50 protein-coding genes, 1 pseudogene and 1 riboswitch (1 of these 52 cut by a window edge) are annotated in these 56,857 nt (G+C 66.1%); of the genes and pseudogenes, 23 read left to right on the forward strand and 28 right to left on the reverse strand.

Features of this window, described 5'->3' with window-relative positions; translation table 11 throughout:
* Window positions 1-120 precede the first annotated feature (120 nt).
* On the reverse strand, window positions 121-624 hold the full coding sequence (locus JOF46_RS20795) for a DUF2087 domain-containing protein (protein WP_209910979.1): 504 nt from the start codon (window positions 622-624) through the stop codon (window positions 121-123).
* Between JOF46_RS20795 and JOF46_RS20800 the strand changes: the two genes are divergently transcribed.
* Complete coding sequence (locus JOF46_RS20800; protein WP_209910981.1) at window positions 623-883, forward strand: hypothetical protein; 261 nt, start codon at window positions 623-625, stop codon at window positions 881-883. The genes JOF46_RS20795 and JOF46_RS20800 overlap by 2 nt on opposite strands.
* Window positions 884-922: 39 nt before the next feature.
* Here the strand turns inward: JOF46_RS20800 and JOF46_RS20805 are convergent, their stop codons facing one another.
* Window positions 923-2,623, reverse strand: coding sequence for an FAD-binding dehydrogenase (locus JOF46_RS20805; protein WP_209910984.1), 1,701 nt, complete (start codon window positions 2,621-2,623; stop codon window positions 923-925).
* 109 nt (window positions 2,624-2,732) lie between these two features.
* Here JOF46_RS20805 and JOF46_RS20810 point away from each other — a divergent pair, with 109 nt between their 5' ends.
* Genes JOF46_RS20810 through JOF46_RS20820 form a run of 3 tightly spaced genes read left to right on the forward strand, consistent with a single transcriptional unit; the run spans window position 2,733 to window position 5,928 of the window.
* Window positions 2,733-3,059, forward strand: a complete 327-nt coding sequence (locus JOF46_RS20810) for an ArsR/SmtB family transcription factor (RefSeq protein ID WP_209910987.1) — start codon at window positions 2,733-2,735, stop codon at window positions 3,057-3,059.
* 57 nt (window positions 3,060-3,116) lie between these two features.
* The gene (locus tag JOF46_RS20815) at window positions 3,117-5,069 is read left to right on the forward strand and encodes a heavy metal translocating P-type ATPase (protein WP_209910989.1); all 1,953 of its coding nucleotides are present in this window, start codon (window positions 3,117-3,119) and stop codon (window positions 5,067-5,069) included.
* 46 nt (window positions 5,070-5,115) lie between these two features.
* Complete coding sequence (locus JOF46_RS20820) at window positions 5,116-5,928, forward strand: alpha/beta fold hydrolase (RefSeq protein WP_209910992.1); 813 nt, start codon at window positions 5,116-5,118, stop codon at window positions 5,926-5,928.
* A 23-nt stretch (window positions 5,929-5,951) separates the two neighbouring features.
* Here JOF46_RS20820 and JOF46_RS20825 read toward each other — a convergent pair whose 3' ends face one another.
* The 11 genes and pseudogenes from JOF46_RS20825 to JOF46_RS20875 form a co-directional block, all read right to left on the reverse strand.
* The gene (locus JOF46_RS20825; protein ID WP_209910995.1) at window positions 5,952-6,362 is read right to left on the reverse strand and encodes a cupin domain-containing protein; all 411 of its coding nucleotides are present in this window, start codon (window positions 6,360-6,362) and stop codon (window positions 5,952-5,954) included.
* Window positions 6,363-6,378: 16 nt separating this feature from the next.
* Window positions 6,379-7,173: an IclR family transcriptional regulator gene (locus tag JOF46_RS20830; protein WP_209910997.1), complete on the reverse strand. Its 795-nt coding sequence runs from the start codon at window positions 7,171-7,173 to the stop codon at window positions 6,379-6,381.
* Window positions 7,174-7,224: 51 nt separating this feature from the next.
* Window positions 7,225-7,701: a nucleoside deaminase gene (locus tag JOF46_RS20835; RefSeq protein ID WP_209911000.1), complete on the reverse strand. Its 477-nt coding sequence runs from the start codon at window positions 7,699-7,701 to the stop codon at window positions 7,225-7,227.
* Between the two features lie 89 nt (window positions 7,702-7,790).
* Window positions 7,791-9,047 (reverse strand): aminopeptidase P family protein, encoded by a 1,257-nt coding sequence (locus JOF46_RS20840; RefSeq protein ID WP_209911003.1) that lies wholly within the window; start codon window positions 9,045-9,047, stop codon window positions 7,791-7,793.
* A gap of 61 nt (window positions 9,048-9,108) precedes the next feature.
* Window positions 9,109-10,509, reverse strand: a complete 1,401-nt coding sequence (locus tag JOF46_RS20845) for an MFS transporter (RefSeq protein WP_209911007.1) — start codon at window positions 10,507-10,509, stop codon at window positions 9,109-9,111.
* A 517-nt stretch (window positions 10,510-11,026) separates the two neighbouring features.
* Window positions 11,027-11,789 (reverse strand): annotated as a pseudogene (locus JOF46_RS22425) (transposase); the annotation flags it as partial.
* Window positions 11,790-12,115: 326 nt separating this feature from the next.
* A complete protein-coding gene (locus tag JOF46_RS20855; RefSeq protein ID WP_209911013.1) occupies window positions 12,116-13,372 on the reverse strand; it encodes an aminopeptidase P family protein in 1,257 nt (418 codons plus the stop codon).
* 67 nt (window positions 13,373-13,439) lie between these two features.
* The gene (locus JOF46_RS20860) at window positions 13,440-14,819 is read right to left on the reverse strand and encodes an MFS transporter (protein ID WP_209911015.1); all 1,380 of its coding nucleotides are present in this window, start codon (window positions 14,817-14,819) and stop codon (window positions 13,440-13,442) included.
* 200 nt (window positions 14,820-15,019) lie between these two features.
* Entirely contained in the window at window positions 15,020-16,759 is a 1,740-nt protein-coding gene (locus JOF46_RS20865; protein WP_425355072.1) for a BCCT family transporter, read from the reverse strand.
* Entirely contained in the window at window positions 16,759-17,553 is a 795-nt protein-coding gene (locus JOF46_RS20870; RefSeq protein ID WP_209911017.1) for a creatininase, read from the reverse strand. The genes JOF46_RS20865 and JOF46_RS20870 overlap by 1 nt, the downstream gene beginning before the upstream one ends.
* 225 nt (window positions 17,554-17,778) lie before the next feature.
* Window positions 17,779-19,428 carry a purine-cytosine permease family protein gene (locus JOF46_RS20875; RefSeq protein WP_209911019.1) on the reverse strand — a complete coding sequence of 550 codons (1,650 nt, stop codon included), beginning with the start codon at window positions 19,426-19,428 and terminating at the stop codon, window positions 17,779-17,781.
* A gap of 175 nt (window positions 19,429-19,603) precedes the next feature.
* On the opposite strand from JOF46_RS20875, the gene JOF46_RS20880 reads away from it, so the two are divergent.
* On the forward strand, window positions 19,604-21,106 hold the full coding sequence (locus JOF46_RS20880; protein WP_209911021.1) for a PucR family transcriptional regulator: 1,503 nt from the start codon (window positions 19,604-19,606) through the stop codon (window positions 21,104-21,106).
* A gap of 34 nt (window positions 21,107-21,140) precedes the next feature.
* Here the strand turns inward: JOF46_RS20880 and JOF46_RS20885 are convergent, their stop codons facing one another.
* A complete protein-coding gene (locus JOF46_RS20885) occupies window positions 21,141-21,812 on the reverse strand; it encodes a GntR family transcriptional regulator (protein WP_209911023.1) in 672 nt (223 codons plus the stop codon).
* Window positions 21,813-21,969: 157 nt separating this feature from the next.
* Between JOF46_RS20885 and glyA the strand changes: the two genes are divergently transcribed.
* The 11 genes from glyA to JOF46_RS20940 all read left to right on the forward strand — a co-directional run bounded on the left by glyA (window position 21,970) and on the right by JOF46_RS20940 (window position 35,107).
* Window positions 21,970-23,292, forward strand: a complete 1,323-nt coding sequence (gene glyA, locus JOF46_RS20890; RefSeq protein ID WP_209911025.1) for a serine hydroxymethyltransferase — start codon at window positions 21,970-21,972, stop codon at window positions 23,290-23,292.
* Window positions 23,293-23,296: 4 nt separating this feature from the next.
* Complete coding sequence (locus JOF46_RS20895; RefSeq protein WP_209911027.1) at window positions 23,297-24,514, forward strand: sarcosine oxidase subunit beta family protein; 1,218 nt, start codon at window positions 23,297-23,299, stop codon at window positions 24,512-24,514.
* A gap of 18 nt (window positions 24,515-24,532) precedes the next feature.
* On the forward strand, window positions 24,533-24,841 hold the full coding sequence (locus JOF46_RS20900) for a sarcosine oxidase subunit delta (RefSeq protein WP_113762729.1): 309 nt from the start codon (window positions 24,533-24,535) through the stop codon (window positions 24,839-24,841).
* Entirely contained in the window at window positions 24,838-27,750 is a 2,913-nt protein-coding gene (locus JOF46_RS20905; RefSeq protein WP_209911029.1) for a sarcosine oxidase subunit alpha family protein, read from the forward strand. The genes JOF46_RS20900 and JOF46_RS20905 overlap by 4 nt, the downstream gene beginning before the upstream one ends.
* Window positions 27,743-28,360 (forward strand): sarcosine oxidase subunit gamma, encoded by a 618-nt coding sequence (locus JOF46_RS20910; RefSeq protein WP_209911031.1) that lies wholly within the window; start codon window positions 27,743-27,745, stop codon window positions 28,358-28,360. Before JOF46_RS20905 ends, JOF46_RS20910 begins: the two co-directional genes overlap by 8 nt.
* A complete protein-coding gene (locus tag JOF46_RS20915; protein WP_209911033.1) occupies window positions 28,360-29,751 on the forward strand; it encodes an L-serine ammonia-lyase in 1,392 nt (463 codons plus the stop codon). The genes JOF46_RS20910 and JOF46_RS20915 overlap by 1 nt, the downstream gene beginning before the upstream one ends.
* Before the next feature lies 1 nt (window position 29,752).
* A complete protein-coding gene (gene purU / locus JOF46_RS20920; protein WP_209911037.1) occupies window positions 29,753-30,619 on the forward strand; it encodes a formyltetrahydrofolate deformylase in 867 nt (288 codons plus the stop codon).
* Between the two features lie 147 nt (window positions 30,620-30,766).
* Window positions 30,767-32,860 (forward strand): heavy metal translocating P-type ATPase, encoded by a 2,094-nt coding sequence (locus tag JOF46_RS20925; protein WP_209911040.1) that lies wholly within the window; start codon window positions 30,767-30,769, stop codon window positions 32,858-32,860.
* Between the two features lie 74 nt (window positions 32,861-32,934).
* Window positions 32,935-33,696 (forward strand): MerR family transcriptional regulator, encoded by a 762-nt coding sequence (locus JOF46_RS20930; RefSeq protein ID WP_209911043.1) that lies wholly within the window; start codon window positions 32,935-32,937, stop codon window positions 33,694-33,696.
* Between the two features lie 9 nt (window positions 33,697-33,705).
* Window positions 33,706-33,915 carry a hypothetical protein gene (locus JOF46_RS20935; RefSeq protein WP_209911045.1) on the forward strand — a complete coding sequence of 70 codons (210 nt, stop codon included), beginning with the start codon at window positions 33,706-33,708 and terminating at the stop codon, window positions 33,913-33,915.
* Window positions 33,916-34,273: 358 nt separating this feature from the next.
* Window positions 34,274-35,107 (forward strand): formate/nitrite transporter family protein, encoded by an 834-nt coding sequence (locus tag JOF46_RS20940; RefSeq protein WP_209911047.1) that lies wholly within the window; start codon window positions 34,274-34,276, stop codon window positions 35,105-35,107.
* 119 nt (window positions 35,108-35,226) lie between these two features.
* Here JOF46_RS20940 and JOF46_RS20945 read toward each other — a convergent pair whose 3' ends face one another.
* From JOF46_RS20945 to JOF46_RS20965, 5 genes are all read right to left on the reverse strand, one after another.
* Window positions 35,227-36,885: a thiamine pyrophosphate-binding protein gene (locus JOF46_RS20945; RefSeq protein ID WP_209911049.1), complete on the reverse strand. Its 1,659-nt coding sequence runs from the start codon at window positions 36,883-36,885 to the stop codon at window positions 35,227-35,229.
* Window positions 36,882-37,874 carry an agmatinase gene (speB, locus tag JOF46_RS20950; protein ID WP_209911052.1) on the reverse strand — a complete coding sequence of 331 codons (993 nt, stop codon included), beginning with the start codon at window positions 37,872-37,874 and terminating at the stop codon, window positions 36,882-36,884. The genes JOF46_RS20945 and speB overlap by 4 nt, the downstream gene beginning before the upstream one ends.
* Window positions 37,875-38,006: 132 nt before the next feature.
* Window positions 38,007-38,312 carry a transcriptional regulator gene (locus JOF46_RS20955; RefSeq protein WP_209911054.1) on the reverse strand — a complete coding sequence of 102 codons (306 nt, stop codon included), beginning with the start codon at window positions 38,310-38,312 and terminating at the stop codon, window positions 38,007-38,009.
* Window positions 38,296-38,760 carry a hypothetical protein gene (locus JOF46_RS20960; RefSeq protein WP_209911058.1) on the reverse strand — a complete coding sequence of 155 codons (465 nt, stop codon included), beginning with the start codon at window positions 38,758-38,760 and terminating at the stop codon, window positions 38,296-38,298. Before JOF46_RS20960 ends, JOF46_RS20955 begins: the two co-directional genes overlap by 17 nt.
* A gap of 58 nt (window positions 38,761-38,818) precedes the next feature.
* Window positions 38,819-39,163, reverse strand: coding sequence for a hypothetical protein (locus JOF46_RS20965; protein ID WP_245348215.1), 345 nt, complete (start codon window positions 39,161-39,163; stop codon window positions 38,819-38,821).
* Between the two features lie 427 nt (window positions 39,164-39,590).
* Between JOF46_RS20965 and JOF46_RS20970 the strand changes: the two genes are divergently transcribed.
* Both JOF46_RS20970 and JOF46_RS20975 read left to right on the forward strand, forming a co-directional pair.
* Window positions 39,591-41,402 carry an APC family permease gene (locus tag JOF46_RS20970; RefSeq protein WP_209912103.1) on the forward strand — a complete coding sequence of 604 codons (1,812 nt, stop codon included), beginning with the start codon at window positions 39,591-39,593 and terminating at the stop codon, window positions 41,400-41,402.
* A 57-nt stretch (window positions 41,403-41,459) separates the two neighbouring features.
* Window positions 41,460-42,101, forward strand: a complete 642-nt coding sequence (locus tag JOF46_RS20975) for a VanZ family protein (protein ID WP_209911064.1) — start codon at window positions 41,460-41,462, stop codon at window positions 42,099-42,101.
* Here JOF46_RS20975 and JOF46_RS20980 read toward each other — a convergent pair.
* Window positions 42,098-42,673 carry a helix-turn-helix domain-containing protein gene (locus tag JOF46_RS20980; RefSeq protein WP_113762740.1) on the reverse strand — a complete coding sequence of 192 codons (576 nt, stop codon included), beginning with the start codon at window positions 42,671-42,673 and terminating at the stop codon, window positions 42,098-42,100. The genes JOF46_RS20975 and JOF46_RS20980 overlap by 4 nt on opposite strands.
* Window positions 42,674-42,836: 163 nt before the next feature.
* Here JOF46_RS20980 and JOF46_RS20985 point away from each other — a divergent pair, with 163 nt between their 5' ends.
* The 5 genes from JOF46_RS20985 (at window position 42,837) to JOF46_RS21005 (ending at window position 48,404) form a co-directional block, all read left to right on the forward strand.
* A complete protein-coding gene (locus JOF46_RS20985; RefSeq protein WP_209911066.1) occupies window positions 42,837-44,363 on the forward strand; it encodes a sodium:solute symporter family protein in 1,527 nt (508 codons plus the stop codon).
* A gap of 94 nt (window positions 44,364-44,457) precedes the next feature.
* Entirely contained in the window at window positions 44,458-45,036 is a 579-nt protein-coding gene (locus JOF46_RS20990; protein WP_209911070.1) for a DinB family protein, read from the forward strand.
* Between the two features lie 12 nt (window positions 45,037-45,048).
* Window positions 45,049-45,160: riboswitch (SAM riboswitch) on the forward strand.
* A gap of 20 nt (window positions 45,161-45,180) precedes the next feature.
* On the forward strand, window positions 45,181-45,453 hold the full coding sequence (locus JOF46_RS20995; protein ID WP_209911073.1) for a hypothetical protein: 273 nt from the start codon (window positions 45,181-45,183) through the stop codon (window positions 45,451-45,453).
* Window positions 45,454-45,694: 241 nt separating this feature from the next.
* On the forward strand, window positions 45,695-46,798 hold the full coding sequence (locus tag JOF46_RS21000) for a VIT1/CCC1 transporter family protein (RefSeq protein ID WP_209911076.1): 1,104 nt from the start codon (window positions 45,695-45,697) through the stop codon (window positions 46,796-46,798).
* A 196-nt stretch (window positions 46,799-46,994) separates the two neighbouring features.
* The gene (locus JOF46_RS21005; RefSeq protein WP_209911078.1) at window positions 46,995-48,404 is read left to right on the forward strand and encodes a DUF222 domain-containing protein; all 1,410 of its coding nucleotides are present in this window, start codon (window positions 46,995-46,997) and stop codon (window positions 48,402-48,404) included.
* A 120-nt stretch (window positions 48,405-48,524) separates the two neighbouring features.
* Here JOF46_RS21005 and JOF46_RS21010 read toward each other — a convergent pair whose 3' ends face one another.
* The 8 genes from JOF46_RS21010 to JOF46_RS21045 form a co-directional block, all read right to left on the reverse strand.
* Window positions 48,525-49,397 carry a sugar phosphate isomerase/epimerase family protein gene (locus tag JOF46_RS21010; protein ID WP_209911081.1) on the reverse strand — a complete coding sequence of 291 codons (873 nt, stop codon included), beginning with the start codon at window positions 49,395-49,397 and terminating at the stop codon, window positions 48,525-48,527.
* Window positions 49,398-49,454: 57 nt separating this feature from the next.
* Window positions 49,455-50,489, reverse strand: a complete 1,035-nt coding sequence (locus JOF46_RS21015; RefSeq protein WP_209911084.1) for a Gfo/Idh/MocA family oxidoreductase — start codon at window positions 50,487-50,489, stop codon at window positions 49,455-49,457.
* Window positions 50,486-51,541, reverse strand: coding sequence for a Gfo/Idh/MocA family protein (locus tag JOF46_RS21020; protein ID WP_209911086.1), 1,056 nt, complete (start codon window positions 51,539-51,541; stop codon window positions 50,486-50,488). Before JOF46_RS21020 ends, JOF46_RS21015 begins: the two co-directional genes overlap by 4 nt.
* A 118-nt stretch (window positions 51,542-51,659) precedes the next feature.
* Window positions 51,660-52,601, reverse strand: coding sequence for an ATP-binding cassette domain-containing protein (locus tag JOF46_RS21025; RefSeq protein ID WP_209911088.1), 942 nt, complete (start codon window positions 52,599-52,601; stop codon window positions 51,660-51,662).
* A 28-nt stretch (window positions 52,602-52,629) separates the two neighbouring features.
* The gene (locus tag JOF46_RS21030) at window positions 52,630-53,685 is read right to left on the reverse strand and encodes an ABC transporter permease (protein ID WP_209911091.1); all 1,056 of its coding nucleotides are present in this window, start codon (window positions 53,683-53,685) and stop codon (window positions 52,630-52,632) included.
* Window positions 53,686-53,757: 72 nt separating this feature from the next.
* Window positions 53,758-54,753, reverse strand: coding sequence for a sugar ABC transporter substrate-binding protein (locus JOF46_RS21035; protein WP_209911093.1), 996 nt, complete (start codon window positions 54,751-54,753; stop codon window positions 53,758-53,760).
* Between the two features lie 340 nt (window positions 54,754-55,093).
* Window positions 55,094-56,089, reverse strand: coding sequence for a substrate-binding domain-containing protein (locus JOF46_RS21040; protein ID WP_209911096.1), 996 nt, complete (start codon window positions 56,087-56,089; stop codon window positions 55,094-55,096).
* A 242-nt stretch (window positions 56,090-56,331) separates the two neighbouring features.
* Window positions 56,332-56,857: the 3' portion of a LacI family DNA-binding transcriptional regulator gene (locus JOF46_RS21045; RefSeq protein WP_209911099.1), read on the reverse strand. 500 nt of this gene lie beyond the right edge of the window; only the last 526 of its 1,026 coding nucleotides appear in the window; its start codon lies off the right edge, out of view; its stop codon occupies window positions 56,332-56,334.

Genomic DNA, 56,857 nt, shown 5'->3' on the forward strand with positions numbered 1-56,857 from the left:
GTCGACCATGACCTGCCGAACCGGGCCCGACGCCACCGCCGGGGCATGGGAAAGGCGGCTCCCGGAAGCCAATGTCCCGGGAGCCGCCCACCTCTGTCACTTGACAAACCTTCTTACATATCAGTCGGAGCCGTCGGCCAGGCGATACACCGAGCCATCCGGCTGGCGCAGCAGCATCCCGTGGTCGACGAGATAGCGGCGCAGCAGCACCGGGTCGTCGGTGAACTCCCCCAGCCTGGCGGTCAGTTCCACCTCGGTGAGTTGCTGCCCGTGGCCCATGACCTTGCCCGCCACCACGCGCAGCAAGCCCAGGCGTTCCTCATGGTTCTTGGGGTAGCGATCGATGCGCCCGGCGGTGTCGAGGAAGCGGTCGACCCCTTCCGTTGGGGCCTTCCGTGCACCGGAGGCCAGGACGCGCGCGAACAGGCGGTCATCCACCGCTCCGTCGCCGTCCAAGAGACCCGCGCTGGAGAGGTTGGCCCTGGCCTTGGCCGCGCGTTCGGGCCGCAGGTCGCTGTCCAGGCCCAGGACCTGCTGGGCGTAGTAGCGGCGGGTCTCGTCGTTGGCCAAGGCACCAAAAACCTGGCGCCAGTCACCGGCCGTTTCCTGCATTGGATCCTTCATGATTCTTTCCCTCGTATTTCCCGGTTCTTCGGCTTACCCTGAGGTTATGGCTACTCTATTTCATCGAAATGTACAGGCCGCCGTGCACCACCATGGCGGTGGATCGATCATCCTCGGCGGAATCCTGGCGACGTTGCTGTTTACGACGTTCGCCATCTTCCTGATTGCCGCCCAGGGGACATGGGCACCGATGATGATCGGTGTCGCATTCAGCCTCTCGGCTGTGCTCTTCGGAACGGTGTACCACTTCACGCACTGACGGTCCCTCCCACCCTCGAGCCACGGACTCCCCGCATCTTCAAGGGGAAGTTGGTGGCTCGACCCATGCCCGCGCCCGGGCCGCTGCGGCATGACGTCCGGCCGCCCTTCCGCTGAAGAGGCATCCACCCAGGAACGTTCCCTCCAGCGCACGGTAGCCGTGATATCCCCCGCCGCCGAATCCCGCGGCTTCGCCCGCGGCGTAGAGCCCGGCGACCCGGTTCCCCGCAGCGTCCAGCACCCGCGAATCCAGGTCGGTCTGGATGCCGCCGAGCGACTTGCGCGTCAGGATCCTCAGCCGCACCGCAACCAGCGGACCGGCCTGGGGATCGGTGATCCGGTGCGGCTTGACGCTGCGGACCAGCTTGTCGCCCAGGTACTTCCTGGCCGAGGTGATGGCCGCGATCTGTCCGTCCTTGCCAAAGGGGTTTGCCACCGCCGAGTCCCGGGCCTTGAGGACCTCGGCCACCCGGATGGGGTCCAGGAGGTCGGAGCCGGTGAGCCGGTTCATCTTGGCCACCAGTTCGTCGATGGTGGGCGCCTGGAGGAAGTCTTCCCCGTGGTCCAGGAAGGCCTGGACCGGGCCCGGGACATCCACGCGGGCCCGTGCCAGCACCGCACGGATGTCCTTGCCGGTGAGGTCGGGGTTCTGTTCCGATCCGGAAAGCGCGAATTCCTTGCCGATGATGCGCCGGTTCAGGATGAACCAGCTGTGGTCGTGCCCGGTGGCGCGCAGGTGTTCCAGGGTGCCCAGGGTGTCGAAGCCCGGCCACAGCGGATCGGGCAGCCGCTTGCCTGTTGCGTCCAGCCACAGCGAGCTGGGTCCGGGCAGGATGCGGATCCCGTGGTTCTTCCAGACGGGGTTCCAGTTGGCGATGCCCTCTGTGTAGTGCCACATCCGGTCCCCGTTGACCAGCCGCGCACCGGCCCTTTGCGCGATGTCAAGGCCGCGCCCGTCCACGTGGGCGGGCACTCCGGACACCATGGTTTCGGGAGGGGTTCCCAGCCGCTGCGGCCACGCGGCGCGCACCTTCTCCAGGTTTCCCCCGATGCCGCCGGTGGCGATGACAACCGCAGGGGCGAAGTACTCGAAGCCCCCGGCCCTGGTGCGGTTGCTGGCCACGCCCCGGGGTGCCGGGTCGGGTTCCAGCACCGTGCCGCGCACCCCGGTGACGGCTCCGTTCCCGGTGGCCAGCTCGTCGAGCCGGTGGCGCCAGAGCATCACCAACTGCCCCTTGGCCTCGGCCGTGCGGGCGGCCCGGATGAAGGGATCGAGCAAACCGGGCCCGGTGCCCCAGGTGATGTGGAAGCGCGGCACGGAGTTGCCCGGGCCCTGGGCTCCGGCCCCGCCGCGTTCGGCCCAGCCGACCACGGGGAAGAAACGGATGCCGCGCTGGTGCAGCCATTCGCGCTTGCCGCCGGCCGCCCACCGCACGTAGGCCCGCGCCCATTTGCGCGCCCATTCGTCCTCGTCGCGGTCGAAGCCCGCGGTGTTTTCCCAGTCCTGCAGGGCCAGGTCCTCGGAGTCCTTGATGCCCAGCCGGCGCTGTTCCGGCGAATCGACCAGGAAGATCCCGCCGAAGCTCCAATGGGCCTGGGCCCCGAGATTCGTCTCGGGCTCCTGGTCCAGCAGCAGCACGCGAGCTCCGGCCGCCGTGGCCTCGGTGGCGGCGACTAGCCCGGCGAGGCCGGCGCCGACGACGATGACATCGAAGTGTTGCGAATGCGGGGTGTTCGACATGGCTTCACACTATCGGGAAGTGGCTTGGCCCACACCCGGCACGCCGGGGCCAACCGGCCTTGGGGGGTACATGAACCAGTGAATACATCGATGGATGTACCATGGGTGCATGGAAACCCTGACCCACGCCCCGGTCCTGGCCCGGTTCGGCTACGCGATCTCCGACCCGACACGCGCCAGGATCCTCCTGGCACTCACCAGTGCCCCGGCCTACCCCGCAGACCTGGCCGAGTCCCTGGGGGTTTCACGGCAAAGCATCTCCAACCACCTCTCCTGCCTGCGCGGCTGCGGGCTGGTGGTGGCGGTGGCCGACGGGCGGCGCAGCCGCTACGAGCTGGCCGATGCGCGGCTCGGCCATGCGCTGGTCGACCTGCTGGGCGTGGTCCTGTCCGTGGACCCGGACTGCTGCGCCCCCGACGGCACCTGCCGCACCTAGGCGTTCCCGCCCCCGAGCCCTCCCGCCACTTCAAGACACCACGGAGCACCTGCCCCCATGAGCGACGCCTGCTGCAGCCACGACGCCCCCGCACCCTCGGGCGCCACAGTCAACGAAGCACCCCCGCGGTTCTGGAACGGCACCGACGCCCGCCTTGCCGCGCTCTCCGGCGTGCTGCTGCTGGTTTCCTGGGTCGCCGGAGTGTTGGGCGTGCACGATGGCGTGGTGCTGGCCCTCGAGATCGCGGCGCTGCTGCCCGCTGCCTCCACCTTCGTGCCGTCGGCCCTGCGGCGGTTGGCCAAGGGCCGGATCGGGGTCGGCACCCTGATGAGCCTGGCGGCCATCGGCGCCCTGGCGCTGGGCCAGGTCGCCGAGGCAGCGGCACTGGCCTTCCTCTATGCGATCGCCGAGGCCCTCGAGGACCATTCGATGGCCAAGACCCGGCGCGGGCTGCGAGCACTGCTGGACCTGGTGCCCGAAAGCGCAACGGTCATCCGCGCAGGCACCGAAAAGGCCGTTGCCCCGGGCGAGCTGGTGCTCGGGGACCTGCTGGTGCTGCGCCCCGGCGAGCGGCTGGCCACCGACGGCACCGTGCTCAGCGGGCAGACTTCCCTTGACACCTCGGCGCTGACCGGCGAATCGGTTCCCGTCGAGGCCGGTCCCGGGGATGCGGTGTATGCGGGATCGGTCAACGGCACCGGCCCGCTGGAAATCACCGTCACGGCCACCGCTGAATCCAATTCCCTGGCCCGGATCGTGCACATCGTCGAAACCGAGCAGTCCCGCAAGGGAACAGGCCAGCGCATGGCCGACTCGATCGCCCGCTTCCTGGTACCCGGGATCCTGGTCGTGGCCGGGCTGATCGCTGCCTACGGGCTGCTTGCCGGGGACCCGCTGACCTGGATCGAACGTGCCCTGGTGGTGCTGGTCGCCGCGTCCCCGTGTGCACTGGCGATCTCCGTGCCGGTGACCGTGGTGGCCTCGGTCGGGGCGGCCAGCCGCGCCGGGGTGCTGATCAAGGGCGGGGCCGCGCTCGAATCGCTGGGCCGCATCCGCACCATAGCCCTGGACAAGACCGGGACGCTGACCCGGAACACCCCTTCCGTCATCGAGGTCCTGGCCGTCCCCGGCCGCGGCACCCAGGAGGTGCTGGCGCTGGCCGCCGCACTGGAGGCACGTTCCGAGCACCCGCTGGCCCGCGCCATCCTGGCCGCATCCCCGGCGGCAGGCGCCGCCACCGAGGTGGAAACCATCCCCGGATCCGGAGTGCGCGGTACGGTCGATAAGGTGCCTGCCCGGCTGGGCCGCCCGGGCTGGATCGAGGCCGCGTCCCTGGCCGCCGGCACCGCACGCCTGCAGGGCGCCGGGGCCACGGTGGTGCTGCTCGAGGAGGGCGGACAGACCATCGGGGCCATTGCGGTGCGTGACGAGCTGCGCCCCGAGGCCGCGGGCGTGGTGGCCGAGCTGCGCCGGGCCGGCTACCAGGTCGCCATGCTCACCGGCGACAACCAATTGACGGCCGGCGCCCTGGCCGCGGCGGCGGGCATCGACACCGTCCATGCGGAATTGCGTCCCGAGGACAAGGCCGGGATCGTGCGGTCGCTGCAGGAAACCGGCGGCGTGGTGATGGTCGGGGACGGCATCAACGACGCCCCCGCGCTGGCCACCGCGGAGGTCGGGATCGCCATGGGGGCGATGGGCGCGGACGTGGCCATCGAGACCGCGGATGTCGCGCTGATGGGCGAGGACCTCTCACACCTGCCGGCGCTGCTGGCCCACGCCCGGCGGACCCGGGCGATCATGCTGCAGAACATCCTCGCCTCGCTGGGCCTGATCGCAGTGCTGATCCCGTTGGCGTTCCTCGGTACCCTGGGGCTGGCCGCGGTGGTACTCATCCACGAGCTTTTCGAGGTCTTCGTGATCGGCAACGGCGTGCGTGCCGGGCGGTCGAAGGCATTTACTTCCCCATACGGCCGGCTGCCCGCCGGCATCTCACCGATCCCCGCATAGCCCCCGCGACGCCCCGGGCGCCACGGCATGCTGCTAGCGTGCAGGGGTGCACTTTGTAGAATTTGGCTCCGGAACACCGATCCTCATGATCCACGGGCTCTGCGTCGACCACCGGCTCCTGCTCGGGCTCGACCCCGTGTTTGCCGCGCGGGGCACATGGCGGCGGATCTACCTTGATCTGCCGGGAATGGGCCGTTCCGTGGCCGGGGCGGGCATCCGCAGCTCCGACGCGGTCGCCGCGACCCTGGTGGACTTCGTCCGCGAAAACCTTGGAAGCCAGCGCTTCGCGATCCTGGGCAATTCGTTTGGCGGAATGCTTGCGCGCCACCTCGTGGCCGAATTCGGCGACCAGGTCTTGGGCCTGGGGCTGTTGTGCCCGGTGGTCGTGGCCGAGAAGTCCGGCCGCACCCTGCCGCCCCGGAAGATCCTGCGCACCGACCCGCAGCTGCTGGCCTCGCTGGACCCGGACGACGCGGCGGCCTACGCGGAGCTGGCGGTCATCCAGTCCCGCGGGAACTGGGAGCGCTTCCGCGATGGCGCGCTCCCGGGCCTGCGCGCCTTTGACCGCAGGGCCGTCGGCCGGATTGCCGGGAACTACCCGTTGGCCGTCGAGCCCGAGGAGCGGGTGTCGTCATTCGGCGGACCCGTGGTTCTCATCGCGGGCCGCCAGGACCACGTGGTGGGGTTCGAGGACCAGCTGGCACTGTCGGGGCGCTACGGGAACTGCACGGTTTCGGTCCTCGAGGAGGCCGGCCACAATGCGCACCTTGACCAGCCGGGGCAAACCGGCGCGCTGCTCGACGGGTGGCTCGCGGACATGGAAGCCCGGCAGCGCCCGGTCACCGACCGTGGGTACTGAGCGCGGGTACTGAGCGCTGCCACTCAGGGATTCCGGCCCCGGGCCGCACGGGCCGCGGCCAGGGAACCGAACGAGGAGAAGTCCTTGTGCCCGGGTTCGCCCCAGACCACCAGCACGCGCAGCACGCCGTCCCCGGTGTTGCGCAGATCGTGCTCCACGCCGGCCGGGGCCAGGACGCTGTCCCCGGCGCGCAGCTGGTGGTGCTCGGCCCCGACCTGCATCCGTGCCGTGCCCTCGAGCACCAGGTAGAACTCCTCCAGCGCCATGGCGTCCGGGTCGTGGGAGTGCATGCCCTCGTGTCCCCCGGGGTCCAGTTCCCAGGTCTGGACGGCCACGGGCATGGCCATGGAGTCGGCAAAGTGGAATTGCATGCGGGTCGGCGTGCCTTCGTGCAGGCAGTAGTCGAAGGCGTGCGCACCACGTGGTTCAAACATGACAGGACCCCGTTCCCTAGGTCACCTGGGCTCCCAGGCGAATGCTGATTTGACGCGCGGCCCGCATGCAGGCGGCACCGAGCTGGTGGAGTTGTTCCTCGGAGACCCGGTAGTACGGGGCGGCGATCATGGCGCTGGCGACCACCGCGCCGCGGTGGTCGAAGATCGGGGCGGCCACCCCCACCTCGTCGGGCGAGGTCTCCCCGTGGTTGGCCGCATAGCCGCGGCGGCGCACGGCCTCGAGGCGCGTGAGGTAGTCGGCGCGGGCGCGGGCGGTGTTCTGGGGCAGCACCACGGCCCCGGATTCCAGCAGCGCCGCTGCGCGCCCCGCTTCCTCATGGGCCAGGAAGACCTGCACCGAGGCGCTGAGCGCGGTGTTGTAGCGGCTGCCCATGGCCGAGGTGTGCTTGACCTGGTGGAGGCTGGGGATCTGTTCGACCGAGACGGATTCGAGCCCGTCCCAGATGGTCAGCACCGCGGTCTCACCGGTGCCCAGCGCCAACTCGTTCAGGAACGGGAAGGACACCCTGCGCACGTTCAGGTTGGCCAGCAGCGGCCCGGCCACGGCGATGAGCCCCAGGCCCAGGGAGTACTTGCGGGTGGCCTCGTCGCGGGCCACGATGCGTTCCTGCTCCAGGGTGGCCAGGATGCGCGAGATGCTGGACTTGTGCAGTCCCACCTGCGCCGCGATCTCGGTGACGCCCAGCACCGGGTGCTCCACGGTGAAGCAGCGCAGCACGTCGATGACGTTGACGATGACCGAGGCGCCGCGTGGTTCCGCGGCGGGGGTTTCTGTCGTTTGGGCAACCATGGGGATTCCTCCGGTGGATGGGGTGCTGGTGGGTGCGTTCACAGTTGTACGCTACTGCGCCGGGTCGGGCTGCGCCTCGTCGACGCCGATGTCTTCGTTCCAAAGTCCCGGGTTCCGGGTGGTGAAGTCTTCCATCAGTGCGGTGGCCTTCGGATCGTCGATGACCACGACCTCCACGCCGCGGGACCGCAGCAGCTCGAGTTCCCCGGGGAAGTTCTTCTCCTCCCCGACCACCACGCGCCGGATGCCGAAGAGGATGATCGATCCGGCGCACATGGCGCAGGGCGCCAGCGTGGAGTACAGGGTGGTCCCGGCATAGGAGGCTCGGCGCCCGGCATTGCGCAGCGCGTCGATTTCCCCGTGCGCCGTCGGATCCCCGTTTTGCACGCGGCGGTTGCGCCCGGCCCCCAGCATCACGCCGTTCTCGAAGAGGCTCGAGCCAATGGGCACCCCGCCTTCCCCTGCACCCAGACGGGCTTGTTCAAGGGCGGTGGCGTATCCGGCGCGGTCGTGTTCAACCAGGTTCATGGCGTGCGGCTCGATTCTTCGTCGGATGCGGAAAGGGGGTGGCGGGGCGCACGCGTGCACTCCACCACCCCCATCATGCCAGTTCGAGGCTAGGCATCGATGATGTTGTTCTCCGGGCCGAAGCCGAACTTGGTGATGTTCTCCACGCCGCCGTCCTCGCCGATGACCAGGATGTCGTGCTCGCGGTAGCCACCGGCACCCGGCTCGCCGTCGGCGATGGTGACCATCGGCTCCATCGAGACGACCATGCCCGGCTCGAGGACCGTGTCGATGTCCTCGCGCAGCTCCAGGCCCGCCTCGCGGCCGTAGTAGTGCGAGAGGACTCCGAAGGAGTGGCCGTAGCCGAAGGTGCGGTTGGGCAGCAGTCCGTGGCCGATGAAGATCTCGTTGAGCTCCGCGGCGATGTCCTTGCAGACCGCTCCGGGCTTGATCAGTTCCAGGCCGCGCTTGTGCACCTCGACGTTCGCGTTCCACACCTGCAGCGAGCGGGCGTCCGGCTCGCCGAGGAACAAGGTGCGCTCCAGGGCGGTGTAGTAGCCGGAAGTCATCGGGAAGCAGTTCAGCGACAGGATGTCCCCGCGCTGAAGCTTGCGGGTGGTGGCCCAGTTGTGGGCGCCGTCGGTGTTGATGCCGGACTGGAACCAGACCCAGGTGTCGCGGACCTCGCGGTGCGGGAAGGTCTTGGCGATCTCGTGCACCATGGCCTCGGTGCCGATCAGGGCGACCTCGTACTCGGTGATGCCCTCGCGGATCGCTGCCTTGATGGCCTCGCCGCCGAGGTCCCCGATGCGGGCGCCGTGCTTGATGACCTCGATTTCCTCCGCGGACTTGATCATGCGCTGGCGCATGGCATCCTGCGAGACATCCACCAGGGTGGCACCGTCGAAGGTGGCGGCGATGGCCTGGCGGGTCATCAGCGGCAGGGCGTCGTCCTCGACGCCGATGCGCGCTGCCTTCACGCCGTTGCGCTTCAGGGCCTCCTGCAGGCCGAAGTAGAAGTTGTCGCGCTTCCAGTCGGTGTAGACGATGTTGTCGCCGTAGCTGGTGCGCCACGGCATGCCGGCGTCGATGTTCGCGGTGATGGTCGTCGAGCTGTCGGCGGTGACCACCAGCGCGTAGTTGCGCCCGAAGGTGGTGTAGAGGAAGTCCGAGTAGTACTTGATGCCGTGGTAGCTGGTCAGGATGACCGCGTCCAGTTCCTTGGCGGCCATGATCTTGCGCAGGCCGGAAAGGCGGCGCTCGAATTCGGCGTCGGAGAAGGTCAGCTGCTGCTTGGTGCCGTTGTGCAGGGTCTTGAGGCGCTCAAGCTCGGAAACGTTGGTTGCATTGGCCGGGGTATCGGTCATGATGGTGTCCTTATGGCTGGGGCATTGCGGGGTGGGTGGATATGCGAATGGGCGCCGGCCGTCAGGCCAGGGCCTTCTTGCTGGTTTCCGCCGAGAGCGCCACGGCGACCAGCGAGATCACTGCGGCGGCCATCAAGTACCAGGCAGGAGCCAGGACGCTGCCAGAGGTGGCGATCAGCACGGTGGCCACGAACGGGGCGGTGCCGCCGAACAGGGCGTTGGAGAGGTTGAAGGACACGGCGAACCCGGTGTAGCGGACCCGGGTGGGGAACATCTCGGCCAGGTAGCTCGGCAGGGTGCCGTCGTTGAGGGTGAGCATGCCTCCAAGCAGGATCTGCACGAGCACGATGACCAGGAAATTGCCGGTGTCCAAGAGCATGAAAGCAGGAACCGTGAGCACCACGAAGGAGATCGAGGCGCTCAAGAGGACCTTTTTGCGTCCGAAGTGGTCCGAGAGCATGCCGGTGAGGAAAATGAAGCCGATGTAGGTCGTCAGGGCCACGGTCGTCGCCACGTAGGATGCGGTTTCGTCCAAGCCCAGTTCCTGGGACAGGTAGGTGGGCATGTAGCTGAGGATGACGTAGAAGCCCACCGCGTTCAGCAACACCGCGCCGACCGCCTGGATGAGCTGGCGCCAGTGGTTCGTGAACAGCGTCTTGACGGGTGCCTTGATGACATTGTCTTCATTGGCAAGTTCCTTGAAAACCGGGGAATCCTCAAGCTTGGTCCGGATATAGCGGCCGATCAAGCCCATGGGTGCTGCCAGCAGGAACGGCAGTCGCCAGCCCCACGACTGCATTTGCTCGGTATCCAACAATCCGGTCAAGAGCGCCGCGAGCAGTGAGCCCAGCAACAGGCCGGTGGCGGTGCTGGCCGGAACCACTGCCGCGTAGAGGCCGCGGCGGTTTGCCGGGGCGTATTCGACCAGGAAGGCCGAAGCCCCCGCATATTCCCCGGAAGCCGAAAATCCTTGGACCACGCGGATGATCAGCAAGAGGATCGGCGCCCAGACGCCGATGGTGTCGTAGGAAGGGATCAAGGCGATGCAGAACGTGGCCATCGACATGATCAGGATCGACCAAGACAACGCTGTTCGACGACCGATCTTGTCGCCCAGGTGCCCCCAGACGAATCCACCCAACGGACGGACAAAGAAAGAGACTGCGAAAAGAGCGAAGGTGAGCATCAAGCCGGTGGCCGGGTCGGAGTCGGGGAAGAAGACCGCGGTGATGGTGACCGCCAGGTAGCCGTAGACCGCATAGTCGAACCACTCGACGAAGTTGCCGATGAAGCTTGCGGCGATGACCTTTTGACGGGTCTTCTTGCCGACCCCGCCGGGGTGGGGACGTTCCTGGCCGCTGAGCGTGGGGCCCAGGTCCACGCCCCTTCTTGCTGCGTGCGAGGTCGCACCGGCATGCTTTTCGGGAAATTCGCCGGCTGGAGTGTTGTTGCTCTGATTCATTGGGCTACCACCAGAATGAACAGGAGTTGCACTGATTGCAACTCGATTGCACTAGTATCTCCATGTGACGATCCTCACGTCAAGCCTTTGCGTGGGCATCTTTCCAGAAATGCACCCACCCAAACAAGCAGCCTCCGATTCCCGCCCAACACCCGGTCGCGTCCGGGGACCCTGGCGCAGACCTGCCCGCTCATTTCGGCTCCAATGCTGCGCACGGGAGGCTTCGCCGCAGTGCCGGCACCATCACCGGATGGATAGACCGGTACCCGCACGGCACGAGGGCACCGAGGACGCATTGCCGCGGGGCGTCCGCGGAATTCCAGACTTCCCGCCAGGGCATCCGTGTCGTCGACCGATCCGATAAGGACGGTGGGCGGTGGGGACCGGAATCAGCCATGCGGCTCCCAGTGCCCAGGCAGAAAGTACCTCGGTGAACCAGTGACATCCGAGGCAGACCCTGCCCGGTGAGGCCGGGATCGGCTTCGGCCTCCGCAGGCACCCGGCCTTCACGGGATCAAATGGCCAGGCAGGTGGCGGCCGTGACGACGCCGAAGCCCTTCATCCCAGGCAGCGGTGCGGCCTCGATGACCTTGACCAGTTCGGTGATCCGCGTGTTCTTGCCGGCCAGGTCCTTGTCGAGCTCACCGATCCGCTTCGCCAGCCGGACGACTTCGGCACTGGCCACCGAGAGCGCCGGCTCCTCGTCGCGGGCACGCCACCGGGACACCTCGGCAATCTGCACGGCGCTCAGGGCCTTGCGGGCGTCCAGGCCAGGCTCGTTGAGACGTACCAGCGCGGTCAACGCATTCACATCCCCGGTGATTTCATTGGTCATCGAATCACATGCAGCTACCAAGCCCCTCAAGGCCGCGCGAACGCCGTCGGCCTGCCGCGGGCGGCGCAATCACTTGATCGCCAGCGGGAGCACGCCCTGGCGATCCTCTGGGCATCGAGTTCGGATTTTCCGACGCCGCGGGGCGCCCGGGCATCCATCCGCGCCGCCTCGACGGCCGGGCACACCTCGGCGGCCACGGCGCCGGCGAGGGTGTCCCCGCAGGAGACCACCCATTCGATCACCCGGAGCGCGGCGAGGTCGGCGCCGGTGCGGCGGGCCACCCAGGCGAAGGCGCGGCCGAAGTCGGCACTGCTCGCGGGAACTACCTGGTGTCGATGCGCCCACCGGTCTTGGCGGCGAGGAGGGCGTAGACGTGCTTGCGTGCGTGTGTGTCGACACCACCGGCAAATGCATGAGGATGCGCGACGATAGATTTGGCGGTCATTCGCACCCTCCTCCTCACGGATATGGTCATGGCCGCTGTCGGCCGGCACCAGTGCCGGTAGAGGTTGGTTCGGAACAATACTGTGACGAGTTCACGTCCCGGGTGCGGACAGCCTTCAGATCAAGTCGCACAGCGGTTCGTGTCCGTCGATGCAGGATTTTGCCTCCGGCTTCCCTCCGACCCCACCTCGCGGTGACGCGGTTGCAGCTGAACCACCTTGTCTTTCAGAGGACTTTCAACTCCAAGCACATGCCCATGCTGGGCGCGCCAAAAGGGGCGGTGGGGTGCACGCGTGCATCCCACCGCCCCATCATGCCAGTTCGAGGCTAGGCATCGATGATGTTGTTCTCCGGGCCGAAGCCGAACTTGGTGATGTTCTCCACGCCGCCGTCCTCGCCGATGACCAGGATGTCGTGCTCGCGGTAGCCACCGGCACCCGGCTCGCCGTCGGCGATGGTGACCATCGGCTCCATCGAGACGACCATGCCCGGCTCGAGGACCGTGTCGATGTCCTCGCGCAGCTCCAGGCCCGCCTCGCGGCCGTAGTAGTGCGAGAGGACTCCGAAGGAGTGGCCGTAGCCGAAGGTGCGGTTGGGCAGCAGTCCGTGGCCGATGAAGATCTCGTTGAGCTCCGCGGCGATGTCCTTGCAGACCGCTCCGGGCTTGATCAGTTCCAGGCCGCGCTTGTGCACCTCGACGTTCGCGTTCCACACCTGCAGCGAGCGGGCGTCCGGCTCGCCGAGGAACAAGGTGCGCTCCAGGGCGGTGTAGTAGCCGGAAGTCATCGGGAAGCAGTTCAGCGACAGGATGTCCCCGCGCTGAAGCTTGCGGGTGGTGGCCCAGTTGTGGGCGCCGTCGGTGTTGATGCCGGACTGGAACCAGACCCAGGTGTCGCGGACCTCGCGGTGCGGGAAGGTCTTGGCGATCTCGTGCACCATGGCCTCGGTGCCGATCAGGGCGACCTCGTACTCGGTGATGCCCTCGCGGATCGCTGCCTTGATGGCCTCGCCGCCGAGGTCCCCGATGCGGGCGCCGTGCTTGATGACCTCGATTTCCTCCGCGGACTTGATCATGCGCTGGCGCATGGCATCCTGCGAGACATCCACCAGGGTGGCACCGTCGAAGGTGGCGGCGATGGCCTGGCGGGTCATCAGCGGCAGGGCGTCGTCCTCGACGCCGATGCGCGCTGCCTTCACGCCGTTGCGCTTCAGGGCCTCCTGCAGGCCGAAGTAGAAGTTGTCGCGCTTCCAGTCGGTGTAGACGATGTTGTCGCCGTAGCTGGTGCGCCACGGCATGCCGGCGTCGATGTTCGCGGTGATGGTCGTCGAGCTGTCGGCGGTGACCACCAGCGCGTAGTTGCGCCCGAAGGTGGTGTAGAGGAAGTCCGAGTAGTACTTGATGCCGTGGTAGCTGGTCAGGATGACCGCGTCCAGTTCCTTGGCGGCCATGATCTTGCGCAGGCCGGAAAGGCGGCGCTCGAATTCGGCGTCGGAGAAGGTCAGCTGCTGCTTGGTGCCGTTGTGCAGGGTCTTGAGGCGCTCAAGCTCGGAAATCTGGGTGACGGCTGCGGTTGCGTTCGACATAGGGGGGTTCTCCTTCGTGTTGTTACGTGTTTGTTGATGGTTTGCGGGGAAGAAAGTGGGGGTGGTGCTATGCCAATGGCTTCTTGCTGGTTTCTGCCGAAAGCGCCACGGCGATCAGGGAGATCACTGCGGCCGCCATGAGGTACCAGCCGGGAGCCAGCAGGGATCCGGAGGTGGCGATCAGCAGCGTGGCCACGAACGGGGCGGTGCCGCCGAACAGGGCGTTGGAGAGGTTGAAGGACACGGCGAATCCGGAGTAGCGGACCCGGGTCGGGAACATCTCGGCCAGGTAGCTCGGCAGGGTTCCGTCGTTGAGGCTCAGCATGCCTCCGAGCAGGATCTGTACGAGCACGATGACCAGGAAATTGCCCGTGTCCAGGAGCATGAAGGACGGGACGGTGAGCAGCACGAAGAGGATCGACGCCGTCATCAACACCTTCTTGCGGCCATACTTGTCCGAGAGCATGCCGGTGACGAAGATGAAGCCGATGTAGGTGGCCAGTGCCACGGTGGTCGCAGCGTAGGAGGCTGTCTCCGCCAGGCCGAGCTCGTTTGACAGGTAGGTCGGCATGTAGCTGAGGATGACGTAGAAGCCCACCGCGTTGAGCAGCACCGCGCCGACGGCCTGGATGAGCTGGCGCCAGTGGTTCTTGAACAGCGAGCTGACCGGGGTCGCCTCGGCAGTGTCCTGCTTCGCCAGCTCGGTGAAGACCGGGGATTCCTCGAGCCTGGTGCGGATGTAGCGGCCGATCAGGCCCATGGGCGCTGCCAGCAGGAACGGCAGGCGCCAGCCCCAGGATTCCATCTGCCCTGCATCCAGCACGCCGGTAAGCACCGCCGCCATAAGCGAGCCCAGCAACAGGCCCGTGGCGGTGCTGGCCGGGACGACGGCGGCATAGAGGCCGCGCCGGTTGGCCGGGGCGTATTCGACCAGGAAGGCCGTGGCGCCGGCATATTCGCCGGAGGCGGAGAAGCCCTGCACGACGCGGATGATCAGCAGCAGGATCGGGGCCCAGATGCCGATGGTGTTGTAGGACGGGATGAAGGCCATGCAGAAGGTTGCGGCCGACATGATCAGGATCGACCAGGAAAGCGCTTCGCGCCGGCCGATCTTGTCCCCGAGGTGTCCCCAGACGAATCCGCCCAGCGGGCGGACGAAGAACGACACCGCGAAGAGCGCGAAGGTCAGCATCAAGCCGGTTGTCGGGTCGGAATCGGGGAAGAAGACCGCCGTGATGGTGACCGCCAGGTAACCGTAGACGGCGTAGTCGAACCATTCCACGAAATTGCCGATGAAGCTTGCGGCAACGACCTTGTTGCGCGTCTTGCTGTCGATGCCGACGGGGCCCTGGCCGCCGGCTTCGGGTCCGGAGCCGATGGTGAGCGTACTCGTGGCAGAACGCGCGGCGGAGCCGTGGCCGGCCGCGGAGTTGTTGCGTTGAATCATTGTGGAACCACCAGAAATTTGCACGAGTTGCATTCATTGCAACGCTGTTGCGACAACTCTATTTGTGCCGCGGGTCACTGTCAAGGGCAAATCTTGAGCTGCGTCACATTCGCCAATCTTGGCGTAAACGCGGCGGGGTGCCCGGTTACCCGGGCACCCCGCCGCTTGTCATCCATCGCCGGTGGTCAACGCAACGCGGCCTACTTTCCGCCGCTCCCCGGAGCCTGCTCCGCGGGTGCGTGCTCGTGGCTGACCAAGACAGCCTCACCGCTGGGCAGGTATTCGACGCGCTTGGTGGGACTCGGGTCGTTGACTTCCTTTTCCAGCCGCCGGATGCCCTTGTCGCGCTTGATGAGCCGGCGGATGAGGTTGGCAATCATCAGCAGAATCACGAAGGAGAACGGGAAGGCGCCGATGATGGTGCCGGTCTGCACCGTGTCGATCACCGCGGTTCCGCCCAGCGTCAACAGCACCACGGCGACGGCCGCGATGCTGGCCACCAGGACCACACGGAAGCCCGGTCCGGACTTCTTGGGTGCGGAGACGAATTCGGCCAGCGCATAGGTGCCCGAGTCCAGTGACGTGACGTAGTAGGTTGCCACCAAGATGGTGGCCACGACCAGCAGCAGCCCGCCGATGATCGGGATGGACTCGAGCATCACGAACAGGCCGCTGGAGGTCTCCTCGGCCACGGCCGCCGATACTCCCCTATCGGTCTTGTCGTCGTAGTAGATGGCGGAGGAGCCAATGACACCGATCCAGATCATCACGATCAGGGAAGGAATCACGGTGACGCCGATGACGAATTCGCGAATGGTCCGTCCGCGGGAGATGCGGGCGATGAAGCCGGCAACGAACGGCGAGAAGGCAATGACCCAGCACCAGATGAAGACCGTCCACCAGCCGTTCCAGCTGTCCTGCCAGCTCTCGAGCGGCTCGGCGGTGATCGACGAGTCCGTCCAGAAGCTCATTGGAATGAAGTTGGTGATGAACGAGCCGAAGGTCTGCGACAGGCTCGAGATGATGAACAGCGTCGGCCCGAAGACGAACACGGCAACGACCAGTACGATGCTGAGGATGGAATTGGTCTCGCTGATCCGGCGCATGCCCTTGTTGATGCCGAAGAATGCCGACACCGCGGTCAGCGTGCCCAACGCGAGGATTACGATGAGCCAGGTCAGCGGACTGGATGCCAGTCCGGTGAACGAGGTGACACCCGAGCTGAACTGCATGGCGGCAAACCCAAAGGATGTTGCCAGCCCCAGGACGGTGGCGATGATGGCCAGTAGTTCCACCACGACGCCTGCCCCGCGCTGCGCCCAGCGGGGCAGGATGTCGACGGTGGCTTCGCGGAAGGTCAGGGTTTTGCCGAGGTTGTGGTGTGAATAAGCCAGGCAGACCGCGACGACGCAGTACATGGCCCAGGCCGTCAGGCCCCAGTGGAAGTATGACCAGACGATGCCTCCCTCGGAGGCTCCCGCGTCGCCGACCGGGATGACGGGGTTTTCCTCGCGGAGCATGATGGGCTCGGCCACGGACCAGAAGATCAGTCCGATGCCTTGCCCGCAAGCGAAGAGCATGGAGTACCAGGCGAACTTGCTGTGTTCAGGCTTGGACTTCGGCCCGCCCAGCCTCACCTTGCCGACGCGGCTGACGGCGAGCCACACGCACACCGCGACGGCGATGATGGAATACATGATGAACAGCCAGGTGAACTTGCCGGTGACGAAGGTGCGCATGTTCGAGATGACCTTGGCTGCACCGACGGGGTTGAGGATCACCAGCAGGATCACCGTGGCGATCAGCACCGGCGGGAGGACCTTGATGACCAGCCGGTCAAGGGGCGGGATGTCCCTGCCCATGAACCTCGGGACCTCCACGAGCGAAGGTTCGCCCTTGTTGCCCGGGGACTTGGTGTGCGGGGATTCGTCAACGGACACTACTTCACCCCCAGGACGGCGACGGGAAGCGAGTACTCGGCCTCGATGGCAGAGGCCACGCCATCGACCACGGCGTCGAGCAGAAGCCGGCCTCGATCGGCGCTGGCGCCCCTGGGGGAGGACAGACATCCGCTGGCCGGTGTTCGCGCGGGATCCTCCGGGAAGATGTCGTAGGGCTTGAGCAGGGCAGGCGGGTGGTCAACCGCACGGGACATGTCGACCTTCGAGGGATGCAGCAGGAGCATCAGCGAGGTTTCCAGCACGCCGCCGTGCTCGATGTCCCAGCCAAGGAAACCGTCGGGAAAGACCGCTTCCAGGGTTTCCTCACCGACGAAGTCCCAGTAGGACAGCAACATGGCCCGCGCATCTGCTCCGGTCTCACGGGCACGGCCAACGGCAACTTCCAGGCCCTCGTAGATGAACTGGTAGTTCTCGAAGTGGCCGTTGAGGATGACCACCTTGGTGAATCCCTGGGCCATGAAGGACCGGGCAATGTCTTCCACCTGACCGGTCAGGGTTGCCCCGCTCAGGCTCGTGGTCCCGACTCGGTGGTTCCCTCCCCCGGAGCGCGGCTGGGATTTGTATCCATAGGACAGGGTGGGTGCCACCAGCGCGCCAAGCTTCTCGGCCACCGCACCGGAAATGGCGCGCGAAAGCATGGCGTCGACACCCAGCGGCATGTGGGGGCCGTGCTGTTCGGTGGCGCCGGCGGGGATGATGACCGTCGCATGCGGTTGGGACACGTATGCGGCGTACGTTTCGGCGTCGATATCTTCCAGGTAAACCGATTGCATCTAGGTACTCCTCAGTGGTGCCGGCCCTCGGGGGCCGGACGGGTAGGGAAGGAAATCAAGAAGCCTGTTGTGATGAACGCAACAGAGTTGCACTGATCATGACAGTGACCCGAGTCACCGTCAAGTCTGTTTCGCGCCCGCCCGCGCAGCGCACCCATCGGCCAGGCACGCGAGCGCGGGCCCCCCGGCGAGGATGTCGCCGGGGGGCCCGCGGGGACCGTTCGCCTAGGATCCGATCCGGTGCTTGGCGGAGTCGCCGCCTGGCTCATGCTCCGCCGGCGCCGCCAAGGGCCGTGCCGGGGGCTGATCCTGCGTCAGCAGGCTGGCATCGTCGGGCACGTGGTCTTCGATCCGCTGTTCGGCGAGCAGGAATTCCGCGCTGCCGTGCTGGCGGATGAACTCCTCGTCGGAGCAACCGAGTTTCAGGCCGAGGGGAACGCCGCGCTCAATGCGGGACTTGAAACGGGCGTAGCCCAGGACGAAGTACAGTCCGGCACTGGTGGCCGTTCCGGCCAGCCAGGAGAAGTCGATGCCGCCGACAGCGGTGGCAATGGGACCCTGGAGCGCGGGCACCGAACCGTACATGCACATCCACGTCATGAAGATGCCGCCGGCGAAAGCAATGAAGGCAGCCGGGTTGAAGGCCTTGAGCTTGGTGGACCTGGGATCCAGGAACAAGTAGGAGAAGTCCTTGTGACGACGCTCGAAGACAAAGTAGTGCACCGCCATGATGCCGCCCCATGTCGCAACCCACGCCGCGATGGCGATGATCCAGTTATGCAGGACCTCGGCGAAGTCCGTCGCGAAGAGGAACGCGATGACCGCGCCCATGGCCAGCACACCGACCAGGATGGACAGCTTCTTGCGCGAGACGTTGATGTCAAGGGCCTGGGTGGCCACCCCGAAGGTGTACATGTTGATGATGTTGGTGGCGATGGGCCCGTGGATCACCAGCAGGATCACCGGGATCGACAGGGTGCCGAAGGACTCGACGATGAGCTGGCCGGGGTCGGCCGTGCCGTTCTTGGTGGCGAGGCTGGCACCCAGGATCCCAAGCCACACAACGGGGAGGAACTGGCCCAGGACGCTGACCAGGTAGAGCTTGTGCTGCTTGATGCGCTTGGAGACGAACCGGGAGTAGTCCGGTGCGTAGGTGAACCAGCCGATGCCCCACCCGATGCCGATGGCCGTCATGATCGAGGACATGGCCGCAATGCGCGGCATGCCGGTGAGGACTTCGCCGACCGGACCCTGGTAGCCCCAGTCGATGTCCAACTGCGTCCACGCCAGGATTGACATGGCGATCAGCACGATGATGGTCGGCGGCATGGTGATGCGCTCGAAGCGGGCAATGGCCTTGTAGCCCCGGTAACAGATGATGACCTGGATGGTCATGATCACCGCGGCGGTGGCGATGCGCCACAGCATGTTGCCCGCGGTGGGATCGACCCAGCCGATCATGCCGAACAAGGCCATGATCAGGTCCAGGATGACCCAGGTATTGACCGCGGACCACCCGATGGCGATGACCGCCTGGATGGCTGCCGGCAGGTAGGCCCCGCGTCGCCCGAAGGCGCCGCGGGCCAGCAGCATGCCGGTGGCCCCGGTCTTCTGCCCCAAGATGACGAAGAACCCGAAGCCCAGCATGCCGATGACGTTTCCGGCGATCAGGACGGTCAGGGTGTCGGCGAGCCCGAGACCCAGGTGGATGCCGAGGGCACCGAGGATCCAGTTGATGGGGGCAACGTTGGCCCCGGCCCAGATCCAGAACTGCCCGGAAAGCTTGGTGGTTCTGGCCGATTCGGGAATGGGCTGGAGAGAATCCTCGACCTCATGGGTCACACTCTCCGACGAACTGGCTGCTTTTCTACTCATTGGTTCACTCTTTCGGCTGCTATGGCACTGTTAGAACTAGTAGACAATCCTAGAAGTGATCTGCGCCACGTAGTACACTCAAACCGTATGCTCCTCACGGTCATTGGGTGACAAAGTGTCACTCGCCAAGTCTGAGGCTCGGCGATCGCGTCGCGCTGAGAGTTAGGAATCCTGCATGTTGCTGAATCTCAACGACGTCCTGGCCACCCCTCTTTTCATCAAAGCGCATCCGCGGATCATGGCGGGGGCCGAAAACGCGGCGACCAATCTGGTGCGCTGGGTGCACTCGAGCGAGGTCCTCGAAATCGCACCCTTGTTGCGCGGTGAAGAGCTACTGCTCAGCGGCGGCCAGAACCTCCTGGCGCTTCGGGTCGAGGCCCAGGTCCAGTACATCCAGAGCCTGGCCGAGCGAAAGGTAGCCGCCCTGGTCATCGACACGGTGGGCCTGAACCGGTCACTGTCCCCCGCCCTGATCGAGGCGGCGGAAACAGACGGGTTGCCCTTGATCGAACTGCGCGCCACCGTGCCTTTCGTAGAACTGGCCGAGACCATCAACCGGGCCATCGTCTCCGCCCAGGCCCTGGCGCTGCAACGTGCCGACGAGGTCTCCCAGCGGCTGGCACACCGGATCGCCACTTCCGGCCCGGGCCTGCCCCCGCTGGTGGCGCTGATCGCCCAAAACCTGAACGTGAATGCATTGCTCGTCGACATGGGCGGCAACATCCTGGCCAGCAGCAGAGACATCCCCGACGACCGGATCAAGATGAAGGTCGTTTCCGACATCTTCCTCTCCGACCTTGTCGCGGCGCGGCTCCAACTGGAAAGCCGCCATCCGGCCGAACGGGAGCTGCTGTCCACGGTGGCGGAGCGGCTCGGAAGCATCCTGGCGCTCGCGCTGTCCCAGCACCATCGGCCCACCCGGTCACAGATCGCCGATGCGGCACTCACGCAGGCGATCATCCGCGATGCCAGCGCCAACGACATCAGGGAGCTTTGCGGGCAGGTCGGGCTCGACGCGGCAGTCCCGGTGGCCGTGCTGGTGATTCGCGGGGTCGAACTGGGTCGGGTCCGCAGCGCGGTGGAGAGGATCCTGCGGCGCAACAGCCCCGACATCAAGACCTATCTCGATTCCGAATACCTTTACGGAGTGATTCCACTGAAGGGGGTTTCGCCCCGGAAGGAGCGCCGGCGGATCCTGCTGGGGTTGCGCGAGGAGATAGAGACGGTGGCGGTCCAGGGCATCATGGGCCCATGGGTGCCCGATGCCACGCACGGACAGTGGTCCCTGCAACAGGCCCTCCTGACCGAACGCCTCGCGCTGCCCATGCCGAATTCCGGGGCGCTGCGCGACTGCGAAGACGTCGCCCTGGAGCGCCTCTGCGAGCGGGAACTCGGGCCGCGGAAGATCGCGCGCTACATTCAGGAGCTCCTCTCGGACTTGCTGCTGCACGACAGCATGCGCTCCGGCGATCTGGTTGCCACCCTGGATGTCTGGCTGTCGAGCGGATGCAATTCCACCGCTGCTGCGGCCGCATTGTTCATGGAACGCCAGACGTTGCACAAGCGGCTGAACAAGATCTTCGACCTGCTCGGCGGCGATCCGCGCGGAACCTCGCGCCTCGCGGCGATCCACTTGGCAACACGACTGGCCCTCGCAAACCTGGGCACGCGCAAATAGCGCGCCGCACCCGGGCTGCCGGCTGGAGCCGGCTTTAGAGCACTGCCCTGATTGTCTGCTCGAAGCTGGTGATGTGCGCCAGGGCCAGGGCCTCGGCCGCATCCGCCTCCCTTGCCACGATGGCGTCGAGCAGGTCCGCATGCTCCTCGATATGCCCCGCGACGGACGGGACCTTGTCCAGCACCAGGCACCAGATGCGGGTGGCCAGGTTGTCCAGGCGGATCAGCGTTTCCTCCAGGTGCGGGTTTCCCGCCACCCGATAGATCAGCCGGTGAACGCTGAGGTCATATTGCATCAACCCGCGCTTGTCGACGTTCTTGTCCCGCAGCCGCTCGATGTCGCGCGCCAGTTCACGCAGGGCGTCGCGATCAGCGTCCGAGGCGCCAAGCGCGGCCTTGCGGGCGGCCAGGGGTTCGAGCGAACGGCGGAGTTCAGAGACGTCGGCCAACTCGGTGATATCCACGATCGTGGCAAAGGTTCCGCGCCGCGGATAGGAGATGACCAGGTGGTCGATTTCCAGGCGCTTGAGTGCCTCGCGCACCGGGGTGCGCCCGACGCCCAGCTCCAACGCGAGCTGCCCGTCGTTGATGGGTTCCCCCGGTTTGATATCCAGCATGATCAACCGGTCCCGGATGTCCCGGTAAGACTGTTCGGCCAGCGAAATGGGCTCGGCCAGCAACCCCGGGCCTGCGGAGACTGCGCTCATGTGATTTTCTCCTTGTTGTCGCCGATCAACCTTAGTGTGACCGGCATGGCGACTCATTTCAGGCGGCTGTTGACACCGTGTGATTCTCATCATAACATTGTGTCCAGTTCTGATATATCAATCAGCAACAACTTGTACTTCAAGGAGTGAATACTGGATGACGGCCACGAACACCACGCTTGTCGAGTCGACGTTGACTGAAAGCATTGCCACCCTGGATCCGGAGATTGCGCAGCGCATCGACGCGGAGCTGGCCCGCCAGCAGCGCGGCCTGGAGATGATCGCCTCGGAGAACCACACGGCGCTGGCCGTGATGCAGGCGCAGGGCTCGGTGCTGACCAACAAGTACGCCGAGGGCTACCCGGGCCGCCGTTACTACGGCGGCTGCGAGGAGGTCGACGTCGTGGAGACGCTGGCCATCGAACGGGTCAAGGCGCTGTTCGGCGCGGCGTTCGCCAACGTGCAGCCGCACTCCGGTGCCCAGGCCAACGCCTCGGTGATGCACGCGCTGATTCGTCCGGGCGACACCGTCATGGGCCTGAACCTGGCCCACGGCGGGCACCTGACCCACGGGATGAAGATCAACTTCTCCGGGCGCCTCTACAACATCGTCCCGTACGGTGTGGAGGAGGACACCCTGGTGGTGGACATGGACAAGGTCGAGGCCCTGGCCATCGAGCACCAGCCCAAGATGATCGTCGCCGGCTGGTCCGCCTACCCGCGCCAGCTGGACTTCGAGCGCTTCCGCGCGATCGCCGACAAGGTCGGCGCGTACCTGTTCGTGGACATGGCGCACTTCGCCGGCCTGGTGGCCGCCGGCCTGCACCCGTCCCCGGTTCCGCACGCCCACGTCACCAGCTCCACCACGCACAAGACCCTGGCCGGTCCGCGCGGCGGCATCATCCTGACCAACGACGCGGACATCGCCAAGAAGATCAACTCCGCGGTGTTCCCCGGACAGCAGGGCGGCCCGCTGGAGCACGTGATCGCCGGCAAGGCGGTCGCGTTCAAGATCGCGGCCACGCCCGAGTTCGCCGAACGCCAGGCACGCACCATTGCCGGGGCCAAGATCCTGGCCGAACGCCTGTGCGCCCCGGACGTCGCGGCGGCCGGCATTTCCGTGCTCACCGGCGGCACCGACGTGCACCTGGTGCTGGTGGACCTGCGCCACTCGGAGCTGGACGGGCAGCAGGGCGAAGACCTGCTGGCCAAGGTGGAGATCACCGTGAACCGCAACGCGGTCCCCTTCGATCCGCGTCCGCCGATGGTCACCTCGGGGTTGCGGATCGGCACCCCGGCGCTGGCCACCCGCGGCTTCTCCGAGGCCGCCTTCGTGGAGGTCGCGGACATCATCGCCGAAACCCTCATCAGTGGCACGAAGGCCGGGAACGAGGCCACGCTCGCGGCCTTGAAGGACCGCGTCACCGCCCTGGCCAACGCCCACCCCCTCTACCCGCACCTCGCCCCGATTGGAGCATAAGAACATGGCTGACATCCTCCCCGAGCACCCGGAGTTCCTCTGGCACAACCCGGACCCCAAGCCCTCCTACGACGCCGTCATCGTCGGCGGCGGCGGGCACGGCCTGGCCACCGCCTACTACCTGGCCAAGAACCACGGCATGACCAACATCGCGGTCCTGGAGCGCGGCTGGCTTGCCGGCGGCAACATGGCCCGCAACACCACCATCATTCGCTCCAACTACCTCTGGGACGAATCCGCTGGCATGTACGAGAAGTCCCTGAAGCTCTGGGAGCAGCTCCCCGAGGAACTGGAATACGATTTCCTCTTCTCACAGCGCGGGGTCATGAACCTCGCCCACACCCTGGGCGACGTCCGCGAATCCATGCGCCGCGTCGGGGCCAACCAGCTCAACGGCGTCGACGCCGAATGGATCACCCCCGAGCAGGTCAAGGAACTGTGCCCGATCATCAACATCGGGGACGACATCCGCTACCCGGTCATGGGTGCGACCTACCAGCCGCGCGCCGGCATCGCCAAGCACGACCACGTCGCCTGGGCCTTCGCCCGCAAGTGCGACGAAATGGGTGTCGACATCATCCAGAACTGCGAAGTCACCGGCTTCATCAAGGACGGCAACCGGGTCACCGGTGTCAAGACCAACCGCGGGACCATCAACGCCGGCAAGGTCGCATTGTGCGGTGCCGGGCACTCCTCGGTGCTGGCCGAACAGGCCGGCTTCGATCTGCCGATCCAGTCGCACCCGCTGCAGGCACTGGTCTCCGAACTGCACGAACCGGTCCACCCGACCGTCGTGATGTCCAACCACGTCCACGTCTACGTCTCCCAGGCACACAAGGGTGAACTGGTCATGGGCGCGGGCATCGACACCTACAACGGCTACGGCCAGCGCGGCGCCTTCCACGTGATCGAGGAGCAGATGGCAGCTGCCGTGGAGCTCTTCCCGATCTTCGGACGCGCCCACGTGCTGCGCACCTGGGGCGGAATCGTGGACACCACCATGGACGCCTCGCCGATCGTTTCCAAGACCCCGATCGACCAGCTGTACGTGAACTGCGGCTGGGGCACCGGCGGGTTCAAGGGCACACCGGGCGCCGGTTTCACCTTCGCCCACACCATTGCCAACGACGAGCCGCACGAACTCAATGCGGGATTCAGCATTGAGCGCTTCGAGACCGGCCACCTCATCGACGAACACGGCGCCGCAGCCGTGGCCCACTAGAAAGGGATCCACACAACCATGATGCTCATCGAATGCCCCTGGTGTGGGCCCCGAAACGAGACCGAATACGGCTACGGCGGAGAAGCCCACGTGGCCTACCCGGCAGACCCGAATGCACTGACCGACAACGAATGGGCCAAGTTCCTGTTCTACCGCAAGAATCCCAAGGGGCTCTTCGCCGAACGCTGGGTCCACTCGGCCGGCTGCCGCCGCTGGTTCAACGCCGTGCGCGACACCCTCACCTATGAATTCAAGGCCGTCTACAAGCCTGGCGAACCACAACCCATCGCCACCACCAACGCACCAGCACAGGGAGGAACCAAGTGAGCACCACTTCTTCGCACCGACTCGGCGCAGAAGCATCGGCATCCGCCCGCATCGACCGCGGGCGGGAAATCACCTTCACCGTTGACGGCAAGGAACTTTCCGGTTTCGCCGGGGACACCGTGGCCTCTGCCATGCTGGGAGCCGGGCTCAAGGCCTGCGGCCCCTCGCTCTACCTGGACCGCCCACGCGGCATCATGTCCTCCGGCGTCGAGGAATCCAACGCGCTGGTCAAGATCGGTGCCCGCTACGCAGGGCATGTGAACGAATCCATGCTCCCGGCCACCACCGTGGAGTTGACCGAAGGCATGGAAGTGACCCTGCTTTCGGGCCTGGGCCAGCTGGACCCACGTGCCGACGAGGCCATCTACGACCGCAAACACGTGCACACCGACGTCCTGATCGTCGGAGCCGGGCCCGCCGGGCTGGCAGCTGCCCGCGAGGCAGCCAAGTCAGGTGCCCGCGTCATCCTCATCGACGAACAGCCCGAAGCCGGCGGTTCGCTGCTTTCGGCCTCGACGGAAACCATCGACGGCCGGCCGGCCGCGCAGTGGATCGCCGAGACCCGCTCGGCCCTGGACGCGGCCGAGGAATTCACCTACCTGGCACGCACCACCGCATTCGGCAGCTACGACGCCAACTACATCCTGGCAGTCCAGCGCCGCACCGACCACCTGGGCGGCGAGCTGGGTGCCGGGGTGTCCCGCGAACGCATCTGGCACATCCGTGCCTCCCAGGTCGTGCTGGCCACCGGCGCGCACGAGCGCCCGCTGGTCTTCGAGAACAACGACCGCCCCGGCATCATGCTGGCCGCCGCCGCCCGCTCGTACCTGAACCGTTACGGCGTCCAGGTCGGCCAGCAGATCGTCGTGGCCACCACCAACGATTCCGCCTACGCCCTGGTCGAAGACCTGTTGGCCCGTGGCACCAGCGTCGCCGCCGTCGTCGACGCCCGCGAGGAGCCCTCGATTCGCGCGACGGAACTCTCCGCGCGCGGCGTCCGGGTCCTGACCGGCTCGGTGGTCGCCAACACCGCGGCAGGCGTCGACGGCGCCCTGGCCTCGGTGACCATCAGCGGCATCGACGCCCCCGGCGCCCTGAACGGCAGCGTCGAAACCATCGACGCCGATGTACTGGCCGTTTCCGGCGGCTGGAACCCGGTGGTGCACCTGCACTCCCAGCGCGAACGCCGCCTGGGCTGGAACGAGGCTCTCTCCGCGTTCGTCCCGGCGCACCCGGTGGCCAACCAGCAGACCGCCGGCGCCATGAACGGCCGCTTGGAACTTGCCTCCGCGCTGGCCGAGGGCGCCCGCGCCGGAGCCGACGCGGCAACAGCCGCCGGGTTCTCAAGCACCGCTTCGGTGCCCAGCGCCCCGGTGGAGACCCCGGGTGCGTCCCGGGCCCTGTGGCTGGTGCCTTCGCTTGACGGCGATGCCGCCGACTACAAGAACCACTTCGTGGACTTCCAGCGCGACCAGACCGTGGCCGATGTGCTGCGTTCGGTCGGCGCGGGCATGCGTTCGGTGGAGCACGTGAAGCGCTACACCTCCATTTCCACCGCGAACGACCAGGGCAAGACCTCCGGGGTCAACGCCATCGGCGTGATTGCCTCCGCCCTGGACATCAACGACGTGGCGGGCATCGGCACCACCGCGTTCCGCGCCCCCTACACCCCGGTGGCCTTCGCGGCACTGGCGGGGCGCGAACGCGGGGAGCTCTTCGACCCCGCCCGCCTGACCTCCATCCACCCCTGGCATGTGGAGCGCGGTGCGCTGTTCGAGGACGTGGGACAGTGGAAGCGCCCCTGGTACTACCCGCTGGAAGGCGAGGACATGGACACCGCGGTCTACCGCGAGTCCAAGGCCGTGCGCGATTCGGTGGGCTTCATGGATGCTTCCACCCTCGGCAAGATCGAGATCCGCGGCAAGGATGCCGGCGAGTTCCTGAACCGCATGTACACCAATGCGTTCAAGAAGCTCAAGCCCGGTCTGGCCCGCTACGGCCTGATGTGCAAGGCCGACGGCATGATCTTCGACGACGGTGTGACGCTGCGCCTGGACGAGGACAGGTTCTTCATGACCACCACCACCGGCGGTGCCGCCGGCGTGCTGGATTGGCTGGAGGAATGGCTCCAGACCGAATGGCCGGAACTTGACGTCAAGTGCACCTCGGTCACCGAACAGTACTCCACCGTTGCAGTGGTGGGACCCAAGTCCCGCGCCGTGCTGGCCAAGCTGGCCCCCGAATTGGACCTGGACAACGAGTCCTTCCCGTTCATGGCCTTCAAGGAGACCGTGCTGGCCTCGGGCATCGCAGCCCGGGTCTGCCGCATCTCCTTCTCCGGCGAACTCGCCTACGAGATCAACGTGCCGTCCTGGTACGGACTCAAGGTCTGGGAAGCAGTGGCGGCGGCCGGGGAGGAATTCAACATCACCCCCTACGGCACCGAAACCATGCACGTGCTGCGCGCCGAAAAGGGCTTCATCATCGTCGGCCAGGACACCGACGGCACGGTGACCCCGCAGGACGCCTCGATGGAATGGGTCGTCTCCAAGGTCAAGGACTTCGTGGGCAAGCGTTCCTTCGACCGCGTGGACAACAAGCGCGAGGACCGCAAGCAACTGGTCACGGTGCTTCCGGAAGACAAGACCCTGCGCTTGCCGGAGGGCACGCAGCTGGTCAACTACGGAACCGAACTGACCCAGGCCACCGAGCCGGTCCCGATGGAGGGCTTTGCGACCTCCAGCTACCACTCGCCGGCGCTGGGACGCAGCTTTGCGATGGTCATGCTCAAGAATGGCCGGGCCCGCATCGGTGAAAAGCTGCAGGCCTTTGTCGATGGAAGCCTCGTCGATGTTGTAGTTTCCGAAACCGTACTGTTTGATCCCGAAGGGAGCCGTCGAGATGGCTGAGCAAGTTTTGACTGATATTTCCGCATTGCGCACCAGTCCGTTGGCGCACATGGCATCCGCGCTCCAGCAGGGCGCTGTGGCCGGGGAACGCGGTGTGAGCGCACGCGAGCTCGCGTTCACCACGCAGATCGGCCTGCGCGCCGAGCCCGGTTCCGAGGCCCACGCGGCCCTGGCTGCGGCAACAGGTGTCGGCCTGCCCGCATCGGTGGGCGAAGTCGCCGGGAACACGGAGGGCACCGCGGTGCTCTGGAGCGGTCCGGACGAGTTCCTTGCGGTGGCGCCGGAAGGCACCGGGCTGCTCGATGACTTGGTAGCGGCGCTGGGCCAGTCCGCGGGCCAGGTCGTCGACCTCTCGGCAAACCGCACCGTCGTCGAGCTCTCGGGCCCCAGTGCCCGGCTCGTGCTGGAAAAGGGCTGCCCGGCGGACCTGCACCCACGCAGCTTCGGCGTGGGAACCGCAATCACCACGGTGCTCGGCCCGGTGCCGGTGTTGCTGTGGAAGACCGCCGAGGACACCTTCCGGCTGCTGCCCCGTGCCTCCTTCGCCGACTACACGGCGCGCTGGCTGCTCGACGCCATGACGGAGTTCGCCTCCCCAGAGGTCGACTAATGGCACTGAGCGCACTTGACCTTTTTTCCATCGGCATCGGCCCCTCCTCCTCTCACACGGTGGGGCCGATGAAGGCGGCGAAACGGTTCGCCGATGATTTGCTGGCAGGCGGGCGACTTACCCAGGTCGCCCGCCTGCGGGCGGAGCTTTTTGGTTCGCTGGGCGCCACCGGCCTGGGACACGGCAGCGACAAGGCCGTCATCCTGGGCCTGCAGGGACACGACCCTGCAACTGTGGACACCGCGCTGGCCGATTCCTTGGTTGCGCAGTCCATTGCGGCGGGGACCCTGCAGCTGGCTGCTGGACACCGCATTGGTTTTGACGATGAAAAAGACGTCATCCTGCACCGCCGCAAGTCGCTGCCCGGACACCCCAATGCCATGACCTTTGCCGCGTTCGATGCCGCGGGCACGCTGCTTCAGGAGCAGACCTACTACTCCGTCGGTGGCGGTTTCGTGGTGGACGAGCACGAATTCGGGGCCGAACGCATCGTGAACGACGATTCGGCCCTGCCCTACCCCTTCACCACCGGGGCGCAGCTCTTGGCGCACTGCTCCACCGAAAACAAGTCCATTGCGCAAATCATGCTGGCCAATGAACTCACCTGGCGCAGCGAGGCGGAATTGCGCGGGCAGCTGTTGAACATCTGGGCCGTCATGGAAGCGTGCGTGGAAAACGGTTGCACCCGCACCGAGGACTTGCTGCCCGGCGGGCTCAAGGTCCGCCGGCGGGCACCGGCGCTGCGCGAGAAGCTGCGGGCCACCGAGGCCGCAGCTGCCGGCCAGGTTCCCGATCCGTTGTGGGCCATGGAATGGGTGAACCTCTATGCGTTGGCGGTCAACGAGGAGAACGCCTCCGGCGGGCGCATCGTCACGGCCCCCACCAACGGGGCCGCGGGCATCATTCCGGCGGTGTTGCATTTCTTCATGCGCTTCATGCCGGGCGCCAGCGAAGACAAGGTGGTCGAATTCCTGCTCACCGCCGCGGCCATCGGGATCCTGTTCAAGGAGAATGCCTCGATCTCCGGGGCGGAGGTCGGTTGCCAGGGCGAGGTCGGTTCGGCCTGCTCGATGGCCGCCGGTGCGCTGTGCGCGGTCTTGGGCGGCACCCCGGCCCAGGTGGAGAACGCCGCGGAGGTCGGGATCGAACACAACCTGGGACTGACCTGTGATCCGATCGGAGGGCTCGTGCAGATCCCGTGCATCGAACGAAACGCGATCGCCAGCGTGAAGGCCATCAATGCCGCACGACTCTGCTTGCAGGGCAACGGCGAGCACAAGGTGTCCCTGGACGCGGCGATCGAAACCATGCGGCAGACTGGCGCAGACATGAAAACCAAGTACAAGGAAACCTCGCGCGGCGGACTCGCCGTGAATGTAACGGAGTGCTGAGATGGATACGAAGTCCGAAGTTGAACACGTACTGACTGTCGCCTGCCCCGAGCGCCCAGGCATCGTCCATGCGGTGACGGGGTTCCTGCTGGGTGAAGGCCGCGACATCGTCGAGCTCAAGCATTTCGGGGACCGCCGCGCCGGGCAGTTCTTCATGCGCATCGACGTCGCCGGCCCCGACGCCGAGGGCCTGACCGAGCGCATGCGCGGCGGCTTCGAGGCGCTGGCGGCGGAGTACGGCATCACCTGGACGCTGGCGCCAAAGGGCACCAGGAAGCGGGTGCTGATCATGGTCTCCAAGTTCGACCACTGCCTCAACGACCTGCTGCACCGGGCCCGGCTGGGCGAGCTGCCGATCGACGTGGTCGCGGTGGTCTCCAACCACACCGACCACCAGTCCCTGGCGCAGTGGCACAACGTGCCGTTCTTCCACGTGCCTGTCACCCCGGAGACCAAGCCGGAAGCCGAGGCGCGGCTGCTGGAGTTGATCGACCAGTTCGACGTGGAGCTGGTGGTCCTGGCCCGCTACATGCAGGTGCTCAGCGACGAGCTCAGCGCCAGGCTCAGCGGCATGACCATCAACATCCACCACTCGTTCCTGCCCAGCTTCAAGGGGGCCAAGCCGTACCACCAGGCCTGGGACCGCGGGGTCAAGACCGTGGGCGCGACCGCGCACTACGTCAACGCCGAGCTCGACGAGGGCCCGATCATTTCCCAGCAGGTCCAGGACGTCGACCACACCTACTCCCCCGCGGACCTGGTGGCGGCCGGGCGCGACACCGAATGCAAGGCGCTGTCCAACGCGGTGAAGTGGCATTGCGAGGGCCGGGTGTTCCTCTACGGCAACCGCACCGTGGTGCTGCGCTAGCGCCATGCCTTTTCGGCCTCGGGCCGGCGGGATCCCTTCCGGGGTTCCGCCGGCCCGATTTTTTGTGCCGGGAGTCCGGCCGGGTCCGGGATGTGAGTCGCGATCAAACACCTTGCGCTATACCCCTATGGGGTATAGCTTGGTGGCATGAGCAGCCACCAACACCTCCCAGGCACAACGAGCGACGAATCCCCGGCGCACCCGCACCAGGAACACGACCACGCGGCGATGAACCTCGGCAACCATGAAGGTCACGGCGGCCACGAGGGGCACGTTGCGGTCTTCCGGAACCTTTTCTGGATCATGCTTGCCATCTCCCTGCCGGTGTTGGCCTTCAACTCCATGTTCACCATGCTCATCGGCGTATCCCTGCCCGAAAACGCCTGGATCCCCTGGGTGTCCCCGCTCCTGGGCACCGTGATGTACCTCTGGGGCGGGCGCCCCTTCCTGACCGGGGCTCGCGACGAGCTGACGGCCCGCAAGCCGGGCATGATGCTGCTCATCTCGCTGGGCCTCACCGTCGCCTTCCTCGCTTCCTGGGGCGCAAGCCTGGGAATCCTGGACCACGGCCTGGACTTCTGGTGGGAGCTCGCGTTGCTGGTGGTCATCATGCTGCTGGGCCACTGGATCGAGATGCGCTCGCTGGCCCAAACCACCTCCGCCCTCGACGCCCTGGCCGCGCTACTGCCCGACACCGCCGAACGGCTGACGGGCGATACCTTCGAACAGGTGGCCCCGGCCGACCTGGAATTGGGCGACGTGGTGATCGTGCGCCCCGGCGGGCGGGTCCCTGCCGACGGCATGGTCACCGAGGGCACCGCCGAAATGGACGAATCCATGATCACCGGCGAATCCCGGACCGTGTCCCGCGGTCCCGGCGCCCATGTGGTGGCAGGAACCGTCTCCACCGACACGGCCATCCGCGTGAAGGTCACCGCAATCGGCGCCGACACCGTCCTGGCCGGCATCCAGCGGCTGGTCTCCGACGCGCAGGCCTCCAGCTCGAGGGCACAGCGCATCGCCGACACCGCGGCCGGCTGGCTGTTCTGGTTCGCCCTGGGCGCCGCCGCCATCACCGCCACCATCTGGTCGCTGCTGGGCGATCCGGATGCGGCGGTCGTGCGCACCATCACGGTGCTGGTCATTGCCTGCCCGCACGCCCTGGGGTTGGCCATCCCGCTGGTGGTTTCCATTGCCACCGAGCGGGCCGCCGCCGGCGGGGTGCTGATCAAGGACCGCTTGGCCCTCGAGGGCATGCGCCAGGTGACCTCTGTGCTCTTCGACAAGACCGGCACCCTGACCGTTGGCAAGCCCGTCGTCACCGCAGTGGCCACGGTACCCGGGCACTCCGAAAACCAGATTCTCGCCCTGGCCGCCTCGGCCGAATCCGACAGCGAACACCCGCTGGCCAGGGCCATCGTGCGTGCCGCGGCCGACCGCTCGCTGCAGCTTTCGCCATCCACCGGTTTCCGCTCGGCCGCGGCCGAGGGCGTGCAGGCCACCGTCGACGGCATCGCCGTCGGGGTCGGCGGCCCGCACATGCTGGCCAACCACGCGCTGGCGCCGCTGGCTGCCAGCGAGGCCTGGAAGGCCGACGGGTCCACCATCCTGCACGTGGTCGCCGAGGGGCGGGTCATCGGGGCACTCGCCCTGAGCGACGAGATCCGCCCAGGGTCCCGCATGGCCGTGGACGCGCTGCACGCCCGGGGCCTCGAGGTCGTCATGATCACCGGCGACGCGGCCGCGGTGGCCGAATCCGTGGGCAGGGAGCTGGGCATCGACAGGGTCTTTGCCGGCGTCCGGCCCGAGAACAAGGCGGCCAAGGTCGCCGCCCTGCAGGCCGAGGGCCGCAAGGTCGCCATGGTCGGGGACGGCGTCAACGACGCCCCGGCGCTCGCCCAGGCCGATGTGGGAATCGCGATCGGCGCGGGCACCGACGTGGCCATCGCCTCGGCCGGGGTCATCCTGGCCAGCGACGATCCGCGCTCGGTCATCTCGGTGATGGACCTCTCGAGCGCCAGCTACCGGAAGATGAAGCAGAACCTGTGGTGGGCCGCCGGGTACAACCTGGTCTCGGTTCCGCTGGCGGCCGGAGTGCTGGCCGGGGTCGGCTTCATCCTGCCGATGTCCCTCGGCGCGGTGCTGATGTCGGCCTCCACCATCGTGGTGGCGCTGAATGCGCAGCTGCTGCGCCGGCTCGACCTGCGCCCAGGCGCAGCAACCGACACCCGGAACACCTAGGGCCCGCACTGCCCGCGAGTCGGCATCCACCCGCCCTTGACATTGACGCAACGTCAAGCTTTACCGTTGGTTCCATGGAACGCTCGATTCAACAGGTTGCCAAGCTCGCCGGCACCACCAGCCGCACGCTGCGCCACTACGACGACATCGGGCTGCTGCCGCCCAGCCGGATCGGGCACAACGGCTACAGGTATTACGACGAATCCGCGCTCATCCGCCTGCAGCGCATCCTGCTGCTGCGCGAGCTGGGACTGGGCCTGCCACAGATCGCCGACCTCATCGCGGCCGAGGCCAACGAGGCCCAGGCGCTGACGACGCACCTTTCCCTGTTGCGCGCCGAACAGGACCGCCTGGCCCGGCAGATCGCCGCGGTGCAGCACACCATCAATTCACTCCAAGGAAGCGAAAAGCTCATGGCAAAGAACATGTTTGACGGTTTTGACCACACGGTGCACCGGGAAGAGGTGGAGCAACGCTGGGGCAAGAAGACCTACGCCCGCTCCGATTCCTGGTGGCGGGGGCTGGGCAAGGAAGGCCAAGACGTCTGGAAGAGCCGCGTCCGGGAACTTGGCAGGGACTGGATCGACGCGGCCCGGGACCCCGGAACCACCCCGAACTCCCCGCGGGCCCAGGACCTGGCCCGGCGCCATGTCCAGTGGCTCACCGGGATTCCGGGAACCCCCGCCGCCGACTCTCCCGAACACACCAAGGCCTACGTACTGGGACTTGCCGAGATGTACGTGGCCGACGAGCGCTTCGCCGCGAACTACGGCGGAACCGAGGGAGCATCGTTTGTGCGCGATGCCCTAAAGGCCTACGCCAAGACCATGCCGTAGTCTGGCCGCATGGAAAGCCACACGTACACGCTGCAATATGCCGGCCAAGATTTCACGCTCACCGAGGCCGACCACAAGAAACTGTCCAAGATCTACAGTTCGGGGCTGTCCATCAGCAGCGTGTTGTACCGGTTCATTCCTGTGGGAGAGGACGGCGAGGTGGCCATTGCCGTGGGTGCCGGCGCGCAACTCGTGCTCCGGAAAGGCATCCCGGCGTAGGCCATCGGCCCCACACGCCGCACCCGCGTGAGACGGTGCGGATGCGGCGGCGGGGGGTCCCAAACCACAGGTGCGTCGGCGCGAACATCTTCAGCAGCGCCTGCAGCACCACGACGTTCGGGCCCCGAAATGCCGGCGCACGCGCCGTCGAACCAGGACTCCGGCGGTCCCCACGCTAGCTGATGAGGGATTCCAAGGCACCTGAAGACACCGCACGCGCCGCACGCCTGGTTCCCGCAGGTCGGAAAAATAGGTCTGGCCATGGCCGGGATGCAATGTCATCATTGAACCCGACCGTCCGCTACCCCAAGGCATGGCCGAAACGTCGATAGCTTGACCCTGCGGGAGGTTGGAAGCAATGACAAGTGACAAACGCCGGCGGCAGCTGGGCGACAACGCGGCCCCGGTGGAAGAGGAAATCGAGGAGTCCTTCGATCGAATCGTCGAAGACGGCGCCCAACGCCTGGCCCGCTCCTGGACGACGATGCTGGTCACCGGGACTTTCGGCGGACTGGAAGTCGGCGTCGGCGTGATGGCATACCTCGCGGTCATGCACGAAACACACAACCACCTGTTGGCCGGGTTGGCCTTCGGCATCGGCATGGTTGCCCTGCTGCTGGCAAAGAGCGAGTTGTTCACCGAGGGATTCCTGGTGCCGATCGCCGCGGTCGCCGCCAAGGAGGCCAGCGTCGGCCAGCTGATCAAGCTGTGGGGCTCAACCCTGGTGATGAACCTCGTCGGCGGATGGGTCTTCATGTGGATTGTGGTGAAGGCCTTTCCCCAATGGAGGCCCGAGCTGGAAGACGCGGCCCGGTACTTCGTGGAGGCCGGGTTCACCTGGCAGTCGATCTGCCTGGCCATCCTTGCCGGCAGCACCATCACGCTGATGACGCGAATGCAACAAGGCACCGACTCCGACGTGGCGAAAATGGCGGTGGCCATGGCCGATGGCTTCATCCTCGTCGGACTGCAGCTGTTCCACTCGGTGCTGGATTCGCTACTCATATTCGGGGCCATCCATGCAGGGGTCCCCATCGGATACGAGGATTGGCTGGGCTGGTTTGGCTACACGGTGCTGTTCAACATGGTCGGCGGCCTGCTACTGGTCACGACTCTGCGGTTGGTGCGCAACAAGGACCTGATTCGCGAACGCCGGGAGGATGCGCCGGAAGATCCGGACGCCGCCCGGTAAAGGTGCCACGAGCCGCCCCCCTGGCGTCTCGGCGCAAACGCCCGCAGACGGGACAAGCGACCCGGTTCCATGAATGAACCGGGCCCCCTTGTCCCTGTAGACGGCCGGCTTCCGGCCGGCTAGAGGTGCGTTGGCGCGAACATCTTCAGCAGCGTCTGCACCACCACGACGTTGGGTCCCTGCGCGGCGAATGACTCCTCGAGCGCCTCGCGCACGTTCTCCGGCTCCACCAGTCGGGCCGGGATCCCGAAGGACTGCGCCAGCGCCACGAAGTCCGGGCGGGCGAGCTCGGTGGCCGTGGCCTTCCCGAAGGTGCCCTCCATGTACTCGCGCAGGATCCCGTAGCCGCCGTCATCGACGATCAGCCAGGTGACCGGCGCGTTGTGCTGCTTCGCGGTGGCCAGCTCGGCGATCGAGTACATGGCCGAACCGTCGCCGGAGACCGCCAGCACGCGCTCGCCCAACCCCAGCGCCCCGCCGATGGCGGAGGGGAAGCCGAAGCCCAGGCCGCCGGCGCCCTGCGCGGAGTGGAATTCCCCGTCCCGCGCATCCCAGCAGCTCCAGCCCCAGTAGGCGGAGATGGTCATGTCCCAGAAGGTCTGCATGTCATCGGGCACAGCGGCACGGATGTCTGCCATGAACGTGCGTTCCTTGGCCAGGTCCTGCGAGTCCAGGCGTGCCACGACCTTGGCCAGGGTGTCGGCAACGACCCCTTCGGGCCCCTGCCCGTGCCAGTCGGCCTCGGTCCCGCCCTCGACCTTGCCCAGGGCCTCGCCCAGGTATTCGAGCGCGGCCTTCGCGTCGGCCCGGATGCCCAATGCGGGACGGTTGGATTCGAGCACGCGCGGCTCGGCGTCGATCTGGATCAGGTGCCCGCGCGGTTCCAGGGTGAAGTAGTTGCTGGTGACCTCGCCCAGGGCGGAGCCCACCACGATCAGCACATCCGCGTCCTCGAGGATTTCGGTGACGTGCCGGTCCTCGACCCAGGACTGCAGGGACAGCGGGTGGTTCCAGGGGAAGGCGCCGTTGCCGCCGGGCGAACAAACCACCGGCGCGCGCAGCGTTTCGGCCACCGCCAGCAGCGCATCCTGTGCCCCGGCCCGGCGCACCCCGCCGCCGGCCACGATGACCGGGCGGGCCGCCTTGGCCAGCCAGCGGACCGCCTCGTCGATGAGCTCCACGCGCGGCGGGTGCTCGTACGCCTCGGCCAGTGCATCAACCACCGGCGGGACAAAGACCTCGGCCAGCAGGACGTCCTGCGGGACCTCGACCCAGACCGGTCCCTGCGGCACGGTGATGGCGTCCGCCCAGGCGTCCTGGATCGCCGAGGGGATGCCCGAGGCGTGGTGCACGGTGCGCTGGGACTTGGTGACGTTTGCGGCCGAGGCCTTTTGGTCGTCGAGCTGGTGCAGCATGCCCTTGCGGCGGGCGCCGAGCCCGTCCAGCGGGATCTGGCTGGCCACCACGACCATCGGCACACTCGTGGCATAGGCTTCCTGCAGCCCGGCCAGCGAGGTCAGCGCACCGGGGCCGGTGGACAGGAAGAGCACCCCGACCTCGCCGGTGGCCCGGGCATAGCCGTCGGCGGCAAAGGCGGAGTTGTTTTCCACGCGGGACGAGACGAAATGCAGCTTCGAGCGCGAGAGTGCGTCGAACAGGCCCAGGGCGTGCTGGCCGGGGATGCCGAAGACCGTGTGGGCGCCGAGCGCCTCGAGGGTCTCGATGACCAGGTCCCCGCCGTTGCGCGTGCCCACCTCGGCGATGTCGTCCGGGCTCATGCCTGGGCCGCTTTCTTGTCGTTGGCGCGCTTGTCGGCGATCAGCGAGATCAGGTCGTAGGCGACGTGCGAGGCGGCGACGCCGGTCATTTCGGCGTGGTCGTAGGCCGGGGCGACCTCGACGATGTCCGCGCCGACGATGTTCATGCCGCGCAGCCCGCGGATGATTTCGAGCAGTTCGCGGCTGGTGATGCCGCCGGCTTCGGGGGTTCCGGTGCCCGGGGCGTGGGCCGGGTCCAGCACGTCGATATCCACCGAGATGTACAGCGGGCGGTTGCCGATGCGGTCGCGGAGCTTGTCCACGATCTCGCGCACGCCCTGGTAGTAGACATCCGAGCTGGTCACGATGCCGAAGCCGAAGCGCTTGTCGTCCTCGAGGTCCTTCTTGCCGTAGAGCGGGCCGCGGGTGCCCACGTGGGAGATGGCCTCGGTGTCGAGGATGCCCTCCTCCACGGCGCGGCGGAAGGGTGTTCCGTGGGTGTATTCGGCGCCGAAGTAGGTGTCCCAGGTGTCCAGGTGCGCGTCGAAGTGCAGCATGGCCACGGGGTTTCCCGCGCGTTCGGCGGCGGCGCGCAGCAGCGGCAGGGCGATGGTGTGGTCCCCGCCCAGGGTCACCAGGGTGGAACCGTCCGCGGTGAGATCCAGCGCATTTTGCTGGATGGTCTCGATGGCTTCGTTGATGTTGAACGGGTTCACCGCCATGTCCCCGGCGTCCGCGACCTGGGTCAGCGCGAACGGCGAGACATTCAGGGCCGGGTTGTACGGGCGGATCAGTCGCGAGGACTCGCGGATGTGGGTGGAACCGAAGCGCGCGCCGGGCCGGTAGGAGACCCCGGAGTCAAACGGCACCCCGACGACCTTGATGTCCGCGGAGGGCACCTGGTCGATGCGCGGGAGCCTGGCATAGGTCCCCAGTCCGGCGAAGCGCGGAATCTTGGAGGCATCGATGGGCCCGATGTTTCCGTTGTCTTCAATGCGGATTTCTTCCACGATCTTCTCCCTCAGGGGTTTCCGGCAGTACCCACCGCCGGCCACGTCTTGTTGCTCAATATGAAACAACCGTTGCCCTGTATGCTATTTGTGGCGCGGCTTACAGTCAAGGCTCCCGCGCGAAACCTTGCGCTACATCTCCTGTTCGAGCATGGCCCGCAGCGCCGCCACGTGCCCCACGTAGGCCCTGCGACCCTCCACGGTCAGTGCGACCCTGACATGGCTCCGGCCGCCCTTGGCGAAGCGCTCGACATGGGCATAGCGGGCATCAACCAGCGCCTTGAGGTGCTTGCTCAGCACCGAGTCTGCAACACCGAGCGCATCGCGCAGCTGGGCAAATTCGGCCCACTGCACCGGGGCCAGGGAAGCGCAGATGCGCAGGCGCACCGGTGCATGGATCAGTTCGTCAAACGCGGCAGGATTAGATGGGTCGCTCACTGGCGTCCTCGAGTCGGTTCCTGATCGCGGAATTGCGCATGCGGGACATGGCGTACCAACAGATGGCAAACACAACGATCCACTTGGCGGCAACTTCCCACCACGACCCTGGCACCCAGAACCGGCCGGCCTGCATGACGAGCATGAGCAGGAACGCGTACAACATGTAGGGCCCGGAATGGCTCAGGATGGGGCGCGGCTTGGGCCGTGCGCGCATAGCGAGCAAGTACCACGCAAGCAGGGGCGCACCGAGTGACCCGACACCCAAGAGGATCGGCCACGAAGCGACTCCGAGCAGCGCCATGACGGTCGACATGACCAGCACCAGGGCCAGCATGAATCCGCGGGGAGCCTCGGTGGAGTGCACCATGGCACCGGAGGCGCCGTCGACCTCGGCGAGCGCCTCGCGCGGGTCGATGCCGGCGGGCCAGGTTTTTTCGTCGGACATGCACGTCCCCACTTTCCGTTACGGAAAGTCTTGTCTTTCCATCACGGAAAGTCAAAGGTCAGGATGCCGGTTTGGGCTTCCGCGGTCTTGCGAATGAGGCAAACAGGGCGCGGTCGGCCCCGTAGATGCAAATGGAAATGCCCGCGGACAAGGCCAGTGCCTTGATGATGATCTCTTGCGGGTTTGCCGGCAGGAGCATCACCTGGACGGGTCCCACGAGGAAAACCAGCAAGACCATCCACAACAGGTACGAAAGGGACACCGGCGGCTCGAGGGCCTCGGGATGATATTGCCTGCGCATGATCGTGGCCACGGTGATGAAGACAATGATCAGGGCCAGGGCGATGGCCCCGGGAATCACGAACTCCCTGTAGGCGCGCAACAACGTCAAGGTAACGCCCATTGCCCCGCCCACCAACATGGCCAGCCACCAAGGTGCCCAGAGCCGCTTGGGTCGCCAAGGAACCGCAGCGGAATCTTCGGGCAGGGAACTCACAAGCAATGTCCTTAAACGAGCGGGCGCGAACCAGGAAACGACTTCCTTGCGTATCCCGCTACAAAATGGTTGCTTTTCGCCAGCTAAATGTCAAAGTAGACCCTGTCAGCTATGTCACTAAAAGCACTTGTCCCAAGGTATATCCAGTGATGCGCAACCAGGAGTAGGGTTCACACTCGTGAAGAAAACAACGGGCCCCAAATACCCCGCCCAGCCCCCGCGCCGAGCGGGCGGGACGAAGCACATTGCAGCATGGCTCAAGGACACCGACATCGGCCAGGAACACCCCCATGAGGTTGCCGCCAAGCCGGCCGGACACCGCTGGTGGCAGGTCATGTGCCTTTCGGGCCTGGACTACTTCTCGACCCTGGGCTACCAGCCGGCCATCGCTGCCCTAGCCGCCGGCGCCCTGGCCCCGCTGGCCACCCTCATGCTCGTGGCGGTCACCCTGGGTGCAGCGCTTCCGGTGTACCGCCGCGTGGCCAACGAATCCCCGCACGGGCAGGGGTCCATCTCGATGCTCGAACGCCTGCTGCCGCACTGGAAGGGCAAGCTGTTCGTGCTGGTGCTGCTGGGCTTCGCCGCAACCGACTTCATGATCACCATCACGCTTTCCTCGGCCGACGCCTCGGCACACATCATCGAGAACCCCTTCACTCCCGATTGGTTCAACGGGCAGCAAATCATCATCACGCTCGTGCTGATCCTGCTGCTCGGGGCCTTGTTCCTGCGCGGCTTCCACGAGGTCATTTGGCTGGCCGTAGGGCTGGTGGCCACCTACCTGCTGCTGAACGTCGTGGTGATCGCGGTGGCCGTGGCCTCCCTTGTCGCCGACCCGGCGCCCGTGGACCACTGGTGGCTGAACCTCACGGCCACCCATTCAAGCCCGTGGATGATGATCGCGATCTCGCTGATCGTGTTCCCCAAGCTGGCGCTGGGCCTGTCGGGCTTCGAAACCGGCGTGGCCGTGATGCCGCAGATCAGGCACACCCCCGGGGACACCGAGGAGAACCCGCGCGGTCGCATTGCCGGGGCCCGGAAGCTGCTGCTCACCGCCGCACTGACCATGAGCGTGTTCCTGGTGTTCTCCTCGGTGGTCACCACCTTGCTGATTCCCGCCCCGGAGTTCCAGCCCGGGGGCGACGCCAACGGCCGGGCCCTCTCGTTCCTGGCCCACGCGATGCTCGGCGACGGGTTCGGCAGCATCTACGACCTGTCCACCATCCTGATCCTGTGGTTCGCCGGGGCCTCGGCCCTGGCCGGCATGCTCAACCTGATCCCCCGGTACCTGCCGCGCTTTGGCATGGCGCCCGAGTGGGCCCGGGCCATCCGCCCGCTGGTGCTGGTGCTCATCGGCATCGCCGTGGTCATCACCATCGCCTTCGAGGCCAGCGTCGATGCCCAGGGTGCCGCCTACGCGACCGGCGTGCTGGTGCTCATGGCCTCCGCCGCGGTGGCCGTGACCATCTCCGCCAAGCGCCAGGGCCAGCGGTGGCGGGCCATCGGGTTCGGCATCGTGTCGGTCATCTTCGTCTACACCACCGCGGCCAACGTCGTCGAGCGCCCCGACGGCATCCGGATCGCGGCGTTCTTCATCGCCGGCATCATCGCCGTCTCGCTGATTTCCCGCTTCCGCCGCTCCACGGAACTGCGGGCGACTTCGGTGACCCTGGATGCAGCGGCCCTGGAGATCGTCAAGACCTCCACCGAGGATTCGATGGTGCGGATCATCGCCCACGAACCGGTGCGCCTCTCGGCCGCCCGCTACAGGCACAAGCTTGCCCACGCCAAGATGGCCAGCCACCTGCCCGAGGAGGCCCGGGTGCTCTTCATCGAGATCAAGGTCTCCGACTTCTCGGACTTCGCCCAAGACATCAAGGTTTGCGGGATCACCCGGCACGGCTACAAGATCCTGCAGGCAGAGGCCCCCTCGATCCCCACCGCGATTGCCGCGATCTGCCTGGAAATCCGCGATGTGACAGGAGTGATGCCGCACATCTACTTCCGCTGGACCGAGGGGAACCCGGTGCGCAACCTGCTGCGCTTCCTGTTCCTGGGCCAAGGCGAGATCGCGCCGCTGACCCGCGAGGTGCTGCGCGAGGCCGAGCCGTCGATCGCCCGGCGGCCCTGGGTGCACGTGGGCTAGCGCCCGGAAGTACGCCCTGGGATTGCATGGTTGCTGTCGTTCGTCGTGGAGTCTTGCATGCCTGTTTCGGAAAAAATGCCGTCCCGAGAGCGCGGGCGCGTCCTGCTGGTCGGGCTGTCCGCGATCTACCTGGTCCTGCTCGCCTGGCTAGTGCTGTGGAAGCTCGAGGTCCCCTACATCGGCGCCGGCGCGTTGCGCCAGGTCAAGTTGGTCCCGTTCGCCGCCGGTTCCGGGTTCGGCGCCAGCCCACCCTTCGAGGTCGTCGCGAACTTCGTGCTTTTTGTCCCCTTCGGCCTGTACCTTGGGCTGTTTGCGCCGTCCCTGCGGTGGTGGAAAGCCGCGGGCGTGGCGGCCGGAGCGAGCCTTGCCCTGGAAATCGCCCAGTACGTCATGTCCCTGGGGAGCTCGGGTGCCACCGACCTCGTCGTCAACACCGCCGGGGGCCCGGCCGGGATCGGCATGCTCGCCCTGGCGCACCGCCGGTTGCGGGCCAGGACCTCCCTGATCATGACTCGGGTCTGCTCGATCGGGACAGTGTTCGCACTGCTTTTGGCCGGGATCTTCGTTGCTTCCCCGCTGCGCTATGCGCCACCGCGGGATGTCGCGGGGGCATCCTTCCCGCCGGCCGGGGACCACACCAGGGGAATTGATCGGGCCTTCCCGCGTGCCGCGCCCATGGGGCTTGGCAACTTGTCCTAGCGCGAAGCGGCCGGCACCAGGGTCCAGGTCACCACGGCTTCCTCGCCCGTGGGGTTGAGCCAGCTGTGCGGCTCCCTGCCCGGGAAGGTCACGGTGTCCCCCGCATCCAGGTCGAAGCGTTCGTTGGCGAAGATCAGGACGAAGCGCCCGGAGAGCACGTGGAGCACCTCGACCTCGCAATCCACCGCGTAGAGCTCCTTTTCGCCCTCGCCGTGCGGGGCGATGACCGCGCGAATGACCTGCAGGCGCCGCTCGGAGCGGGCCGTCACCAATTGCTCGACGATGCCCTCGCCTCCCAGCGAGATCCGGGGGGCCTCGGCGAGGCGCACCACGTGGGTGTCCGGAGCCGTGAACAACTCGCCGACCTCCATCGAGAGCACCTGGCACAGGGTCACCAGCGAGGCAACCGAGGGGCTGGTCAGGTCGCGTTCCACCCGGGAAAGGAAGCCCTTGGTCAAGCCCGTGGAGTCGGCAACCTGGTCGATGGTCAGTCGCTGGGCGTGCCGGGCCGCACGGATCCGCGAACCGATGGCCAACGCGGCACTGCTGGGTTCGACGGGCAGGGCTTTCATGGGCAAGGTTCTCCAGGGGTGCTCAAAGAAATATTTGGTCTGTCCAGCTTAGGGCAATTGACGTGTAAGGCATCTCACATTAGCCTATGAGACAACAAATGTTTACTAACAGGCATCACCTGATGGTTGTTGGCCCCGCTCCCGAAGCAAAGGCACCCCCTTCATGGAATTCATCAATGGCACCATCGTCGCCGTCTACCTGGCGGCCATGCTCATCTTCGGCTGGTGGGGCAAATCGCGCACCAAGAACAGCAGCGACTACCTCGTCGCCGGCCGCCGGTTGGGACCTTTCCTCTACACCGGGACCATGGCCGCGGTCGTTTTGGGCGGCGCGTCCACCGTGGGCGGCGTGGGACTTGGCTACAAGTTCGGCGTCTCCGGCATGTGGCTGGTCGTGGCGATCGGCACCGGAGTCATCCTGCTCTCGCTGCTCTTCGCGCCGACGCTGCAGCGACTGAAGATCTTCACGGTCTCGCAGATGCTCACCCTGCGCTACGGCAGCAAGTCGGCAACCAACACCTCGGGCGTCGTCATGCTCGCCTACACGCTGATGCTCTGCGCCACCTCCACCAGCGCCTACGCGACGATCTTCGTGGTCCTCTTCGGCTGGGAACGCTGGATGGCCATCGCCATTGGCGGGGTCATCGTGGTCATCTACTCCACCATCGGCGGCATGTGGTCGATCACCCTGGCCGACCAGGTGCAGTTCGTCATCAAGACCGTGGGCATCTTCTTCCTGATGCTTCCCTTCGCATTGAACGCAGCCGGCGGCATGTCCGGGATCCGTGAGCGCGTCGGCGCCGAGTTCTTCACCTGGGACGGCATCGGCGTCCAGACCATCATCACCTACTTCGTGGTCTACACCCTGGGCCTGCTCATCGGCCAGGACATCTGGCAGCGCGTCTTCACCGCCAAGACCCCGACCGTGGCCCGCTGGGGCGGCACCACCGCCGGCATCTACTGCGTGCTCTACGGCGCAGCGGGCGCGGTCATCGGCTTGGCCGCCCGCGTCGCCCTTCCGGAGATCGACGTGGCCAACCTCGGCAAGGACGTCGTCTACGCCGAGGTTGCCACCCAGCTTTTGCCCGTCGCGATCGGCGGACTGGTGCTGGCCGCGGCCGTCGCCGCGATGATGTCCACCGCCTCGGGCGCGCTGATTGCCGCGGCCACCGTTGCCCGCACCGACGTCACCCCGTTCGTGGCCAGCTGGTTCGGCAAGCAGATGCACGTGAACACCAACGAGAACCCGGAGCACGACGTGCGCGCCAACCGCATCTGGGTGTTGCTGCTGGGCGTGGTCGCCATCGTGCTGGCCATCATGGTCTCCGACGTGGTCGCGGCCCTGACCATCGCCTACGACATCCTGGTCGGCGGCCTGCTGGTGGCCATCATCGGCGGGCTCATCTGGAAGCGCGGCAACGGGTTGGGCGCCGCCGCCTCCATGGCCGCCGGAACCATCGTCACGCTGGGCACCATGATCACCCTGGAGATCCAGGCGGAGAACCGCTTCGACGGCATCTACGCCAACGAGCCGATCTACTTCGGCCTTGTCGCCTCGGCACTGGTCTACGTGGTGGTCTCGCTGCTGACCCGGCCCACCGAGCCCTCCGTCATCACCAACTGGAACGCGCGGGTCGCCGGGCAGGGCGACACCGAGGGCGTGGACCTCTCCGAGGTTTCCGGACGCTAGGTCCCTTCGGCACCGCACCACCGATGGCCCCCTCTGGCGCACCGCGCCGGAGGGGGCCATTCCCAACCGGCCCCCGCGCTCCTAGGCTGGGCCCATGGACGATTTCAAGGACCACCTGGCGACGTACCTGAACAACTCCCGCCAAGCCATGCTCTGGAAGGCCGAGGGGCTCGGCGACAAGGAGCTGACACGGCCCATGGTGCCCACGGGCACCAGCATCCTGGGCCTGATCCAGCACCTCGGGTTCGTGGAGTACGGATACTTCGTCCAATGCCTCGGCTTCAGCATCGCGGACGAGCACTACGCGGCGCTGGAGGCCGATGCGGATGACAGCGCGGACATGTGGGTTTCGGCCGATGTCCCGTGCGCCGAGGTCCTGGCCTTCTACCGGCGGGCCATCGAGGCTGCGAACCGCAACATCGCCGCGCTGTCCCTGGACGCCCCGGCAACCGTTCCGTGGTGGCCCGGGGAACGGCGCCACACCACCCTCGGGCGGCTGATGCTGCACATGAACGTGGAAACCGCGCGCCATGCGGGGCACGCCGACATCCTGCGCGAGCTCATCGACGGGTCCACCGGGATGCGCCGGGACAACGACAACATGCCGCCGTATGACGACATTGCGTGGAACGAACTACACGAAAAGATCCTGCGCGCCTCCGAATCGCGGTAATGTGGGACCCAGCTTCACGAGACGCGTCGGCAAGCTCCGACTAAGACGCGCACCAACCCCAGGTTCATGGGTGGTTCGGATGAAGAAGCGGCCGCGGTCCATTTGGCCCCGGCAAGAGCTAGCGAAAGGCCGTCCCGTCCCGCCATGGCACCTTCCATCCCCGTCCTGCCCCTGCTCGATGTGCACCGCTCGGTCCTCGAACTTCGCATCCACGGCACCTGGCTGCGCTTCCACGTCGCGGAGGCCGAAGCCCTCGCCGCGGACCTGGCCAACGCGGTCGCCTCCCCGCGCTGGAACCCCGACGCCCGGGCACTGGTGGTGCGCATCCCGAAGGCCGGTTGCGCCACTGGCCAGACCCGGATTTTTAGCCTCAGCGAATTCTCCCGGACCCTTCCGAACGCTACACTCGTGGGTTGAAGGGGAGTAGTTCCCAGACCCGCCGGCAGCGGCGGGACAGCGGTGCGTCGACATACTGGTTACAACGTCGTAACCCGGCAATCCACCCAGGGCCAGAGGCGGCAACGCCTGGTCCGGGCGAACGAGACCTTCGGTCCACACACTGGTGGCCCGAGGTCCAACGCACCCAAGAAACAATCCCGCTGGGCCTCCCCATCGCATGGCCTCCCGAGGCCGTGAACGCCCACACGAGGATGAGAGCATGACGCCGCAAGCGCCGACCCCCACCCCAGCCCAGATCAAACGCTGGCGCAAGTACCTGGCCGACGAAGTCGCCGAGGGCGCGGTCTACCGCGAACTGGCCAACAAGCGCCAAGGCGAGGAACGCGCGGTCCTCCTGGGACTGGCCGAGGCCGAAACCCGCCACGAGGAACACTGGCGCACGCTGCTGGGCGAACATGCCGGCAAGGCCATGAGCCCCTCGATCCGCCGCACCATGCTCCGCTTCCTGGCCCGGCACTTCGGCTCGGTCTTCGTGCTGGCCCTGGCCCAGCGCGCCGAGGGCAACTCCCCCTATGCCGGGGACACCGACGCCAGCCGCCAGATGGCCGCCGACGAATTGGTCCACGAGGAGGTCGTGCGCGGCCTGGCCACCCGGGGCCGCAACCAGCTTTCGGGCAACTTCCGCGCCGCGGTCTTTGGCGCCAACGACGGCCTGGTCTCGAACCTCGCCCTGGTCATGGGCATCGGCGCGACCGGGGTGGCCACCTCGATGGTGCTCTTTTCCGGCATTGCCGGACTGCTCGCCGGCGCCCTGTCGATGGCCGCCGGCGAGTACGTCTCGGTGCGCTCGCAGCGCGAGCTGCTCTCCGCGTCCAAGCCCACCCAGGTGACCCTGGCCGCCGCCCCGGACCTGGATTTGGACGCCAACGAGCTGGTGCTGGTCTACAAGGCCCGAGGCATGAGCGACGAGGACGCGGCCCACCGTGCCGCCGAACGCATGGGCATCTACTCCTGCGACTGCAACCCCTCGCTGTCGCTTCAGCCCGAACTGGCCGACATCGCCGAGGCGCAGGAACACGAGGAAATCGGCTCGGCCATGGGAGCTGCCTCCTCGTCGTTCTGCTTCTTTGCCTCCGGCGCGGTGATCCCGATCCTGCCGTTCATCTTCGGCATGGGCGGAACCCCTGCCATCATGCTCTCCGCGCTGTTGGTGGGCATCGCCCTGCTGCTCACCGGGGGCGTGGTCGGCCTGCTCTCCGGTGCTTCCCCGACCAAGCGCGGGCTGCGCCAGCTGGCCATCGGCCTGGGCGCCGCGGGCGTCACCTACGCCCTGGGGCTGCTCTTCGGTGGATCCGTGGCCTAGCGGTTTCCCCGCAAAATCCATGTCAGGGCGCTGCCATCCCCCAAGGTCGGGGATCTGGCGGCGCCCTTTCCTCCCGGTTGCCCAGCGAAGGGGCATTTGTACGGAGGAGAAATCGTCCACAACAGGACTCGAATATATTTTCTAAATTCCTTGAGAAACTGTTCCATTTCCCGATTCCCGGTTCTACAATGGAGACATGGCAACGACGTCATCGAGCGGCATCCCTTCAGCCGGCACCGCCACAGGTGGAGCCGGGAAGGACCTGGGCTACGAAACGTTGCTGGCCGACGGTGCGGATATGGATGCACTGGTTGCCGAGCATCTGGCCCACACCGGCACCGAGGGGATCCTGTCCCTGGCCGCCGCCGTGAACGCGGCCCCGGTGCTGACCGGCACCCATGACGCGGTGGCCGCAGTTGGCGCCCTGGAGACCTTGAAATGCGCCGCCACGGCGAAGCAGGCCGACCACAGTGTCGCCTACCAAGACTGCCTGGTTGCCGATCGGAAGCGCGCCGGGATCAGGGAGAAGAACCCCGCCTGGGGCTCCAGCGGGGACGTTGCCCTGGCCCTGCACCTGTCCCCGACGGGCGGGACCAATCGCACCAACGACTTCCGGCTCCTTGCCGAAGACCTGCCCCGCTGCCACCAGGGGCTTCGCCAGGGCATCTTGACCTGGGACCAGGTACACGTGGTCATCAGCGGCACCCGGAACCTCAAGATCGAAAACCGCAGAATGCTCGATTCCCTGCTGTGGGAGGACACCCACACCTGCTTCGTGGAAGGGATTGCGACGCTGCGTGACTTGGTCGAATACTGGGCCCTCATCCTGGAACCGGAAACGGCCGAAAAGAAGGAAGAAGACGCTGCCGACAAGCGGTATGCCAGCGGCTACCAGCTGAATGAAAACACCGTGCGGATCGTCGGCGAATTTCCGCTGGACCAGGGCATCCCCATCCTGCAGGTGCTCAACCGCGAAATGGAACGTCCCCGGGAGCCCGGGGACGAGCGCACCAATGCCCAGGTCGCGGCTGACACCGTCTTCGAAGCGCTTACCGACACCAAGGCCACCGGCTCCAGGCCCGTGGCGCTGTTCCTGATCATGGAGCCGGAGAGCCTTACCGGGGACAGCGACGAGCCGGCACTGATCCCGGGCCACGGCTACATCAGCGCCGCCAGGGCACGCTCGCTGGTGGCTGGCGACCCCGAGCACCCGCTGAACACCTGGTACCGGCGCCTCTACGCCGCCCCGGAAACCGGCAAGCTTGTCGCCATGGACTCCGCGGCCCGACGCTTTGCCGGAAACCTCAAGCGCTTCATCAGCCTCCGCGACCAACGCTGCCGCACCCCGCATTGCAACGGCCGCATCCAGGAACTCGACCACATCGTGCAGGTGCGCCGCAACGGCAAGACCACCGAGAACAATGCCTCGGGTCGATGCAAGACGTGCAACCGGACCAAGGAAGCGCCCGGCTGGCACGAGGAACCGCTGTCCGGTCAGGGCCGGCACTCCTTCAAGATCACCACCCCCAGCGGCCACAGCTATATCTCCACGGCTCCGCCACTGCGGCCCGGCACCGGCATGAACCGGCCACCCCAGCGGAAATAGCCGCCCGCCGCAACGCGCGGGAAACCCACACCCTTGCACCACCGGGGATGCATCCACGCATCCCCGGCACACCCATGCGCCCAGGGGGTGCAGGAGACCGTCAACCAGTCGGCGGGCGTCCTACAACCCCAGCAGGAAGTCGATTGACGCGCGGACATCGGTCTTGGCAGCGGCGCCGTCAAAGGCCGATTCGAGCACAGCATCCTGTTCCATGACATACCAGCCCTTGTATCCGGCTTCCTTGAGCAGGCCGACAATCTGTCCGATCTCGCAGTCGCCCTGGCCCAACGGAACAAACATGCCGTTCTTGACGGCCTGCACGAATCCCAGCTCGCCGCTTGCCACCTTGGCGGCAATCTCGGAGCGCACGTCCTTGAGGTGGGCGATGCCCACGCGCGAGGCGTGCAGGCGCACCAAGTCCAGCGGGTTGGTGCCTCCGACCAGCAAGTGGCCGGTGTCCAGGCAGATCTGCGCCGCGGTGGTTTCCAGCAGGCGTTGCACGCTGGCTGCGGATTCGACCATGGTGCCCACATGGGGGTGCAACACGGCAAGGATCCCGGCTTCCGCGGCCAGGTCCACCACTGCCTGGAGGTTGCGCCCGAACACCTCCCACTGGCTTTCGTCCATTTCGTGGTGGGCCTCGTAGTCGCCGGTCCCGGCGTCGGCGGCCAGCACCAGCACCGATGCCCCTGCGACGGAGAACGCCTTCAACTCAGCCTCGACCAGCGGCAACGGATCAACGGCCTGGTCGTGGAGCACAACCGGCAGGAAGCCTCCCACGGCTTTCATGCCGTACCCCTCGAGGTGCGCGGCGCGGGCGGAGGGTTCGGTCGGCAGGAAGCCCAGCGGCCCGAATTCGGTGGCCTTGATGCCAAGTTCCCGCATGTCCCCCAGGACCTGTTCTGGGCTTAGCTGCACTCCCCAGTCGGCGGCCTCGCATACGCCCCAGGAAATCGGGGCGGCTGCGAGCTGGTTGGCGATGGTGGTGCTCATGGATGGAAGTCCTTAGAACGGGCGGTTGAGTGGTAATTGGTGTTGGGCGGGCGGAGCCTAGACGGCAGGAACCGGAGCAATGGAGACCGGCACCCCGGTGAGCAGGGATTCCTGGGCAGCGTCGGCAACGCGAGATGCGGCCACGGCGTCCCATGGCGAGCAGGGGTTTTCCCGTTCCCCCAGGACGTACTCGATGAAGGCCACCAGTTCGGCGCGGTAGGCGCCGTCGAAGCGCTCGATGAATGTCTGGTGTGCGGTGCCGGAGGGGAAGGTGATGCCTTCCTCGGCCGAGTGCAGGGCGGATTTCTCGTCAAGGCCCACCACCACGGTGTCCTTGGACCCCTGGATCTCCAGGCGCACGTCGTGGCCCGCCCCGTTGTAGCGGGTGGCTATCGCGGTGGCCACCGTCCCGTCCTCAAAGGTCAGCACGGCCAGCGCGGTGTCCACATCCCCGGCGGCTCCGATCCCCGGGTCCCCGTTGTTCGAGCCCTTGGCGTAGACCTCGACGATTTCCTTGCCGGTGAGCCACCGCAGGATATCGAAGTCATGGACCGAGCAGTCGCGGAAGAGCCCGCCGGAAGAGGCAATGAACTCAAGGGAAGGAGGGAACATGTCCCCGGTGATGGCACGCATCGAGTGGATCCACCCGATATCCCCGGCATCCAGGCGGCGCTTGGCGTCCAGGTAGCCCGCGTCAAAGCGGCGCTGGTGGCCGATCTGCACCCGGCCGTTGGCGGCTGCGATTTCCTCCAGCAGCGGCAGGGCGGCCTCCACGTCGCCGGCCACCGGCTTTTCGCAGAAGACCGGCAGGTTCGCGGCGATGCCGGCCCGGATCAAGTCCGGGTGCGTCATGGTCCCCGTGGCAATGAGCAGCGCGTCCACTCCCGAATCGATCATCGATTGGACGGAGTCGAAGAAGCTGGCGCCCAGGCCCTCGGCCACGGTGCGCGCGTAGTCGGCGGCAACGTCGGTGATCCACAGGTTCACGTCCAGGCCACGTTCGACCAGCTGCGGGCGCAGCGAATTGAGGTTGTTTGCGTGCATGGTGCCGATGCGGCCGACTCCGATGAGTCCGATGTTCAAGGTCTTCATGGTGTTTGCTTTCGTGTGGTGGTGTCCGGGAATTCCATGCCGGTCTGGCGTCGGATTTCGTCGGCCAGTTCAAGGGTCCTCAGTGTGTGTTCCAGCGGGCGTTGCGGTGCCTCGGTGAGTCCAGCGGCAATGCTTCTGGCCGCCGCCGCCGCTTCAAAGTGCAACCCCTCGAAGTGTGCCCCGGGATCCTCCTCAAAGCGCAGTTCACGTCCGTCTTTATGACGCAGGGTAAAGCCGCCGGGCATATTGAAGGGGCCGTCGATGCGCAGGGTCGCTTCGGTGCCCACGATCACGGCCTCGGTCGGGGTGAAGTTGTACAGGTTGGTGTTCACGATTCCCTGGGCCCCGTCGGCGAACCCCAAGGCCATGGACAGTTGGCCGTTCACGCCCGAAGGATGGGGTGTTCCGATGGCGGCCACCGATTCCGCGGCGCCGAGCACCCTGGTGGCGAAGGCCAACGGGTAGGTGCCCAGGTCCATGAGCGGACCGCCGGCCAGGGCCGGGTCGAAGATCCGGTGTCCCGCCTCGAAGTGCTCTCCGTATTCGGCGAAAACCGAGACGATGTCTCCCAGCGCTCCGCCCTCCAGCAACTGGGTGACCACGTCGAACTTCGGCAGGAAGAACGTCCACAGGGCCTCGGCGGCAAAGACGTTCCGCACCCGTGCGGCCTCGGCCATGATCCGCACCTGTTCACCGGTGATGCCCATGGGCTTTTCCACCAGCACGTGCTTTCCTGCCTCTATTGCCGTCATGGCCGCATCGAAGTGTTGCGGGTGCGGGGTCGCCACGTAGACGATGTCGACGTTTGGATCCTGTGCCAGTTCCTTGTAGCTTCCGTGGCCGGCGGGTATCGAGTGCTTGGCCGCAAAATCTGCCGCACGCGAGGCCGACCGGGAGCCGACGGCCGTGATGTTCTGCGCGGAATGCGCCTTGACTGACTCGACGAATCGTTCGGCGATCCAACCGGGGCCGGCAATTCCCCAGTTCAGCACTGGTGCATCTTGCGAATCGGGGACCCGGGACTCGGGAAGTGCAGCGGGGAATCCGCTCATGGGCGCTCCTGCGCTTTCTGGCGTTGCCGGTGTCGGGAATTGGGGAATCAGCTGGTCGCACCCGGTTTCGGCACGCGTTCCGGGTGCCGAAACCGGTGGGCGCCACCGGACTCGGAGGCTAGGAGTGGCGCCCGGCGGCAGGGGCGTCCAGGGCATCTGCCACCTCGGCCTTGACCTCGGCAAGCACGTCGGCGTGGCCGCCGGACTGCTCGAGCTCATGGGCGAGTTCGGCCAGTTCCGCGCCGCCTGCCATTTGGCTGGTCAATTCGTCGATGGTGATGTCCTTCTTGTCGTAGTAGCCGATCGACTTGCCGCGCTTGAGCAGCAGGAAGCGGTCCCCGACAGGGAAGGCATGGTGCGGGTTGTGGGTGATGAAGATGACGCCCAGGCCGCGGTCGCGCGCCTGCAGGATGTAGCGCAGCACCACGCCGGACTGCTTGACGCCCAACGCCGCGGTGGGTTCGTCAAGGATCAGCACCTTGGCACCGAAGTGAACGGCGCGGGCGATGGCGACGCACTGTCGTTCACCGCCGGAGAGTTGCCCGATGGGCTGCTCCACGTCCCGCAGGTCGATGCCCATGGCGGCGAGCTCGTCCTTGGTGATCTTCTTCATCTTCTCCACGTCGAGGCTCTTGAACGGACCCACGCCCTTGGTGAGTTCGGAGCCGAGGAAGAAGTTGCGCCAGATCGGCATCAGGGACACGACCGCGAGGTCCTGGTAGACGGCGGCAATGCCGGAGTCCAGGGCCTCTCGAGGGGAGTTGAGCTTGCGTTCGGCACCCATGATCTCCAAGGTGCCGGTGGTGTGCTGGTGGAGACCCGCAATGATCTTGATCAAGGTCGATTTGCCGGCCCCGTTGTCACCCAACACGCAGGTCACGCGTCCGGTGTCCACGGCCATGGTGACGCCGGTCAGGGCGATGATGTTGCCGTAGTGCTTGCCGACGTCCTTGAGCTCAAGCAGGTGCACCGGGGTATGGGTGAGCGGGTCGGTCTGTTCCTGCAGCAGCGTCGCTTGGTCGATGCGTTCGGTGGCTGGGGGATTATTGGTGTTCGTCATGGGATTGGCTCCTTGGTTCCTTGCGCTGCTACTTGGTCTCGGCACGTTTCTTCACGATCAGGTTCACGATCGTGGCCAGCAGCAGCATCAGGCCCAGGAAGAACTTGAACCAGTCCGGGTTCCATTCGGCGTAGACGATGCCCTTGTTGGCCATGCCGAAGATGAAGGCGCCGATGGCCCCGCCCACTGCCGAGCCGTAGCCGCCGGTGAGCAGGCAGCCGCCGATGACGGCGGCGATGATGTAGAGGAATTCGTTGCCGATGCCCTCACCGGACTGGACCGTGGCGAAGGCGAAGAGGTTGTGCATGCCCAGGATCCAGGCACAGAAGCCCACCCCCATGAACAGTCCGATCTTGGTGCGGATTACCGGTACGCCCACTGCGCGCGCGGCATTTGCGTCGCCGCCCACGGCGAAGATCCAGTTGCCAACACGGGTTCGCAGCAGGATCCAGGAGGCCACTGCCACCAGGACGATCCAGATGAAAACCGTGATCTTCACGTCGACCCCGGCGATGTTCACCGACGAGGCGAAGACGGAGCGGGCCGATTCGAAGCCATCCATGTCTGCGATCGAGGGTGTGGATACCGAGCCGCCGATCAGTCGGGTCAGTCCCAGGTTCAGGCCGGTCAGCATCAGGAATGTGGCCAGCGTGACGATGAAGGAAGGAAGGTTGGTCTTGATCAAGATCCAGCCGTTGATGAATCCGACGGCCAGCGAGACGACGAGCGCGAGCACCACACCCACCCACACGTTGGTTCCGAAGTACCAAGAAAAGAGGGAAGCACTCAGTGCCGAGGAAATCACCGCGACACCGGTGGAAAGGTCGAATTCTCCACCGATCATCAGCAGCGAGACGCCCACCGCCATGATTCCGATGGTCGAGGACCCGTACAGCACCGTGGCGAAGGATGAAGGCTGCAGGAATACGGGTGCCACGAACGCGAAGAACGCGAACATGGCAACCGCGCCGACGAGGGCACCGAATTCGGGCCGACCCAACAGCGTTGAGATGGCGCCCTTGGACGCCACCCGCTCATCGGCCACCTTGGGGGCGGTGGGCGGGGTGAGGAGTGTGTTCGTCATGATGTGAATTACTTTCCGTTGGTCCGTGGCGGCGGTGGTTTCATCCACCGCCGCCACGTGGGTCTTTGACTGTTAGCGGATGCCCTGTTCGGCGAATTCGAGGACCGCTGCGGCGTTCTCCTTGGAAATGATGGCCGGGCCGGTCAGTACCGGCTGGCCGCCACCGATCTCGAAACCGCCGCGGGTGTTCTGCCATAGCGCATCAACTGCGCCGTATCCCTGCAGCCACGGCTGCTGGTCAACAGTGAAAATGACGTTTCCGTCGACGATTTGCTGGGCCAGTTCGGGGTTCAGGTCAAAGGAAGCAACCTTGGCATCGGAATTGGCTCCGGCCACCGATTTCAGGATGGTCAAGGTGAACGGTGCGCCGAGCCCGATGACGACATCGACGTCCTTGCTGGCTTGCAGCTTGGCCGTGACGGTGGACTGGACCTGGGTCATGTCGGTGCCTTGCACGTAGAGGATTTCCGATCCGGGGACCTTTTCCTTCACGCCTGCACAACGATTCTCAAGGCCGACGTGGCCTTGTTCCTGAATGACGCAAACGGGGTGCTTGAATCCGTCGGCGGCCAGTTTCTCGCCGACCGCTTCGCCGGCGAGCTTCTCATTGGAGCCGAAGTGCGTGAAGGCGCCGAGTTCCTTGGACCGGTCCTCGCCTGCGTTCAGGCTGACCACTGGAATACCCGCGTCGCGGGCCTTTTTCAACGCCGAAGCCAGGGCATCGGGCTTGGCCAGCGTCACGGCAATGCCGTCAACCTTCTGGTCGACAGCTTGTTCGATGAGCTGGGCCTGGCGTCCTCCGTCCGGGTCTGAAAGATACTGCAGGTCGACATTGTCCTTCGCGGCCGCTTCCTCGGCGCCCTTGCGCACGGTGTCCCAGAAGGTGTCACCGGGTGCAGCGTGGGTGATCAGTGCGACATTGATCTTTGGTGTTGTGACAACGGCACCGGTGGCGCCGTCATTGGCCGCTTCAGGTGCCCGGCCGCCGTCACTAGAACATGCTGCCAAGCCGAGGGCCGGAACAATCAGCGCTGCCGCTGCTACCTTGCGCCAGGAAAACTTTGACATTACAAGAATCTCCTTGAGTCGTGGGCTCGCCTCGTTGCTCCAAGACGGCCCAGGGATTCCAGCCGAGTGTCGGAGGCGTCATTGGCGCCAACCAGCTGCTCCCTTTCCATTGATCATCGTGACTACAGTCACACATGTCAAGACATTGTCAGGACATATTTACATCAGCCCTTACTTGGCGTCGATTGTTACGCACCCGCAAGGCCGCTCAGCGCCGGCCGCAACACCAATAAGATCCCGAAACGTCCAGGAATTCTCGCGGCGGGGCGCCCCGGACCGCCATGGCAAGGGATGGGGAGGAACCAAGACGAGGAACCTCCCCACCCGTCACCGCCTTCCGCTAGCGGAGGCCTTCCTCGGCGAACTTCAGCACGGCCTTGGCGTTGTCCTTGTCCACAATGCTCGGGCCGGTCGGCACCGGCTGCCCTCCACCAAGGGCGAAGCCACCCACGGAATCGAGCCAAATCGCATCGATCGACTCATACCCCTGGAGCCACGGCTGCTGGTCGACAGTGAAGATGATTTCGCCGTCCACGATCTTCTGGGCCATTTCGGCATTCATGTCAAAGGATGCGACCTTGGCCGAACTATTGGCCTCGGCAACGGATTTCAGCAGCGTCAGGCTGATGGGTGCACCCAGCCCGATGATGACGTCCACGTCTTTCGACGTTTGCAGCTTTGCGGTCGTCGTCGACTGCACCTGGGTCATGTCGGTGCCCTGGACGTAGAGAACCTCGGTGGCGGGGATCTTGGATTTCACCCCGGCGCAGCGCGCCTCGAGTCCCACGTGCCCCTGGACCTGGATGACGCAGATCGGCTTCTTGTAGTTCTCATCGAGAAGCTTTTGCCCCACAGCTTCTCCGGCGGCACGTTCGTTGGATCCGAAATTCGCGAAGGCACCCAGCTCCTTGTAGCGATCCTCGCCGCCGTTGAGGCTGGTGATGGGAATGCCCGCCGCCTTCGCCTTGGCCAGGGCGCCGGCCACGGCGTCCGGCTTGGCCAGGGTCACGGCAATGCCGTCAACTCCCTGGTCCACGGCCTGCTCGATGAGCTGGGCCTGGTTCCCGCCCTCGGGGTCACTGAGGTACTGCAGATCGATATTGTCCTTGGCCGCTGCGGCCTCCGCACCCTTGCGGACAATGTCCCAGAAGGTGTCCCCGGCCGGAGCGTGGGTGATCATCGCAACCTTGAGGCGCGGGGTGTCGGCGACGGCACCCTGGGCCGAGGCGTCCGGCTCGGGGGCACGCCCGCCCTGGCTGGAACAGGCGGTGAGGCCAAGCGCGGGAATCAGCAAGAGCGCGGCCGAAGCCGTGCGCCAGGAAAATTTTCTGGACATGGGAATGCTCCTCGAAATGAAAGTGAATTGATTGAGATTGCGATTGCCATGGGAACTGGCATGTGTTCGCGGCTGGGCCTTGGGTCGGCCGCTCGTTCGTTCACAATCGAGCATGATTTGTTAATTTCGAGAAGTCAATAGATTGTCAGGACAAATATTTTAACTAAATAAAAAGGCACACCAAAGTTTCGCCATTCATTTACTCAATGATTGGCGTGTCTTGAGCGCGGCGGGCGCGGCCCTTAGTCGGCCGCCCTCGCCGTCGATCCGCGCACCACGAGCCGGGGTTCCACCAGGCTTGTGGCCGCTTCCTGCTCCGCTCCGTCGAAGCGCGCCAACAATGCCAAAGCGGCCTGCCGCCCGACTTCAAGGTTCAGGGCATCCACCGTCGTAAGCCGCAACAGGTTGGAGGATGCCAGCGGGGAATTGTCGTAACCGAGAAGGGATATGTCCTCCGGAACCCGCAGCCCCAGGTCCCTGATGGCCGCGGCCGTGCCCATGGCCATCGAATCGTTGGCAGCAAAGACGGCAGTGGTCTCGGGATTGGCCTGAAGCAGCATCTTGGTGAAGTGAAACCCGTCCTGCTCAGAAGTTCCTGCGTCACCCAGCACCACGGGTTCAACCCCGGCTTCGTGAAGAGCATGGACGAATCCCGCAGCGCGCTCGCGGGCCGAACCGCCGCCGCCCGTCACGTGGCCGATTTTCCGGTGCCCCAGGCCCAGCAGGTGGTCAGCCGCCAGCTTGCCGCCACGCCTGTCGTCACTGGTG

Source organism: Paeniglutamicibacter psychrophenolicus, from assembly GCF_017876575.1.
GTDB classification, from domain to species: domain Bacteria; phylum Actinomycetota; class Actinomycetes; order Actinomycetales; family Micrococcaceae; genus Paeniglutamicibacter; species Paeniglutamicibacter psychrophenolicus.

Excerpts from the sequence above, each read along its gene's own strand:
- JOF46_RS20840 (WP_209911003.1), bottom strand. The coding sequence starts at position 9,047 with ATGACCGATACCCCGGCCAATGCAACCAACGTTTCCGAGCTTGAGCGC.
- JOF46_RS20945 (WP_209911049.1), bottom strand. The coding sequence starts at position 36,885 with ATGAGCCCGGACGACATCGCCGAGGTGGGCACGCGCAACGGCGGGGAC.
- JOF46_RS20825 (WP_209910995.1), bottom strand. The coding sequence starts at position 6,362 with ATGTTTGAACCACGTGGTGCGCACGCCTTCGACTACTGCCTGCACGAA.
- JOF46_RS20835 (WP_209911000.1), bottom strand. The coding sequence starts at position 7,701 with ATGAACCTGGTTGAACACGACCGCGCCGGATACGCCACCGCCCTTGAA.
- JOF46_RS20900 (WP_113762729.1), top strand. The coding sequence starts at position 24,533 with ATGATGCTCATCGAATGCCCCTGGTGTGGGCCCCGAAACGAGACCGAA.
- JOF46_RS20860 (WP_209911015.1), bottom strand. The coding sequence starts at position 14,819 with ATGATTCAACGCAACAACTCCGCGGCCGGCCACGGCTCCGCCGCGCGT.
- JOF46_RS21000 (WP_209911076.1), top strand. The coding sequence starts at position 45,695 with ATGACGCCGCAAGCGCCGACCCCCACCCCAGCCCAGATCAAACGCTGG.
- JOF46_RS21035 (WP_209911093.1), bottom strand. The coding sequence starts at position 54,753 with ATGTCAAAGTTTTCCTGGCGCAAGGTAGCAGCGGCAGCGCTGATTGTT.
- JOF46_RS20805 (WP_209910984.1), bottom strand. The coding sequence starts at position 2,623 with ATGTCGAACACCCCGCATTCGCAACACTTCGATGTCATCGTCGTCGGC.
- JOF46_RS20895 (WP_209911027.1), top strand. The coding sequence starts at position 23,297 with ATGGCTGACATCCTCCCCGAGCACCCGGAGTTCCTCTGGCACAACCCG.
- JOF46_RS20970 (WP_209912103.1), top strand. The coding sequence starts at position 39,591 with ATGTGCCTTTCGGGCCTGGACTACTTCTCGACCCTGGGCTACCAGCCG.
- JOF46_RS20845 (WP_209911007.1), bottom strand. The coding sequence starts at position 10,509 with ATGAATCAGAGCAACAACACTCCAGCCGGCGAATTTCCCGAAAAGCAT.
- JOF46_RS20815 (WP_209910989.1), top strand. The coding sequence starts at position 3,117 with ATGAGCGACGCCTGCTGCAGCCACGACGCCCCCGCACCCTCGGGCGCC.
- JOF46_RS20930 (WP_209911043.1), top strand. The coding sequence starts at position 32,935 with ATGGAACGCTCGATTCAACAGGTTGCCAAGCTCGCCGGCACCACCAGC.
- JOF46_RS20880 (WP_209911021.1), top strand. The coding sequence starts at position 19,604 with ATGTTGCTGAATCTCAACGACGTCCTGGCCACCCCTCTTTTCATCAAA.
- JOF46_RS21040 (WP_209911096.1), bottom strand. The coding sequence starts at position 56,089 with ATGTCCAGAAAATTTTCCTGGCGCACGGCTTCGGCCGCGCTCTTGCTG.
- JOF46_RS21025 (WP_209911088.1), bottom strand. The coding sequence starts at position 52,601 with ATGACGAACACCAATAATCCCCCAGCCACCGAACGCATCGACCAAGCG.
- JOF46_RS20925 (WP_209911040.1), top strand. The coding sequence starts at position 30,767 with ATGAGCAGCCACCAACACCTCCCAGGCACAACGAGCGACGAATCCCCG.
- purU (WP_209911037.1), top strand. The coding sequence starts at position 29,753 with ATGGATACGAAGTCCGAAGTTGAACACGTACTGACTGTCGCCTGCCCC.
- JOF46_RS21030 (WP_209911091.1), bottom strand. The coding sequence starts at position 53,685 with ATGACGAACACACTCCTCACCCCGCCCACCGCCCCCAAGGTGGCCGAT.
- JOF46_RS20985 (WP_209911066.1), top strand. The coding sequence starts at position 42,837 with ATGGAATTCATCAATGGCACCATCGTCGCCGTCTACCTGGCGGCCATG.
- JOF46_RS20965 (WP_245348215.1), bottom strand. The coding sequence starts at position 39,163 with ATGGGCGTTACCTTGACGTTGTTGCGCGCCTACAGGGAGTTCGTGATT.
- JOF46_RS20800 (WP_209910981.1), top strand. The coding sequence starts at position 623 with ATGATTCTTTCCCTCGTATTTCCCGGTTCTTCGGCTTACCCTGAGGTT.
- JOF46_RS21020 (WP_209911086.1), bottom strand. The coding sequence starts at position 51,541 with ATGAGCGGATTCCCCGCTGCACTTCCCGAGTCCCGGGTCCCCGATTCG.
- JOF46_RS20990 (WP_209911070.1), top strand. The coding sequence starts at position 44,458 with ATGGACGATTTCAAGGACCACCTGGCGACGTACCTGAACAACTCCCGC.
- JOF46_RS21005 (WP_209911078.1), top strand. The coding sequence starts at position 46,995 with ATGGCAACGACGTCATCGAGCGGCATCCCTTCAGCCGGCACCGCCACA.
- JOF46_RS20910 (WP_209911031.1), top strand. The coding sequence starts at position 27,743 with ATGGCTGAGCAAGTTTTGACTGATATTTCCGCATTGCGCACCAGTCCG.
- JOF46_RS20830 (WP_209910997.1), bottom strand. The coding sequence starts at position 7,173 with ATGGTTGCCCAAACGACAGAAACCCCCGCCGCGGAACCACGCGGCGCC.
- JOF46_RS21010 (WP_209911081.1), bottom strand. The coding sequence starts at position 49,397 with ATGAGCACCACCATCGCCAACCAGCTCGCAGCCGCCCCGATTTCCTGG.
- JOF46_RS20915 (WP_209911033.1), top strand. The coding sequence starts at position 28,360 with ATGGCACTGAGCGCACTTGACCTTTTTTCCATCGGCATCGGCCCCTCC.
- JOF46_RS20885 (WP_209911023.1), bottom strand. The coding sequence starts at position 21,812 with ATGAGCGCAGTCTCCGCAGGCCCGGGGTTGCTGGCCGAGCCCATTTCG.
- JOF46_RS20935 (WP_209911045.1), top strand. The coding sequence starts at position 33,706 with ATGGAAAGCCACACGTACACGCTGCAATATGCCGGCCAAGATTTCACG.
- JOF46_RS20875 (WP_209911019.1), bottom strand. The coding sequence starts at position 19,428 with ATGAGTAGAAAAGCAGCCAGTTCGTCGGAGAGTGTGACCCATGAGGTC.
- JOF46_RS20980 (WP_113762740.1), bottom strand. The coding sequence starts at position 42,673 with ATGAAAGCCCTGCCCGTCGAACCCAGCAGTGCCGCGTTGGCCATCGGT.
- JOF46_RS20855 (WP_209911013.1), bottom strand. The coding sequence starts at position 13,372 with ATGTCGAACGCAACCGCAGCCGTCACCCAGATTTCCGAGCTTGAGCGC.
- JOF46_RS20940 (WP_209911047.1), top strand. The coding sequence starts at position 34,274 with ATGACAAGTGACAAACGCCGGCGGCAGCTGGGCGACAACGCGGCCCCG.
- JOF46_RS20795 (WP_209910979.1), bottom strand. The coding sequence starts at position 624 with ATGAAGGATCCAATGCAGGAAACGGCCGGTGACTGGCGCCAGGTTTTT.
- JOF46_RS20960 (WP_209911058.1), bottom strand. The coding sequence starts at position 38,760 with ATGTCCGACGAAAAAACCTGGCCCGCCGGCATCGACCCGCGCGAGGCG.
- JOF46_RS20870 (WP_209911017.1), bottom strand. The coding sequence starts at position 17,553 with ATGCAATCGGTTTACCTGGAAGATATCGACGCCGAAACGTACGCCGCA.
- JOF46_RS20995 (WP_209911073.1), top strand. The coding sequence starts at position 45,181 with ATGGCACCTTCCATCCCCGTCCTGCCCCTGCTCGATGTGCACCGCTCG.
- JOF46_RS20810 (WP_209910987.1), top strand. The coding sequence starts at position 2,733 with ATGGAAACCCTGACCCACGCCCCGGTCCTGGCCCGGTTCGGCTACGCG.
- JOF46_RS20975 (WP_209911064.1), top strand. The coding sequence starts at position 41,460 with ATGCCTGTTTCGGAAAAAATGCCGTCCCGAGAGCGCGGGCGCGTCCTG.
- JOF46_RS21015 (WP_209911084.1), bottom strand. The coding sequence starts at position 50,489 with ATGAAGACCTTGAACATCGGACTCATCGGAGTCGGCCGCATCGGCACC.
- glyA (WP_209911025.1), top strand. The coding sequence starts at position 21,970 with ATGACGGCCACGAACACCACGCTTGTCGAGTCGACGTTGACTGAAAGC.